Source organism: Streptococcus infantis (genome assembly GCF_964243025.1).
Lineage (GTDB): Bacteria > Bacillota > Bacilli > Lactobacillales > Streptococcaceae > Streptococcus > Streptococcus infantis_N.
Window position 1 is genome coordinate 171,814 of the sequence record NZ_CAXTDJ010000004.1, and the last position, 57,671, is coordinate 229,484.

Sequence of the window (57,671 nt, forward strand, 5' to 3'; positions counted from 1 at the left end):
GCTTTGACCATATCTCCAGTCAGTAGGGCTGCAATAGCCACATTGGCGATAGAACTTGCAGCAACGGCTTCCTTGTAAGAGAGTTTCTTAGGCAAGACACCACGACTATCGCGAGTTCGCAATTCATAGTTTGGAATATAAGCTAGGAAGGCACACTCTGGGAAAGGCGCCACAACAGCTGAAACCTGACCTTCTACCGAACTGGCAATGACGAGGTTTCCATAGATAGCAGGTGCAACATTATCAGGATGCCCTTCGATTTTAGTTGCCAATTGTAATTTTTCATGTTTGCTTAGTTTCAAGTTTCCGAGTTGATTTGCCAGTTCAATCCCAGCAACGATGACCGAGCTCGATGAACCTAGTCCACGCGCAAGCGGAATATCACTGACCATCTTCAGACGTCTAGGTTGGAGGTCTGGAACAATTTGTAGAGCAATCTTCAGCAAAAGATTACGTTCATCACGTGGAATCCATTTGCCTAATTGGTGCTCAATCATCCATTCTTCACGTTCCTCACAAACCTGAATTTCTAGATACTTAGTTACAGCTACACCAACCGAGTCAAAGCCAGGACCCACATTGGCACTTGTAGCAGGTACAATAATCTTCATCTTAGTCTCCTAAAACCTTGAAGGTGTTGAGAAGTTCAAACTCGGCTACACCCTTCAAAGCTGCTGTAATATTTTCAAGTTGCGCCTTGTTGATTTTATGAGTGATGATGACAACACGAGCCTTGCCTTCTTGCTTACCATCTTGAAGGATTTGCTTGAAGGAGATATCTTCTGCATTAAAGAGCTCAGCCAATTTCAAGACTTGACCTTTTGAATCTGGAGCCAAGATTGAGAAATAGTAGTTAGCTTTGACATCTTCTGGCTTAGCCAAGACTACTGGACGGCTGTATTCATTAAAGGCTTTTCCAATTGTTCCATCATTCAGACGACGAACGATGCGGGCAATATCAGCCACAACACTTGTTGCAGTTGGTTTTTGACCAGCACCTGGTCCATAGTACATAGACTCCCCGATACCGATAGACTCTACAAAGACTGCATTCATAACACCATTAACACTCGCAAGTGGATGTTCTTTAGGAAGGAAGGTTGGCGTAACCTCAGCAGCAATACCAGATGCCGTTTCTTCAACAGAACCAACCAATTTGACTACGTAACCAAGTTCTTGAGCTACTGCTACATCTTCTGGAGTAATGTTGCGAATTCCTTGGTGGCCTACATCTTCAAACTTGACATTCATCCCAAAGGCGAACTGACTGAGGATGACCATCTTGTAAGCCGCATCAATCCCGTCAACGTCATTGGTAGGGTCGCTTTCAGCAAAGCCAAGTCGTTGAGCTTCTGCCAAAGCATCTTCATAAGACCAACCTTCTGTTACCATTTTGGTCATCATGAAGTTAGATGTTCCGTTGACAACACCAAGAACACGTGTGATTTTGTCTGATGCTAGTGAGTTGACCAAGGTACGAAGGATTGGGATTCCTCCTGCAACAGCTGCTTCATAGTATAGGGCAACATTGTGAGTTTTGGCAATCTCAAGCAATTCTGCACCATGAACAGCCAAAAGGTCCTTGTTAGCTGTCACGACGTGTTTCCCTGCTTCTAAAGCACGAGTGATAAAGGTTTTAGCAGGTTCGATACGCCCCATCAACTCAACAACAATCGTGATGTCTTTGTCTGACAAGATTTCATCGATGTTTGTTACAAAATTAAAATCATTTCCTGCTTCAAGCAAGCGGGCTTTCTCTTGATCGTCTTTGACCAAAACTTTAGCTACTTCAATTTCTGACTGGGCTGCTTGAACAATTTTTTCTCTATTTTTCTTTAGCAAGAATGGTACGCCACTGGCTACTGTACCAAATCCAAGTAAAGCAATCTTAACTGACATGTTTGTCTCCTCGAAATTTTCTAATAGTCCTATTATACCAAAATTGTGAGAAAATTCCTACCATTCTAAATAAAAAATAGCAAGGCCAAATCATAAAAAGCTTGCTCCTATAAAGATAGGGAGCAAGCTCTTCTTTCATTCTATTTTACAAAGGCCAATTCCTTATCACTAGACAAGTCTTCTCGATAATTGAAACCTGCAAAGCTGAGCTTTTTAATCTCTTCAACCGAGGTTACCTGATTTTCCATCAAGGCTGTTAAGAAAGCCCCTCTAGCTTTTTTAGAAATGGTTGAGTGGATTTTTAGTTTTCCATCTCTTTCTTCCATGAACTTGAAGGTCACCATTTTCTCACGGATTTCTTTAGGAAAGACAGTTTCAAACTCTGAAGACAAGAGTGAAAAGATTAACTTCTGGTCTTTCATTGACTCTTCATAGGCTGCCTTCCAATGACTTTTCAGACTTTTCCCAACGACTTTGAGCTTCATCAAAAAGTCCAGTCTGTGAGGTGCAATCGGCGCAAAGGCTGGGATCACACCATAGAGAGCTGACGTTATCATGAGATGTTTCTCGAGATAGGTTTGCTCCTCCTTGGTGAGATCGTCCCGTTTGATGTTGCGATACATGAGTCCATCAAAGAGGTGCAAGGCTGGATAGTTTGTCGCAGTTTCATTTTTCAAGGCCTGGATATGGTCATACTCCTCTTGCGCTTTTTCGGCAGATATTTTGTAAAAACTCTCCAGCTCTTGGGCAGAATATCTGGCCAATTCATCCAGCACTGCCTGACTTTCAGGACGCAATGGTTTAGCCTCTAATCTAGGAATTTCGGTGTTCATTTCTTTTGCAGTTGGGATTAGAATTTTCATAATGTTAGTGTAGCATATTTTTTTAGGACTACCAAGGATTTGCACCTAAAAACCTCGGTGAATACCGAGGCTTCTTTCCTTATTTTGGCAATCCTAACCAGATTGCAAAGAGAACTAGTGCTGTCCCAAGGCAGCTTGTCAAAATAGATGACAGAGTAACCTTTTTCTCCTTTAGGTGAGAAAATCCTATCTTCAAAGCGAAAAGACCAAGTAACATCGAACCAATCATCAGATAAAATCCCATTTGACTGTCCTCCATTTATTATTCTTTCATTTATTATCACAAATTTCAAACAAGAGTGCAAGAAAAACGAGGCTTTACTTAATTTGAAGGATTTGAGCCTAAATAATACGACCTTCTAAATGATCCAGTTCATGCTGACAAATCTGCGCTGGAAATCCTGTCAGGGTAATGGTTTGCTCTTGCCAATGGATGTCTCTGTAGCTTACTGTAATCTTCTCATACCTAGTTGTCGGTCTTACACCTGTCAAAGACAAACAACCTTCCTCTGTCTCGTATGCCCCTTCAAAAGATTGGAGAACTGGATTAAACATAACCATGGGAATCATTCCGATATTAAAAATGATGACGCGTTTTTGTACCCCAATCATATTGGCCGCTAGTCCAACACAGGTTTCTCGGTTAGCCTGTAGGGTATCCTGCAAATCCTTTACTAGGGGTAAATCTTCCTGACTAGCAGGCTGGGATACCTGCGACAAAAACAAGATATCTTTGACAATTTTCTTTTCCAACTACTATTCCTCCATCTTTTTCTCAACTTGATTATAGCATAAAATCTATCTCTGTTTACCATATATAAAAGCAAAAAAGCCATCCAAAGATGACTTTTCAATGTTTAAATAGCGTTTTTATCTTTTCCAAGTGCTCGTTGAACTGCTTTGACAATTTCAACAAGGACTACAATCATAAGTGCTCCTACAGCGACCACCATCCATTGAGTCAAGCTCAAGTTTGAAACGTGGAAGAGATTATTAAATCCAGGAACCAAAATTGTCACCACAAAGAGGACGAAGGCAACTGGGATAGACCAGTTAAAGGTCTTGTTGGTAAAGAGTCCCACTTTAAAGATTGATTGGTAAACTGACTTAACGTTAAAGGCATGGAGCAATTGGATCAAACCGAGAGTTGCAAAAGCCATGGTAAGGGCATCCGCATGGATTTCAGTATGACCTTGGTGCTCTGGGAAGAGAAGAGCCCAACCATAAACACCCAAAACTAGCATGGTTTGGAAGATCCCTTGATAAATGATTGCTCCGAAGACACCACCATCAAAGAAGTTAGACTTACGCCCACGAGGTTTGTGGGTCATAACGCCTGGCTCAGCTGGTTCCACACCAAGGGCGATGGCTGGTAGCGTATCTGTTACCAGGTTAATCCAGAGAAGATGCACTGGTTGAAGCACATCCCAACCTAACAATGTTGCAAAGAAGATGGTGAAAACTTCAGCCATATTAGCAGACAAGAGGTATTGGATGGATTTTTGGATATTTGAGAAGACCTTACGTCCTTCTTCTACCGCTACGATAATGGTTGCAAAGTTATCATCAGCAAGGACCATATCAGAAGCTCCTTTAGAGACTTCTGTACCAGTAATCCCCATACCGATACCGATGTCAGCTGTCTTAAGTGAAGGCGCATCGTTAACTCCATCACCTGTCATGGCAACAACTTTACCTTCATTTTGCCATGCTTTCACGATACGAACCTTGTGCTCAGGTGATACACGTGCGTATACAGAGTATTGCTTGAAGACTTTTTGGAATTCTTCATCAGTGAGTTCATTCAATTCAGCACCAGTGAAGACATGGTCTTCTGTATCATTTGGATCGATGATACCGAGACGTTTAGCAATAGCTTCAGCCGTATCTTGGTGGTCACCTGTGATCATGATTGGACGGATACCTGCTTCTTTAGCGACACGTACAGCTTCTGCAGCTTCTGGGCGCTCAGGGTCAATCATTCCGATCAAACCAGAGAAGATGAGGTCAGACTCAACAATTTCAGATTCCAAGGTTGGGATTTCGTTGCTTGTCTTATAAGCCATCATCAAGACACGAAGGGCTTGTTTAGCCAAGTCTTTGTTGGTAGCAAGGATAGCTTGTTTATCTTCTTCTGTGATTGGGCGAACTTCCCCATTGACTTCAATACGAGTCACGCGCTTGAGCAGTTGGTCAGGCGCACCCTTGACAGCGATAAAGTAAGAACCGTCTGCTTCCTTATGAATGGTAGACATGAGTTTACGGTCTGAGTCAAATGGCAATTCAGCTACACGTGGCTCATCCTTCAAGACTTCACGAACATCAAAGTTGTGGTCCAAACCAAACTGTACAAGAGCTGTCTCCGTTGGATCCCCGATCAGCTTGCCAGATGGGTCCACCTTGGTGTCATTGGCAAAGTTCATGATACGTAGCGTATTGTTGTTAGTAGCAATTTCAGATGCCGAGCTTTGCAATTGACCGTTGGTATAAACTTTTTCAACCGTCATTTGGTTCATGGTCAAAGTACCTGTTTTATCAGATGCAATGATTTCTGTTGAACCAAGCGTTTCAACCGCTGGCAATTTACGGACAATCGAATTACGTTTTGCAAGGGTTGTTGTTCCCAATGATAGAACGATGGTTACAATGGCAGGGAGACCTTCTGGAATCGCAGCAACCGCAAGAGCAACCGCCACCATCAAGCCTTCTAATGGATGTTCACCACGAACAAAGACACCAACCAAGAAGGTAATAACTGCAATCACAATAATCAAGTAAGTCAAGGCCTTAGATAATTGTTCCAAACTTTGCTTCAACGGTGTTTCTGTTTCGTCTGCATTGGCCAACATGTCCGCAATCTTACCAACTTCTGTATACATACCAGTATTGGTTACGACACCGATACCACGACCGTAAGTTACGTTTGAGTTTTGGTAACCCATGTTAACACGATCCCCGATACCAGCATCTGCTTCAACAAGTCCTGTCACATCTTTTTCAACTGGGACAGACTCACCAGTAAGAGCAGCTTCTTCGATTTTAAGAGACGCCGCTTCAAGCAAACGCATATCGGCAGGCACCACATCTCCAGCTTCTAGCAAGACGATGTCCCCAGGGACCAATTCTTTTGAGTCAATCTCAATAACATGACCATCACGACGAACACGAGCCATCGGGCTAGACATATTTTTCAGAGCTTCAATGGCTGCTTCTGCTTGCCCTTCCTGGTAAACCCCAAAGGCAGCATTCAAGACTACAACAGCCAAGATGATAATGGCATCCGTTAGACCGTCCATTCCTTCTGTAATCACAGAAAGTGCCGCTGCCGCAAGCAAGATGATAATCATCAAATCCTTAAATTGATCAAGGAATTTAGCTAGTAGGCTACGTTTCTCACCCTCTTCCAACTCATTACGACCATAAGTCGCTAAGCGTTCTTGAGCTTGAGCAGTTGACAAACCTTCGATAGATGAGTCCAAGTTCTTTAGGACTTCTTCTGAGGCTTGTGTGTAAAACAAGTCTTTATTTTGTTCTTTTGACAAAACAGTCTCCTCCTTTTTGGCCTCTTTTTACAAAAAAAGAGACCTGTTTTTTAAAAAAACAAGTCTCGCTGTTTAATATAGTGCCGGAAATAATTCGTAATGACGACACTATCGCGGTTTCCCGCCAGCTACTCCCTTGAGTAGTTCTATTATATCAGAATTTCAAAAGTTTTCAAGTTTTGAGGTGTATTTAACTTACTTCCCACATTTGAATTTTCCTTGAAAAACCAGTATAATGAAAGAATACTAAAATGCTAGAAAGGGAGTTAGATGAATCAATCGGTTTCAAACTTAAAATTGGCTGAGCGTGGTGCCATTATCAGCATTTTGACCTATCTATTCTTGTCTGCAGCTAAGCTAGCGACCGGACACCTCCTCCATTCATCCAGTTTGGTGGCAGATGGTTTTAATAACGTTTCAGATATTGTTGGAAACGTGGCCCTTCTAATTGGGATTCGTTTGGCTCGCCAACCGGCAGATAGAGATCATCGCTTCGGCCACTGGAAAATAGAGGATTTGGCAAGTCTCATCACTTCCATCATCATGTTTTACGTTGGCTTTGATGTTCTACGGGACACCATTCAAAAGATACTCAGCCGAGAACAAACGGTTATTGACCCACTTGGGGCGACTCTAGGAGTCATCTCTGCTATCATCATGTTTGCCGTTTATCTCTACAATACCCATCTGAGTAAGCAAGCTAAATCAAAGGCCCTCAAGGCTGCCGCTAAGGACAATCTGTCAGATGCCGTAACATCTCTTGGAACTTCTATTGCTATCCTGGCTAGTAGCTTCAACTATCCAATCGTGGATAAGTTGGTCGCTATTATCATTACCTTCTTTATTCTTAAAACTGCTTATGATATCTTCATTGAGTCATCCTTCAGCCTTTCTGATGGTTTTGATGAGCACTTGCTAGAAGATTATCAAAAGGCTATCATGGAAATTCCTAAGATTAGCAAGGTCAAATCTCAAAGGGGTCGTACCTACGGAAGCAATATTTATCTGGACATCACTCTGGAAATGAACCCTGATTTGTCTGTTTTTGAAAGTCACGAAATTGCGGATCAGGTCGAATCCATGTTATCAGAACGCTTTGGTGTCTTTGATACAGACATTCATATCGAACCAGCACCAATCCCTGAGGATGAAATTCTAGATAATGTCTATAAAAAATTGCTCATGAGAGAGCAACTAATCGACCAAGGAAATCAACTGGAAGAGTTACTTGCAGAAGACTTCGTTTATATCCGCCAGGACGGACAAGAACTGGACAAGAATGCCTATAAGGCTGAAAAAGAATTAACCTCTGCTATCAAGGAGCTTCAGTTAACCTCTATCAGCCAAAAAACAAAACTCATCCGATACCAAGTCGGTGATACCATTCATACCAGCATCTGGCGCCGCCACGAAACTTGGCAAAATATTTTCCATCAGGAAACAAAAATAGAAAAAGACTAAAGCAAAACTCCCAACTTTCTCAGTTGGGAGTTTTTTATATTCTTATTTTGCAACGCTCTTAGCAAGAACGAAGTTTCCTAGTGTAGCTGAACCATTGCCAGCAACAGCTGGAGTCACGATATAGTCACGTACATCTGGAACTGGTAGGTAGCCATTGAGTAGGGCTGTGAATTTCTCACGTACACGGTCAAGCATATGTTGTTGAGCCATAACCCCACCACCAAAGACGATGACATCTGGACGGAAAGTTACAGTCGCATTCACTGCGGCTTGAGCAATGTAGTAGGCTTGAACATCCCAAACAGAGTTGTTGAGTTCAATGTTTTCCCCACGAACACCTGTACGAGCTTCCAAACTTGGACCAGCTGCATAACCTTCCAAACATCCATTATGGAAAGGACAAACACCATTAAATTCTTTTTCAATATCCATTGGGTGTCTAGCCACATAATAGTGACCCATCTCAGGGTGACCAACACCGCCAATAAACTCGCCACGTTGGATAACACCTGCACCGATACCTGTACCGATAGTGTAATAAACCAAGTTTTCGATACGACCGCCGGCATTATTACGAGCAACCACTTCACCGTATGCAGAACTATTTACGTCTGTTGTGAAATTCATAGGCACGTTTAGAGCGCGACGAAGGGCACCAAGCAAGTCGACATTTGCCCAGTTAGGTTTTGGAGTTGTTGTGATAAATCCGTAAGTTTTTGAGTTTTTATCGATATCGATTGGACCAAATGAACCAATGGCAAGTCCTGCAAGATTATCGAATTTTGAGAAGAACTCGATGGTTTTATCGATTGTTTCAATAGGTGTTGTTGTAGGAAATTGTACTTTTTCTACAACGTTATAGTTTTCATCTCCGACAGCACAGACAAATTTTGTACCGCCCGCTTCCAAGCTTCCGTATAGTTTTGTCATGATTAACCTCTTGTATTTATTTTCTTTATTATAGCATATTTCCATACTGAAAATTGCTCAATATTTTAGATTTTCCTCTGTAAATTTTACCATTCAATCAAAAACGAACAAACATGACATTTGTTCGTTTTTTTGATTTATTAAGCTTTAACTTCGATGATTGCGTCACCCTTAGCAACTGATCCAGAAGCAACTGGATTTACTGAAGCAAAGTCCGCAGTGTTTGTTACGATAACCATAGTTGTGTTATCAAGTCCTGCAGCGGCAATCTTAGCTGAGTCAAATGTTCCAAGAACATCTCCAGCTTTAACCTTGTCACCTTGGGCAACTTTATGGTTGAAGCCTTCACCATTCATTGAAACAGTATCGATACCAACGTGAATTAAGATTTCAGCACCGTTAGCTGTTCTCAATCCATAAGCATGGCCAGTTGGGAAGACGATTGTTACTTCAGCATCAGCTGGTGCATAAACAACATCTTGGCTAGGTTTCACGGCGATACCTTGTCCCATAGCTCCGCTTGAGAATACTGGGTCATTCACATTTGAAAGAGCAACAACATCACCAACGATTGGAGTTTGGATAACACCTTCGCTAAGTGAAACAAGATTACCAGTTACTGCTTCTTCTGTTAAACGGTCAGTTTCAACTTCAGAAATTGCTCCTGAAACTTCTTCTACTTCATCTTCGTAACCAAACATGTAAGTAAGAGCAAAACCAAGTGCAAATGATACAGCTACCATAAGAAGGTATTGTGGAAGTTGTCCATTACCAACATAAAGAGAAGTTCCAGGAATGATAGTAATACCCATACCAGTACCAGCAAGACCAAGGATAGATGCCAATCCACCACCAATAGCACCAGCGATCAATGAAAGGAAGAATGGTTTACGGTAACGCAAGTTTACCCCGAAGATAGCAGGCTCAGTAATACCAAGGAATGCAGAAAGAGCAGCCGGGAAAGCCAAAGCTTTCAATTTAGGATTTTTAGTTTTCACACCAACAGCTACAGTTGCAGCACCTTGAGCAGTCATAGCAGCTGTAATAATAGCATTAAACGGATTAGCTCCTGCAGCTACTAGTTTAGCTTCTAAGAAGTTGAAGATATGGTGAACACCAGATACAACGATTACTTGGTGAACTCCACCAATCAAGAATCCTCCAAGTCCAAATGGCAAATGTAGGATGGCTTGAGTACCTGCTAAAATGTACTCCTCAACTACGTGGAAGATTGGTCCAATAAGGAAGAGTCCGAGAATTGACATTACCAAAAGTGTTACGAATGGTGTTAGCAAAAGATCCAAAACTTCTGGAACCACTTTACGAACAGCTTTTTCAAATTTAGCTCCGACAACCCCGATGATGAAGGCTGGAAGAACGGACCCTTGCAAACCAACAACAGGAATAAAGCCAAAGAAAATAGTTGGAGTTACGTCCCCACCAGAAGCTACAACCCAGGCATTTGGTAATTGACCTGCAATTAGCATCATACCAAGAACAATACCGATTGTTTGATTACCACCAAATACACGGAAGGTAGACCAAACAACCAGAGCTGGCAATACAATAAAAGCTGTATCCGTTAAAATCTGTGAGTAAACATTTAAATCATTAGGAAGTGTGTATCCAAGCGAAGCCAAAAAACCACGAAGTCCCATGAAGAGACCAGTTGCTACGATTGCTGGAATGATTGGAACGAAGACGTCACCGAAAGTACGGATGGCACGTTGGAACCAATTCCCTTGTTTAGCAGCTTCTGCTTTCATATCTTCTTTAGAAGATGTTGGCAAACCAAGAGCTACGACTTCATCGTACATCTTGTTTACTGTACCAGTACCAAAGATGATTTGGTATTGACCTGAGTTAAAGAAAGCGCCTTGAACTTTTTCCAAGTTCTCGATAGCATCCTTGTTAATTTTCGCTTCATCTTTCACCATCACACGGAGGCGAGTCGCACAGTGAGCTACACTGTTGACATTTTCACGTCCGCCTAAGGCATCGATGACTTTTTTTGCAATTTCTGTATTGGTCATTTGCAAAAATCTCCTTATAAAAAATTTGTTCTTGTTTGAAAGCGATTTTACTCGCCCTACGAGTATTATTTTATCATCTTTCAAAAATATGTCAAGCGTTTTGCAGAAAAAGTTTTTTGGTTATTAAAGTTTTTGCTACTTTGTTGATAAAATCCTCTCAAAAATGCCTGTTCCTACGTGTTTTTATGTGTATTTTTTCAGAAACTTTCATATTTTCATTGATTTTCATAAAAACAAGCTCCTAATTGTCTGTCAATCGTTTGACATTTTTTTCTCAAATTCGATATAAAAGACTTGCTTTTTTATAAGGAAACGTTTACTATAAAGATAGTAGAATTTATGGAGGGAATATAAATGGAATGGACTACCGAGCGTCGTTATAGACGCTATGAAGATTGGACACAAAAAGAAAGAAAAGAAATCCAAGAAAAGATGGCACAATCCCCATGGCACGTCAGCTATCACATTGAGCCAAAAGAAGGACTCCTTAATGATCCAAATGGTTTTTCTTACTTCGATGGCAAATGGATTGTTTTTTACCAAAATTTCCCCTTTGGTGCAGCTCACGGTTTGAAATCTTGGGTTCAGCTTGAAAGCGACGACTTGGTTCACTTTACTGAAACAGGTGTAAAAATATTACCTGATACTCCTCTGGATAGCCACGGTGCTTACTCTGGATCTGCCATGCAGTTTGACGATAACTTGTTCCTATTCTATACAGGTAATGTTCGTGATGAAAATTGGATTCGCCATCCTTACCAGATTGGTGCCTTAGTGGACAAGGATGGAAAGATTGATAAGATTGATAAGATCTTGATTGACCAGCCAGCAGACTCTACTGATCATTTCCGCGATCCGCAAATTTTTAACTTTAAAGGTCAATACTATGCTATCGTCGGTGGACAGGACTTGGATAAAAAAGGCTTCGTCCGTCTCTACAAGGCTGTTGACAACGACTACACAAACTGGCAAGCAGTTGGCGACCTTGACTTCGCTAACGATCGCACTGCCTATATGATGGAGTGCCCAAATCTTGTCTTTGTCGGAGAACAACCTGTCCTTCTTTACTGCCCACAAGGTTTAGATAAAAGGGTTCTTGACTATGACAATATCTATCCAAATATGTATAAAATCGGCGCTTCCTTTGACCCAGAAAATGCTCGTATGGTAGATGTGTCTGAACTTCACAATCTTGATTATGGATTTGAAGCCTATGCCACTCAAGCCTTCAATGCTCCTGATGGTCGCGCCCTGGCAGTCAGCTGGCTTGGTCTACCAGATGTTTCTTACCCATCTGACCGTTTCGATCATCAAGGAACCTTCTCATTAGTCAAGGAACTTACCATTAAAGATGGCAAACTCTATCAGTATCCTGTAGCAGCTATCCAGGACCTCCGAGCTTCAAAAGAGGAATTTTCAAATCGTTCTGAAACTAAGAACACCTACGAACTTGAACTAAACTTAGAGGCTAATAGCCAAAGTGAAATCATCCTTCTTGCTGATAAAGACGGCAAGGGGCTCTCTATCAATTTCGATCTTGTCAATGGCCAAGTAACCGTTGACCGCAGTCAGGTAGGTGAGCAATACGCTCAAGAATTTGGAACTACTCGCTCATGTCCAATTGATAACCAAGCTACTACCGTAAATATCTTCATCGACAATTCAATCTTTGAAATTTTCATTAATAAAGGAGAAAAAGTATTTTCTGGTCGTGTCTTCCCACATGAGAACCAAAATGGAATCCTTATCAAATCTGGAAACCCAACTGGAACATACTACGAATTAGAATATGGTCGCAAAACTAACTGATGTCGCAAAATTAGCTGGTGTCAGCCCTACTACCGTTTCACGTGTCATCAACAAAAAGGGTTATCTGTCAGAAAAAACCATTCAAAAAGTCAATGATGCTATGCGTGAGCTGGGCTATAAACCCAACAACCTTGCTCGCAGTCTTCAAGGTAAATCAGCCAAGTTAATCGGTTTGATTTTCCCTAAAATCAGCCATGTTTTCTATGCTGAATTGATTGATAAATTGGAACACGAACTCTTCAAAAAAGGTTACAAGACCATCATCTGTAATAGTGAACACGATTCGGAAAAAGAACGCGAATACATCGAAATGTTAGAAGCCAACCAGGTGGACGGCATCATTTCGGGAAGTCATAACCTTGGGATTGAGGATTACAATCGCGTAACCGCTCCGATCATTTCATTTGACCGTAACCTATCACCAGACATACCTGTCGTTTCTTCTGACAACTATGCTGGCGGAGTCCTAGCCGCTCAGACCTTGGCTAAAACTGGAGCCAAGTCTATCATTATGATTACAGGAAATGACAATTCCAATTCACCAACTGGACTTCGTCATGCTGGTTTTGCTTCAATCTTGCCAAAGGCTCCTATTATCAATGTTTCCAGTGATTTTTCACCCCTTCGTAAGGAAATGGAAATTAAAAATATCCTGACCAAACAAAAACCAAATGCGATTTTCGCCTCTGATGATTTAACTGCTATTTTGGTTATTAAGATTGCCCAGGAGCTTGGTCTCTCTGTTCCTGAACAACTCAAGGTAATCGGATATGACGGGACTTATTTCATTGAAAATTACTACCCTCACCTCACTACCATTAAACAACCCTTGGAAGAAATTGCTCGCCTAACAGTTGATTTGCTCTTACAAAAAATTGAAGGCAAAGAGGTTGCTACCACTGGTTATTTCTTGCCAGTTAGTCTCTTACCAGGTAAAAGTATTTAAGCACAAAAAAACTCAGACTAGTTTCGTCTGAGTTTTTCTTATGATCTTAAGTTTTTCAAAAGTGTTTGGGCTTTTTCTAAATTAAAAGTTTTTTCAGCAATCAAGCTTTCTACCAACTTAGGCACTTCAGCCTCTGTGGCTCCTGCAAGGAGGGCTAGTGACTTCGCTTGAAGTTTCATGTGTCCATGCTGAATTCCTGTGCTGACAAGAGCTTTAAGAGCTGCAAAGTTTTGTGCAAGACCAATTGACACGATAATTTGAGCCAATTCCTTAGCTGATGGATGACCTAGCAATTCATGGCTGAGAACTACACGAGGATTAAGACCAATTGATCCACCCTTGGTAGCAACTGGCATCGGCATAGTCATCTCTCCTATTAACTCTTCTGTTTCCAAATCCATCGTCCAACGACTGAGACCTCGATAAACACCATCATGACTGGCATAGGCATGCGCTCCTGCTTCGATGGCACGCCAATCATTTCCAGTAGCAATCAAGAGAGCATCAATTCCGTTAAAGATTCCCTTGTTGTGAGTCGCTGCTCGATAAGGATCTGCTTTAGCAAACTGGCTAGCTAAAACCATTTTTTCCGCTAGTTCACGCGCTTCATCCTTCTGGCGGCTCAAATAACGAAAGGCAATCCGACAAGTTGCAGTTACTAGAGAATCTGTGGCATAGTTGGATAGAATGCCCATTAAACTTTGCCCTTGACTTAGAGCTTCTATGCTAGGTTTTAAAGCCTCTAACATGGTATTGAGCATATTAGCTCCCATGGCTTCCTGAGTATCCACATGGAGATAAACCACTAAAAAGTCAGCCTCACCAGAAATTTTCTCAACTGTTAGCTCTCTGGCTCCACCACCACGTTTGACAATAGATGGATAGGCTTGGTTTGCTTGTTCGAGTAGCTCTGCTTTCTGACTCAAAATAGCCTGACATGCTTTATCCCTATCTGGAACCTGATAAAGAGCTACCTGACCAATCATTTGGCGTTGATGAACCTGAGCAGTAAAACCACCCGCACGTTTGATAATCTTACTAGCAAAACTAGCCGCAGCAACGACAGATGGCTCTTCGGTCACATAAGGAACTGTGTACTCTTGACCGTTTACCAACACTTCTGGAACTACAGAGTATGGAAGTGAGAAGGTCCCCACTACATTTTCACTCAGTTGGTCCGCAACTGCTATACTAAGATTTTCATTTTGCTCAAGACTTTCTTGGGCTTCCATAGAAGTAAGCGCCTGAGACTTAACGAACTCAAGGCGCTCTTGAATTGATTTTTTAGCAAATCCATTCCAATTTTTTTTCATTATTTTTCAACCTTGCTGTAGCGACGTTGGTGTTCTACAATCTCAACCAGAGCATAGTCCTGTCCTTCATAGCCTGACATGGTTGCAGAACCTGACTCATCCAAGTTTGCTTCCTCAAAGAAGATTCGTTCATAATCAGCTACGCTCAATGCTTGACGCTGGTCTAGCAATTCTAAGCGATTTTTCTGCAATTGCTGTTCATAGCCTTCAACCAATTCCACACTGAAGAACTCAGATACAGCACCGCTTCCGTAGCTATAGAGAGCTAGCTTGTCCCCTGCTTTGAGACTATCAGAGTTTTCAAGAAGAGACAAGAGTCCTAAAAAGAGTGAACCTGTATAGATATTCCCAACTTTTTGGCTGTAAATAATGGACTCATCAAAGTGTTTTTGAAGTAAATCCTTTTTCTCTTGAGGTAGAGATTTATCAAGAATTTTTTTCAATCCCTTGAGAGCTAGCTTTGGATATGGCAAATGGAAACAAATAGCTTCAAAATCATTCAAGTCGCAATCATAACGCTTTTGGTACTCTTCCCAAGTCGTTTTTAAGCTATCCAAATACTGCTGTGTTGAGTAGACTCCATTTACAAATGGGGTCGTTGAATAATTTGGACGCCAAAAGTCCATGATATCACGAGTCTGCGCAACGTTATCGTTGTTGAAGATCATAACACGTGGATTTTGACTAATCAACATGGCAACACAACCTGCTCCTTGAGTTGGTTCCCCAGGAGTTTCGACACCATATTTTGCAATATCACTAGCAAGTACCAAAACTTTTGATTTAGGAGAATTTTCTACGTGTAACTTAGCATAGTGAAGGGCCGCAGTTGCACCATAGCAAGCTTCTTTGATTTCAAAACTACGAGCAAAAGGTTGAATTCCAAGTAGACCGTGTACAAAAACCGCAGCAGCCTTACTTTGGTCTACTCCAGATTCTGTCGCTACGATAACCATATCAATCTCTTGCTTCTCTTCTTCAGTCAGGATAGAATTTCCTGCACTGGCAGCCAAGGTAACAATATCCTCTGTTAAAGGAGCAATACTCAATTCTTTTAAAAGGAGTCCTTTACTCAATTTTTCAGGATCAGTCCCTCGAGCTTCTGCTAAATCTTGTAATTTCAAAACGTATTGACTGGTCGCAAAACCAATCTTATCAATACCGATTGTCATATTTACCTCTATTTTTATCATTCATTGTAAAAATTCGTTCACCTCTATTTTATCATAATTGAGGTCAAATGAGCGAAAAAAGACTTGATTCCCCAAATCAAGTTCATTTCTATCGTCGTACTCACGCTCTTTCAGCCACTCTACCCACGAAAAAATCGAGACTTAGCTAGCTCGATTCTTTTTGAGATAGTGATACAACTTCAGTACAACTGTCCCACTTGCCATTCCTATAGAGATAACAAGGGCCAACATCATCACCAACATTGCGCTGGCAATGGCGTTTCTATAGTCGCCTGTCACAAAAAATGAAGTCGTTCGATAAGAGAGATAACCCGGTACCAGCGGAGCTAAAATCGCTAAAGAAAACACAACTGCTGGTGTTTTGTAGAGAATACTCATAATCTGGCTGATACAAGAACCAATTACAGCGGCAATAAAGGTCGCCAAAATAACATTAGTTGGCTCCTTGAGTATTAGATAGAGCAGCCAGATTAACATCCCCAAAACTCCACCAGGAATGAGCATGGAACGTTGGACGTTTAAAACGATTAAAAAAGTGATAATAGCTAGCAGACTAGCTAGAGCCTGCAATAAAAATGTTGTTAGAGTCATATTAGTTCATGAGTACGAGGGCGACAGAGGTGCCTGCCCCTAAGGCAAGGGTAACCAGCAAGGATTCAAACATCTTGCTCATACCAGAGTTAATGTGATTGGTCATAATATCTCTAACAGCATTGGTCAGAGCAATTCCCGGTACAAAAGGCATGACCGCACCTGCAATGACCAAATCAGCTGTAGACGGTAAACCAGAATAGCGCGCCCAAAATTGTGCAATCAAACCAAAGACAAGGGCACCTGCAAAAGCTGTCATAAAGGGAATACGGATAAATTTTTCTACGTAAAGAGAACAGGTGAAAGCAAATATGGTTGCCACTCCTGCACCAATGGCATCGTAGACATTCCCCCCGAACATGATAGAGAAGAAGGGAGCACTAAGGGTTGCTGCAGCAGTTAGCTGAACATTGGTGTAGGGAGATGCCTTAGCATTTAATTGCTTGAGTTGAATAAAGGCTGTCTCCAAATCAAGCTGCCCTGATACAAGTTGCCGTGAAATCTGATTGACATCACACACCTTCTCAATATTATAAGCAGAGGAGGTTACTCGTTTCATTCGAGAGATATTTGTATTTTCAATGGAGAAAAAAATAGCTGCAGGCATAGCCAAAACATTACAATCCATGATGCCTTGTGAATGAGCAATTCGAATCATGGTGTCTTCGACACGATGGATTTCAGATCCATTGCGAAGCAGAATTGTTCCTGCTAACATAATGACATCAATGACTGCATTCAGTTTTTTTGATTCGTCCATGTTCCCCTCCTTTTTAAACTCTTTTTATTTTATCATAAATTTTAAGGAAAAAAAATCTTTGTCACAAAAACTGTGACAAAGATTGATTAGTTCTCACCATTATGGTTCTCCGACTGATTATTCGATGACGGAGATGACGGTGCTGTCGTAGTTTGAGGTTCTCTAATCTGTGGTGATGTCTCTCCACGATTTGGATTTCCTTGTGAAGGATTTGTTGTCGTTGTTGTTGTTTTCGGTTTGTAGATAGAAATTTTGATACGAGTTGTATTCAAATCTACACCTTCACCTGGTTTTGGACTTTGACTAACCACAGTATCCTCAACAGTCCCTTCTGGTGCTGTAGAAACCTCTACTACTTCAATATTCGCCTCTTTAACACCGACTATCTGAATCAAGTTATTCTTGGTAAATTCAAGGCTTGATCCAATATAACTTGGCATAGGAACGCTAGTTACCTTCTTGGCTACTGTCAAGGTAATCTCTGTCGCCTTACTAAGATCATAAGTGGTTCCTTCTGGTAGACTCTGTCTCATAACAAGTCCTGCCTCTGTTTCACTTGATTCTTCTTCTACAACCTTGATGAGATTTTCAGGAACTTTTTTCCCTTTCAACTCTGCAATGACGTCTGTAGAATTGCGTCCAATATAATTTCCAATTTTAAATGATTGCTGACCTGAAGAGATAATGAGATTGACTTTAATACCTTCTTTACGAGACGAACCAGCATCTGGATCCGTTCGAATCACTCGGCCTTCTTCTACCGTATCACTAGCTTCAGACTTTTCCTCGCCAATTTCAAAATTAGCTTTTTTAAGTTTTTCCTTAGCTTCTGCTACAGTTTGTCCTGCAACATTTGGAATTTCAACAGTTGCTGGTGTTTTGGATACTATCCAAAAGAGAGAAGCCAAAACAAGTATAAAGCTAGCCAAAATCACCAAATACCTCGCTTTAAAACGACGTTTCTTGACTGGTTTTGCAACAGTTTCTTTACTAGTTGCCTTTTGAGTCGGCTTTTGGTTCTGAGGACTTTCTTCCTTTGGTTGCACTTTAGGAATCGCTGTTAAAGTAGATTGTGAAATTTTCGGTAAGGTTTTTGTGTCAACTTTACTTGTATCTTCAAATACCAGCTTTGGTTCATTTCGACGGTTATAAGAAAGACTGCTCAATAAGTCAACATACATCTCTGAGACAGTTTGATAACGGTCTGTCAACTTTTTAGCTGTCGCTTTTATAACTACATTTTCCAAGGATTGTGGCACTGATGGGTTTTCTGCAATGACCGAAGGAAGTGGTTTTTGGAAATGCTGAAGTGCAATGGTCACAGCACTATCTCCATCATAAGGAATATGACCTGTCAACATTTCGAAAAAGATAATTCCCATTGCATAAATATCACTCTGTATGGTCGCCTTAGAACCACGCGCCTGCTCAGGTGATAGATAGTGAACAGAACCCAACATGGAGTTGGTCTGTGTCAAACTGGTTTCTGCAAAGGCCACTGCAATCCCAAAGTCAGTAACTTTTGCGGTTCCATCAGGAGTCAAGAGTATATTTTGAGGTTTTAAATCACGGTGAATAATCCCCTTTGCATGCGCCAAACGCATAGCCAAGAGAATTTGCCCCATGATACGAACAGCTTCCTCGTTTGATAGAGGGTAGTGTTCTTTGATATAACGTTTGAGGTCAAGCCCAGCTACATATTCCATAGCTAGATATTGTTGACCGTCTTCTTCACCGATATCCGTAATTCGAACGATATGAGGATGATCTAGGTCCGCCATCGCACGTGCTTCACGCTGAAAACGTGCAACAGCGATTGGATCCGTTTGGTAGTTGGTCCTCAGGACCTTCACCGCTACCTCTTCCCCATCCAGAATCAAATCTTTGGCCAGGTAGACATCTGCCATCCCACCACGGCCAATTTGTTTGATAATCCGATATCGTCCGGCAAATATCTTGCCGATCTGGATCATTCTGATTCCTCCTCAATCGCAATCAAGGCAACAGTAATGTTGTCAAGCCCTCCGGCATTGTTTGCAAAACGTACTAAGGTTGCCGCCTTGTCTTCAAGTGAAATATCACTTGTCACGATGTCATAGATTTCACTTCCTGAAATCATATTCGTGAGACCATCACTGTTCATAACGATATAGTCACCAGGTTCCAAACTTACAATTCCTAAATCAGGTTGAATCTCATCTTTTTGTCCAATAGACTGGGTAATGATATTTTTTTGTGGATGCGCTTCAGCTTCTTCAGGTGTTAATTGACCTGCCTTGAGCAACTCATTGACTAATGAATGATCACTCGTTAATTGTTGGTACTCTTCTCCACGAACCAAGCCGATACGAGAATCACCAATATGAGCATAGATGGCTTGGTTATCAATGATTGCAAGGGCTTCTAGAGTTGTACCCATTCCTTTATATGCTTCATCACGCCCCAATTGATAAATCTTTTGATTTTCAATTTCTAGGTGTTCTGCAAACCATTCACGAACTTCATTCACGGTATCAATCTGAGTATCTACCCAGGCAACACCTAAGTCCGTAACTGCCATCTCACTGGCAATATTACCCGCTCGATGTCCTCCCATCCCGTCAGCCAAGATAATCATCGTACGACCGGCACGGTTGACAAAAAGATTGACATAGTCTTGATTATTTGTACGTTTCTGACCCACATCTGTTAATAATGAAATCTCCATTGTGTCAGTTCCTTCCTAATTGGATATCTTACGAAATTGGCTGATAAAGAATCCATCACTTCCGTACAATTCTGGAGTAATGAGGATGCAGCCATCTTTTAGGATATCCTTGCATTCGTGTTCTAGTTTAACCTGCTCGAACTCTGGATGACTTTCTAAAAATGCTTGAACCACTTGAAAGTTCTCCTCAGAGACAATAGTGCAGGTACTATAAGTTATTATACCACCTTTACGTAGCGTTTGACAAACACTACCTAATATTTCCAACTGAATTTCCTGTAATGACGCGAAATCAGCAGTGTCTTTGTTGTATTTGATATCTGGTTTCCGACGCAATAGACCAATCCCTGAGCAAGGGGCATCAACAAGAATCTTATCAAATTGATCCTTACCAAAAAACTCGTGAACCTTTCGGGCATCCAATTTTTGTGTTTGAACACGGTCTGCTACACCTAGGCGCTCTGCATTCTCTTGAATTAAAGTGAGTTTGTGGTCGTAGAGATCCAGAGCTGTTACCTGACCTGTCGTGAGATAAGAGGCCATATGGGCTGTTTTCCCACCTGGAGCTGCACAAGCATCCAAAACCTGCTCCTCTCCTTGTAGCTCTAGTGTTGGTGCAACCAGCTGACTAGACTCATCCTGGATAGTAATAGCCCCTTCAGCAAATAAGTCATGACCCGCAAAATGCCCCTGCTCCTTGACCAGACCAGAAGCTGATAAAGCAGAATCACTTGCATCAAGCATTTTTTTGATTTCCTCTTTTCGGCTCAAATCTGTTACCCGAATACTGGCTTTATTGCGTTGCAAAAGACTCTCAAAAATCGCTTGCGCTCGCTCTTCTCCATACTCTTCCTTGAGCTTAGAAACTAACCACACTGGCAAAGAGTAGGCGATAGAATCACGCTTGTTCTTACGCTTGATACTGGCAATATCTGGCAAGCCATCACGCAAGATACGACGAAGGACTGCATTGACCAGTTTTTCGCTACCCTTTTTACGAAGTTTTGCAATTTCTACCGCTTCATTGACCACTGCATGATCAGGAAGCTTATCCAAGTATTGGAGTTGGTAGACGCTCATGAGAAGCAAAACATAGAGCCAGCTGTCTAGCTTGTCTCTATCCTCAATAAAGTGAGACAAATACCATTCTAAAGTTAGTTTACGAGCTACGGTTCCATAAACAAGCTCTGTCACTAATCCCTTGTCTGCTGCTGACAGTTGACTTCCCTTGAGGTGTTTATTTAAGGCGATATTGGAGTAGGCTTGATTGACAAAGACATCCTCTAGCACCTTTAAGGCTAAGTATCTAGCCGTTTCTACTTTAGTCACCAAAGCGTTCTCCTACTGCCAAACTTCGTCCCACTCCGTTAAGGAAGGAAGCAATGTCCATTTTAGGTTTTCCTGCTGGTTGAACCTGCTTGAGAGACAGGGCTCCTTCTGCTGTTGCGACAATCAATTCTTTCTTACTGATGGAGAGTATCTCTCCAGGATTCCCCTGACCTTCAACCGGCAAAGCTTCATAGATTTTGAAACGTTCGCCCTTTAGGAAAGTGTGGGCAACTGGCCATGGATTCATCCCACGGATTTGGTTAAAAAGTTGACGGTTGGTCTTGTTCCAGTCCAATTTTTCTTCCTCAGGTTTGATATTTGGTGAGAAAGTTACTTTGCTTGGATCTTGCGGTTGAGGTTGAATTTCACCAGCTATATAAGCAGGAAGGGTCTCTAAAAGTAAATCACGCCCAACAATGGCTAATTTTTCAAATAAGGTACCGACATTATCCTCATCTGTAATTGGGATGCTACGACGGGAAATCATATCTCCTGCATCCATTTCCTTGACCATTTCCATAATAGTCACTCCTGCCTCCTCATCCCCTTGAATCAAGGCATAATGGATAGGAGCTCCACCACGGTGTTTGGGAAGGAGGGAGGCGTGAACATTGACTGCAAAATCCATGCTATCAAGGAGTTTACTTGGGAGAAATTGTCCAAAAGCTACAGTAACAATCCCGTCAGCTCCCAAATTCATGATAGCTTCCATTTCTGGACTACCTGATAATTTTTCTGGTTGGTAGATAGGTAGGCCTGCCTCTTTGGCAGCTTGTTTCACTGGGGTTTCTTGGATAACTTTTTTACGTCCAACCGCACGATCTGGCTGAGTTACAACCGCTACAATCTCGTAGCGGTCATCTGACAAAAGCCCCTTTAAAACAGTTGCTGAAAAATTGGGAGTTCCCATAAAGATTAGTTTTGTCATCTTTTCTCCTTCTATAAAAATTGTTGCGGTTCGTTGTCAATACTGAGACGAAGTTCGCTATTTTCACGTTCTTGAGTTAGGGCTAAGACCTGATTAAGGGTTGAAGCTAACTCATCTTCTAAACGGTATTTAATCAAAATTTGGTAATGATAGAGGTTATGAGTACGAGCGATAGGTTTTGGCGTTGGTCCAAGGATAATACTAGCATCCGACAAACCTGACCGCAAAATATCCATGACTTGATAAGCACGTCTAAGAACCTCTTCTTCTTTTTTATGAGATAAGGTGATTCCAATAGTGAAATAATAAGGTGGATAACCCAACTGACGTCTGATACCCATTTCATAGGCATAGAAACCTTCGTAGTCCTGATCCTTGGCAAATCGAATGGCATAGTGTTGTGGATTATAGGACTGAATCAAGACCTGACCTGCCTTTTCAGCACGACCGGCGCGACCTGCCACCTGGGTCAAGAGTTGGAAGGTTCTCTCAGAAGAACGAAAATCAGGCAGGTTCAAGGCTGTATCCGCATTGAGAACACCAACCAAGGTCACATTTGGAAAATCCAAGCCCTTTGCAATCATCTGGGTTCCTAGCAATATGTCCGCTTCACCATTGCCAAATTGTTCAAGTAAAGCTTGGTGACTACCCTTCTTACGAGTGGTATCCACATCCATGCGTAGAATGCGTGCCTCTGGAAAGAGTTCTGCTAGCTCATCATAGGCCTTCTGAGTTCCCGTTCCATAATATCGAATACTACGACTCTGACAATTTGGACAGACATGAGGAATTTCCTTCGTAAAACCACAATAATGACAATTCATAGTCTTAGTATCCATGTGCAGCGTCAAGGAAATATCGCAATTTGGACAGGTATCAACTGTCCCACATTCCCGGCACATGACAAAGCTAGAATAACCACGACGATTGAGCATGAGAACAACCTGCTCTTTTTTATCCAGTCGATCTTGAATTGCCTCAATCAGTGGTGGTGTAAAGTTTGATGTTTCATTCTGTCCGATATAATCACGGAAATCAATGAGTTGAACTTCAGGAATACTTGCTAAAGGATTGGCCCGTTGAGTCAGACGTAGATGTTGATAAACACCCTTACCAGCACGCGCACGACTCTCTAAACTCGGTGTCGCAGAACCAAGGACTAGGGCAGCTTGATTGTACTGAGCTCGTAAAAGAGCCACATCTCTAGCATGGTAGCGAGGATTGCTGTCTTGCTTATAGCTAGCCTCGTGCTCTTCATCGATAATGATAACACCTAGATTTTTCAAAGGTGCAAAAATAGCAGACCTGGCCCCAACAACTACCTGAGCATCTCCACGCTCCACCTTGCGCCATTCATCGTACTTTTCACCATTTGACAAGCCAGAGTGGAGAATGGCGACTTGCTCACCAAACCGAGCAATAAAGCGCTCGGTCATTTGAGGCGTCAGAGAGATTTCCGGAACTAGAACAATCGCTGTTTTCCCCATATCCAGGGCACCTTGGATAATCTGCAGGTAAACCTCGGTTTTACCACTTCCTGTAATTCCTTGTAGAAGAAAGGAAGGATGTTTCTTTCCAATCGCTCCAACAACCGCCTTACAGGCTTGTTTTTGCTCTGGGTTTAACTCTAAGGCTTGATTTGACTCGATTCCTTCAAAGTAGGCAGCTGAACGTTGAACTTCCTTTTGAAGAATCGTCAAAGCACCCTGTTCCACAAAGAAGTTAACTTGTTCCCGTGAGTAATGTTCTAACAAAGTAGCCAAAGGAGTACTTTCTGGATGTGCTAATAAATAATCTCGCAGTTCCAATTTCTTCTTGGCACGGTTGGAGATTTCTAGCTTTTCTAATGTCTCAAGATTCACTTGGACCCAAGACTGTGTTTTGACTTTCTTCTGATCCACAGCCTGATACTCTAACTTCAAAAGTCCTTTGCGAGTCAATCGCATCATCTCGGCCTGCTTTTCTAAGTCTAGAGATGAAAAGGCTAGAGATTCTTGCGAACCGAATAAGCGCTCCTTTTCCTCCTGACTCAAGCCTTCCAGAGGATAGAGGATTTTATCATAGCTAGAATTCAAAAAGCCCGGAAGCATAGCTTTTAGAATAGAAATCTTGTATGAAAAAACTGACTTACGTAGTTCTTCAGCTAACCAGAGTTGTTCCTCCGTTAAGACAGGAGAAAAGTCCAGCACCTCAGCAATTTCTTTCAAGTCCTCATCTGCCACATCTAAATCAGATTCTTGTTCCATTCCAAGAACAATTCCCTGAATCAAGCGATTGGCCTTCCCAAAAGGCACATGAACCCGCATACCAACTTCCAGCATGTCTACAAATTCCTCAGGAACCTTGTAACTGTATGGTTGGTCCGTCTGCATCAAGGGAACATCCACAATGATTTTTGCAATAGCCATATCCTCACCTCCTTCTTTACTTAAATCGTTTCAATTGATTGAGTATTCTTGCAATAGAAAAAATAAGATTGAGTCCCCCCAACCTTAAATTTTTTCACCTTCTTCTTTTTCTTTCGCGATTTGCTCTTTGATTTTCTTTTCTTCTTCTTCTCTCAATCGTCTTTCTTCTTCGATACGACGACGAACAGCTTCGCGTTTCCCTTCTGGATCTGGGTGGATGGTTACATTCCCTGATTCAATTTCTTCCAAGGCACGAAGTGTAGATTTTTCAGATTTGAATTCTTGTGTTGGAGTTGCTCCAGCTTCTAATTCGTGAGCACGTTTTGCTTCCAAGATGACGAGTGAATATTTTGATGGTACCTTGTCAAGCAAGGTATCAATAGAGGGCTTAAGCATCATTTGTTTGTACCTGTTTTCTATAGTTTATCGAATAGTTGGAGACTTTGGTAGCATATCCTGGTAGTGACCGATGACACGATCGACGCGGAAATGTTCTGCTTCAATCACACGTTTGACACGTTCTGCGGCAAGAGGAACATGATCATTAACAATAGCATAGTCGTACTCACGCATCAAAGCAATTTCTTCTTTGGCTTTTTCGATACGTTGGGCAATCACTTCTGCACTATCGGTACCACGGCCTACGAGACGATCTTGCAATTCTTCCAAATCTGGTGGTGTCAAAAAGATAAAGACTGCATCTGGAACTTTTTTCTTGACCTGAAGAGCTCCCTGCACTTCAATTTCAAGGAAGACGTCAATCCCCTTATCAAGGGTTTCATTGACATAGGTCAGAGGAGTTCCGTAGTAGTTGCCTACATACTCTGCATACTCTAACATCTGTCCTTGACGGATCAATTCTTCAAATTCTTCACGCGTACGGAAGAAATAGTCAACTCCGTCTACTTCACCTGGACGTTGAGCCCGTGTTGTCATAGATACAGAATATTGGAATTGGTTTTCAGAACTCTCAAAAATTTCTCGTCTAACCGTTCCTTTTCCAACTCCTGAAGGACCTGAAAAAACGATTAGTAAGCCACGGTCTGCCATGATGTCTCCTTTGGATAGTTTGTGAAATGCCTTGGAAATTCATTCAAAATTCTCTTTGTGAAGGCATTTCTGCTTACTACAATCTTTCTATCTAGTGTAACAAAAAAGCAGTAATTTTTCAACTGCTCTTTCTTATTTATTTTGCATAATCAACTGCACGAAGTTCACGAATCACGGTTACCTTGATATTTCCTGGGTAATCGAGGTTGCTTTCGATTTTCTCACGAACTTTGTGAGCCAAGATTGTGACCTTGTCGTCCTTGATTTGACCTGGATTTACCATGATACGGATTTCACGTCCCGCTTGAAGGGCAAAGCTATTTTGAACTCCTTCAAAGCTATTCGCGATTTCCTCTAAATCATGGAGACGTTTGATGTAGCTTTCAAGCGATTCGCTTCGAGCTCCTGGACGGGCTGCACTTAAGGCGTCCGCTGCAGCAACGAGAACTGCGATTACACTTTCAGGCTCTACATCACCGTGGTGACTAGCAATTGTGTTAATCACGACTGGATGCTCTTTGTACTTGCGAGCCAATTCAGTACCAATCTCAACGTGACTACCTTCTACTTCTCGGTCAATGGCTTTACCAATATCGTGAAGGAATCCTGCACGGCGGGCAAGAGCTGCATTTTCACCAAGTTCGCTAGCCATGATACCAGCTAACTTAGCCACTTCGATTGAGTGTCGCAAGACATTTTGTCCGTATGAAGTACGGAACTGTAAGCGACCCATGATCTTCATCAAGTCTGGGTGAAGGTTTGGTGCACCGATTTCATAGGCAGCAGCTTCACCATATTCACGAATTCTGTTATCAATTTCTTGACGGTTTTTCTCAACCAACTCTTCGATACGAGCTGGGTGAATTCGTCCATCCTTAAGCAAGGTTTCCATCGTCATACGGGCAATCTCACGTCGGATAGGATCGAAACCTGACAAGGTTACCACTTCTGGCGTATCATCAATGATGACATCAACCCCTGTCAAACTTTCAAAGGTACGGATATTTCGCCCTTCACGACCAATGATACGACCTTTCATCGTATCATCAGGCAGATGAACTGTCGAGTTGGTAGACTCAGCTACATACTCACCAGCAATTCTCTGCATCGCTTGGGACAGGATATCCTTAGCAAGCTTATCTGAACGTTCCTTGACTTCTTGCTCCGCCTCACGAATGCGGCTAGCAATTTCCTTGGTCAAGTCTTCTTCTGTTTGAGCTAAGATAATATCTTTTGCCTCTGACTGAGTCAGACTTCCGACACGCTCAAGTTCAGCTTGCTTTTGCTTTTCAATTTCCTCTAGTTGCTCTTCACGTGCATCAAGGTTTTTTGCTCTATCAGAAATACTTTGTTCTTTTTGTTCAAGTGTTTTTTCTTTGTTCGTCAAATTATCGTCTTTACGGTCAAGGCTCGTAGCTCTCTCCGTCAAACGACTTTCGATTTGCTTGAGTTCTTGACGCTCCGACTTAAATTCAGCGTCCACTTCTTCGCGGTATTTTCTGGCTTCCTCTTTAGCCTCCAATAGTGCTTCTTTTTTAAGGGATTTGCTTTCACTTTTAGCTTCATTAAGTAATAAATCCGCTTCGCGCTCAGCTTGTCCTCGTAAATTAGTTGCTTCTTGTTCAGCATTTAAAAGCATCAACTCTGCAGCCTCTTGTGATGATTTCATCTTGACTGAGATGCTGACATATCCAATGACTAAACCAATGATGACGGCAAAAACAACTATAACAATTGTCATAATTTCCATGTTTTTACCTCAATTTATTTGTTTATCTGAATGACATGCATTCTTATACATTTTACCACAAAAAAATATTTTTAACAAACCTTAAATGGAAGTTGTTATAGTTATTTTTAGGAGCAATATCTTCATTTTCCTTAGTAAAATAAGCTTCTTAAACCTAACTATTTTTTAAAAGAATTTTTTTGCAAAAAACTAAAAAAAGCCCACCTCTCAGTAGACTTAGTAATGATCTTTAAAAGATAAGAAAGCGACGCTATCACCATCCATCATATAGATGATGCGATTTTCTGCATTAATTCGCCGTGACCAAGCTCCTTGATAGTCATACTTGAGTGGTTCTGGTTTCCCCATTCCTACAAAAAGATCGCGTTGAATATCCTTGATTAGTTTGTTGATTCTCTTTAATGTCTTCTTATCTTGGTTTTGCCAATAGCAATAATCCGCCCAGGCATCTTCTGTAAACTTGAGTAGCATCCATTACTCCTCAATATTATGAACTTTGGCCTGCCCTGCTCGAACTTGAGCCATCCCTCGCAAAACCTTGTCAGAAAGCTCCTTGTTTTGAGCAACCCTCAGCGTTTCTTGAATACTATCCCACTCACTCCTTGAAAGAACTACAATGTCCTCGTCAGGATTTTTATTGACCACCGTCAAAGGTTCAAACTCATCGTTTACCTTCTTCATATAGTCCTTTAAATGATTTCGGAATGTTGAGTAAAGAACTGCTTCCATAACCATACCTCGTTTTACCTCTTTTCCACTATTATACACGAAAAGAAAAAAGTTGTCAGGAACTTGTACAAGTTTTTCCATTTCTATCTAGTTATTCGAAAAAACTAAAAAAAGCCTACCTTTCAGTAGACTTAGTTTGTTTCGATTCTGATTGGCACTCGACCAAAATTTTGTTCTGCGATACTTGGGTGTCCCAGTTGATAAATTTGGTCTGCCTTTTGAGTTATAGCATCCCAAGGCTCTTTGCCGATTCGGCTAACTAGCTGGACTTGGACTTTCAAGGATTTAAGATGTTGTCTGCCTTTTTCAGTGAAGCCAAGGACATGGATGGCTTCTGGCAAGTCACTTTCTCTGGCTTGCACCAAAATATAGGTCAAGAGGCGTCTGACACGCGCTTTGGTGTAGCGTTTGGTAGCAACTACCTCGACCAATTCGTCAACAGACCAAGCTGTCTTGATGGCATCCTTGATGCGTACAGCCATTTCTTGATTGACCTGATAGATGGTGGTTAGGTCGGGATTGGACAAGATTTGATAGCGAAGCAAAGGAAAATAATCTTCCCAATTTACCTTACTAGCATTTTCAAAAAGGGCAACAGATGGCATAAAGCGTTCTAAGAAATCTTGGTCTGATTGATGCTGGCGGATAGCTGTTGCCGAGGCAAAGTCCACATCCTTATCCACAGAATGATAGCCAGCTCCCTGACGCTGAATCGGATGCAGTTTGATGTTGAGTCCTGGAACCGCCTTGGCATAGGCCAAAGCAAGAACATGATTGGGTGTATGGCCTGAAAAATCAAGACCAGCAAATTCCTTCCACATGGCCTGGGTTTTCTGAGGGTAGGAGAGTGAATCAGGTAGATTGTCCACAAAATTCTCCATCTCAGCACCTTGCTCCGTGTATAGGTCAGCAATTTTCTGATAATCCAGAACTTCCTCTGTTCCAAAAGCTAGGGTATCAATGCCCAAGCGAGCCAAGATATCCACAGCTCCTTGACCAAAGAAATCTGCCGCCTGAACACTGACTAAAAAGGGCAATTCCACTACCAGATCAGCGCCATTTTCAAGCGCCATCTGGGCTCGTGTCCACTTATCCACGATAGCAGGCTCTCCACGCTGCATGAAATTCCCAGACATGGCAACAATTTTCAGCCCCTCTGCTTGATCCAGTAGGTATTTATGCCCGTTATGAAAAGGATTGAACTCTGCGATAATACCTGTAATGGTCATAGAAATCTCCTACTTCTGAGCGACGAAAAACCAACGGGTGCTAGTTTCTGTTGGTTCCTTGTCTTCAAAGTCCGCTAAGAGCTTGAAGGATTTGAATCCAGCCTGTTCCAGTAAAATATCATAAGTCAAGACCTCATAAGTCCGTTCCTCATGGACTTCATCATGACGACTAAAGGAACCGTCTGCTTCCTTAACAAAGAAAGTCAACTCATGCACGATAGAATGTGGTGCTGCATCCTCATAGGTATCCCAGAGCATGGCAAAATCTTCCGCATTTTCATGATAGGAATAGCCTGGGAAGACCTCATCAGTCTGGTAAGTCGAATGTACATCAAAGATAAAGACCCCATCCTCATTGAGAGCATTATAGACTTCTTTAAAGACATCCCCTACTTCCACTTCATCCTGCATGTAGCAGATAGAATCGGAATAGCAGGTCACAAAGTCGTATTTACCAGCCTTGGATAAATCCAGCATATTGCCTTCAATAAAATCAATCTTTTGCTTGGCTGATGCCGCTCTCTTTTCGGCAATCTTCAGCATATCCGCACTCAAGTCAAGTCCAGTCACATCAAAACCAGCTTGAGAAAAGCGCACAGACTGAATCCCTGTCCCACAAGCCAATTCCAAGAGTTTCTTTCTCTCCTTAGTCTTAGGTAGATGACGGAGGGAAAAGTTCGTCCATTTGTCATATAAACTATCATCCATAACTGCATCATAGACCGCCGCAAAGGTTTCATAAGTAGCCATAATCATGATACCAAGAGCGTCCATGGCAAACACCACTCGCCCTTTACCTTTCAATCAATTTTTCTAAAATAAGCAAATAAAACCCAGTTGACTGCAACTGAGTTCAATTGTAACGCTATAGTCTTTTCGTTTGCTTTTAGTACTAGGCAACGAATTGCAGGCATAACTAGAGTTAGGCAAAATGAGTTAACGCCGTAATAAAAGATAAAGGAAAAGACTATAAAGTTTCTGAGAGATCTACAGAATTAGCCTCATGCCATAACTTTTCTAGGTTATAGTGGGCACGCATTTCTTCTGAAAAGATATGCACAACGACACTGCCGAGGTCTAGCAAAACCCAGCCTCCAGCTGCATCACCTTCGATATGACTTCCTTTAAAGCCTGCTTCAGCTACTTTTTCACGGATGTTATCAGCGATAGCGTCCAACTGACGACTATTCATCGAGCTAGTGATAACAAAGTAGTCCGTCACGCTAGTCAAATCTTGTACATCAAGTGCGAGGATATCCTCCGCACGTTTCTCATCAGCCGCTTTCACGACTAGTTCTAGTAATTCTTTTTCGTTCATTTAGTCCTCTTTCTAGAAAATATGTTTGTAATCTAGGACATCTGCAAAGCGCCCCTCCCAAATGCCCTCATAAAATTCATTTATCGTTTCTGCTGGAATGCCATTCCCATCAAAGGTTGTGACAGCACCTTCTGGAATAATCAGCTCATAGCCATATTCAAAGGCAACCTTGACAGAGGTATCCACACAATATTCTGTCTGCATACCACATAAAACTAATTTTTCAATCCCCTGTTTATCCAAGTATTCTTTTAAACCAGTTTCTTTGAAAATACTGTTATACTTCTTCTGAAAGACCTTTTCATTAGGTTTTCGACTTAAAAGCTCAGATAACTGCCAATCTTCTGATGTTTGAGCTTCAGCGTTCTCAATATGTTGAACATAAATAATTTCGATATTCTTGCTTCTAGCCTGGTTTTGTAAATAAGAAATTTTGTCCAATAGACTATTTGTCTGAAAACCGGTTTCCACTAAAATATTCTGAACATCAATGATTATAAAAGCCGATTTCATTTAGTCCTCTTTCAAATAGTGCACAAAGGCGTTATAGGTTTCAAGGGTTTGGGGATAGATGGGGAATCTCTGATGAGCTAGATGCTCCACAGTACGAGCTGTTTCGTAGGCCACTGCCTTATTGAGCGATAGCTCAGCAATTTCACGCGCCTCATCTACACCTGGAAAGGCACGATTGTGTTCGATATAGTCTGCGACATAGATAACCTTATCAAGATCAGTCATCTGACCAGCCCCGACTGTATGGATTTCAATGGCTCGCATGATTTCTGAATCATGCAAATCCAAATCTTCCTGAATCTTGTAAATTCCAACCATGCCATGCCAGACATTATTACCCCAGTTTTTGAGGTCAGGGTCTAGCTGGTAACGGTCAATCAAGTCTAAAAATTCCTGATCTGACAGCTTTTTAGCATAGTCATGAAGAAGGCCTGCTAGACCAGCTTTCTCAGCATCAACTCCGAATCTTTCTGCTAGCTCTATGGCTGCACGCTCCACACCTAAGCAGTGGGTTAACCGTTTTTCAGGTAGAAGCTCTGCCATTTTTTCCAACAATTCTTCACGCGAACAGTTGATATAGTCTTGGTATGCCATCAGTAAAGCCCTTCTTTCTCAATATAGTCTAGCACTGGTTTTGGCAAGAGAAAGTTAGGTGTGCGACCTTGGGCGATGAAATCACGTACCATACTGGATGAAATATCCATGAGGGGCACATCCACCCAGATGACTGGATAAGAAGTCCCAGCCTTGTATCGTGGTCGCTGAACCCCTACAAACTGAACGAGGTCGACCAATTCATCAATTCTGTACCACTTAGGCAGATAGTCCACCATGTCGGCTCCGATAATGAAATAATAATCCGTATCTGGATGTTGCTCTGTCAAAATCTTCATGGTGTCGTAGGTGTAGGAAATGCCCTTGCGCTCTAGCTCAATGGTTTCAATAGCTAGATCGTCGACTCCATCAATCGCCAATTCAAGCATCTTGAGGCGATGGTGCTCAGGGATGGTTTCCTTTTTGTCTACATGTGGTGGTTGATATTCAGGCATGAGCAGAACTTGATCCAATCCTAACTGTTGGCGCACTTGATCTGCCACGATAAGGTGGGCGTTGTGAACAGGGTTAAAATTCCCCCCTAAAATTCCAACTTGCTTGCGTTTTTTATCCTTGATTTCTGGCTCTAACTCCACTTTGGTAAAGGGAGTTAATAGTTCGATTGCCATAGGCTAATCTCCTTTAGTCTTCTGTAAAAACAGTTTTTGGAGCGTCATGCTTAGATTTCTTTAACTTTTTTAGAAATCTTGCGATTTTCTTTCTTGCTTGATTGTTTATACAAAATCAAGATGCGTCCGATTTTTTGAACTGTATCCACACCGATTTCTTCTTCCAAGATTTCAGCTACTTCGTGGATGTTTTCATCTGTGTTTTGCAAGAGAGTAACCTTGATCAATTCACGGGCATCAAGTGCTTGACGAACGCTGGTTTTAATTTGGTCGTTGAGACCATTTTTCCCTATTTGGATGATGGGTTTGAGGGTGTGTGCCTGGCTGTTGAGGAAGGCACGTTGTTTTGATGTTAATGACATATTCTTTCTTCCTTTTTTGATAGTTATTTTAGGTGGTGAGGGACGGTCGGAACTAATTTTCCAAAGAATTCATCTTTGAAAAATGGATTTCCTGACCTCACAATTGAGCCTAGGTCTCAATTGTGCCTCTTGCCAATCTATAGATTGGCAATCACACCACGGCAATAACTATCTCTACATGAGCTCACTTTGTTCGCTCAGTGATTTTATTTTAAATAATTGCTTTTCGTGTGACGACTGCGACGCCTTCTGGTGCCCAGACGGCTACTTTGGCAGTTCCTGTTACACGGATCCAGCCTAGTCCTGAGATAACGAGATCAGTCTTATCCTTGATAGTAAAGACATGTTGGACCAGTTTTGGAAAGTCTTCTTTTTCCTTGCTATTCGGTGGTGTAAGGAGGGTTCCAAGGTGCTTATCGTAAAAGTCACTCGCTCCTTCAAGCTTGGTACGATGAAGTTTGAGTTCATTGTCAAAGAAAGCTGTAAATCCTTGCTTTTCTCCTGCTATGAAATCAAAGCGTCCCAAACCACCTAAAAATAGGGTTTGCTCAGGATTGAGCTGGTAGGTTTTAGGTTTGATTTCCTTTTTAGGACTGACATACTTGAGATTTTTAGCCGTCAAGTAGTGGGCCATCTGATGACGATGGATAATTCCTGGTGTATCATAGATATAAGAACCATCATCAAGTGGGATCTCAATCTTATCTAAGGTTGTCCCTGGGAAACGTGAAGTTGTGATAACGTTCTGGTCACCCGTAATTTCCTGGATAATAGCATTGATAAGAGTTGATTTCCCAACATTGGTAACCCCAACTACATAGACGTCACGACCCTTACGGAAGTGCTCAATCTTGTCAATGACTTCCTTGATAGCATGCTTGTTTTGTGCTGAAGTTAGGACGACATCAACAGGACGTAAACCTTCTTCGTGGGCACGTTCCATGAGCCATTGACTAATCTTGCCAGGCTTAACAGACTTAGGAAGGATGTCTTTTTTATTTCCAACCAAGAGAACATCGTTGCCTGATACAAAGCGAGGCAATCCTGGGATAACAGAGCCATTAAAGTCAAAGATATCGATGACGTTCACTACTAAGGCATCACTGTCTCCTACCTCGTGCAAGAGTTTGAGGAAATCATCATCCGTCAACTGCACATCTGTGATTTCATTGTAATGACGAAGACGAAAACAACGTTGGCAATAAACTTCACCAGTCTCCAAACCTTTTTCAAGTGCTGACTGAGGCGTAAACCCTAGACCAGTCTTATCTGTCGTCTGAATGGTTGCTCCACAGCCAATACAGAGAATTTCTTCCATAGTTAGATTCCTTTTTTATATGTGATAGGCCCGTACTTTTCAGTGATTTGTTTCATGACACGGCGCTCACGAGCGCGGTTAAACTTCGTTTTGATAGAGTCGTGCTGAACCAAGGGTTTGACCAAAATCGAACGAATCCCTGCTCGGTGAGCCGCTCGAATATCCGTCATGAGTTGATCCCCAACCATGACCACTTCGTTTTTCTCATAGTGGAATTCCTTCATGGCACGATCAATCCCGAAAGTAAAGGGCTTCAAAGCCCAATAAACATAGTCAATCCCAAATTTTTCAACCGCACGTTGAACTCGTTTTTTAGAGTTGTTAGACACTACGATAATGCGAACACCAGCATCACGAAGGTCATGTAACCACTGCTTCATTTCTGGAGTCCCATCAGGGTTATTCCAAGCAATCAGAGTGTTGTCCAAATCCACCAAAACAGCTTTGATCCCTTGGTTTTTCAGGCTTTGGACTGTCAAATCATAAACTGCTTCTACAGCAAAGTCTGGCATGTAATTTTCAATCACCATTTTGGCTCCTTCTCTTTTATTTTCTAGTAATTTTCTTCAGCCATTGAGATAAGGCCACCCATAAAATCAAGCTAGTCATTAAGATATAAATCCAAGCATTTGGCTCTTCTGTAAATGGTAGAGGAACATTCATTCCGAAGAAACCTGTAATAACCGCAAGTACTGCTAGTAAGACGGAGACAATAGTCAAAATTGTCAAACTATCATTCAAGTTATTGTTTAGGATGTTGTTGTAAGAAGCTGAGAGTTGTTGCAAGACTTGAGAAATCAAGTCTGTCATAGACACCAACTGATGGGCTTCAATCATGGCATCATCAAACTGCTCTCGTTCGACATCATTAAATCTCCGATAAAGAGCATGGCCCTGGATATGTTCCAAGAGGAGTCGATTTTGTTTTGCCGCTGCTGTCAAGTAAACCATACCAGTTTCCAAGTCAGAGAGGGCAAAGAGATTTTTTTTAGTGGTTGTTTGACGCAACAAGGCACTGATTTCATCCTTACTTTTATCCATCTGTTCAATGACAGGATAATAAGCGTTACTGATAATCTCTAAACCAGCAAAGAGAAACTTGTAAATAGAAAGCGACTCATGGCTATCCAGATAAGCTAACATCTGATCAATGACATAAGCATTCTTATGGTTGCTGATGGTAATCATTCGTTGTTTTTCAACGATAAAGGTCATAGGAATGGCTTCATAGTATTCCTTGTCCTTCTCTAAGTCAAGAACGTTATAGATAAAGGTTACTGTCCCGTTTTCACGGTTATAATCCATGTGGGCTCGTTCGTTTCTATCCAGCGCATACTCGATGGTTTCTTTATCCAATCCGTAGATTTCAGATAAATCTTCAAGATTTTTAATTTTTTCTACATCTAGATTGATCCAAACACAACCATTTCCTAATTGCTCATCTAAAAACATCGTTTCTCCTTTACCAAACTCTTTCTATTGTACCACAAATCAAGTAAAATTTCAGTTCAACTCGTCTCTTGAAAAATTGCTAACCACAGTAATATTACGGTTGGGAACAAAGTGGAGAGCCTGGTCTTCACCTCTTAGTTGAGTGGTTCGAATTCCGACACTAACTACTTTTCCCGATACAGTAATGGGACCATTTGTCAAAACAACTTCATCCCCTACATCCAACTGGCGTTCAAAGAGAATAAAGAAGCCATTGATAACATCTGATAAGAAGCCCTGCGCCCCCATACCAATTGCAACCCCAGCAATCCCAGCACCAGCTAGTAAACTAGATACAGGTAATCCTAGGATAGACAAAATGCAGTAAACTAAAAAGAAATAAAGGGTGTAATTAAAAATATTTTCTAATAAACGCGAGATTGTCTTTTGTCGACCTGCATCACGATTTGAATACTTAAGTGAAGGCTTCACAATTCTCTTGACAGCTGCATGGAGAAGCTGTTTAGCTATGTAAAATAGCACAAATAAAATTAAAAGAGAAATCACTTTCGTTAAAAGATTCTCAAATACCGTTGTTAAATCTAGCTTATTAAAATAACTTTTAAAAAATTCTTGCATGTAAAACTCCTTTCTAATTATTATACCACAAAACGAAGTTGTGTCTGGCTTCATAAGTATTCATTCCAGGCCTATCAAACATACATAGACTTGATTTCAAAGCATATTTATACTATAATCAAACCACTACAAAAAGAAGCAATTAGTTACTCAATGAGTCTATTGAAATAACTCATTGTCTCCTACCTACCACTGAAACTTTCAATCACTTATCCCAAGGAAGTATTCTATGTCTATCACCCAACGTACTTTAAAACTAGTCCTGGCAACCTGTTTTGCTTGTTTACTAGCCTACTTTTTTGATTTGTCATCAGCTGTTTCAGCTGGTATCATTGCTATCTTGAGTCTCTCTGATACACGAAGAAGCACCATCAAACTAGCTCGCAATAGACTTTTTTCAACCTTGCTAGCGTTAATGATCGGTGTTATTGCCTTTCAACTAACTGGTTATCATATCTGGAGCTTTGGACTCTACTTAGCATTCTATGTTCCCCTTGCCTATAAACTGGGTTGGGAAATTGGAATCACTCCTAGTAGCGTTCTGGTTAGCCATCTCTTAATCCAACAATCAACAGCACCAGCACTTTTACTGAATGAGCTCTTACTCTTCCTAATCGGTACTGGCTTTGCGCTTCTGGTCAATCTCTACATGCCTTCACGTGAAAAAGAAATTCAACATTATCATACTCTTGTTGAAGAAAAACTCAGAGATGTTCTTCTACGGCTTTCTTACTATCTAAAAAGAGGAGATGGCCGTAATCAGGCTCAACTTGTAAATGAACTTGATCAACTACTTGATGATGCTCTTAAGCTAGTTTACCTCGATCATTCTGACCATCTCTTTCACCAGACAGATTATCATATTCACTACTTTGAGATGCGACAAAGACAAACGCGTATCTTAAGAAATATGGCTCAACAGATTAACACATGCCAACTAGCCGCTAGTGAGAGTTTGATTGTCGCTCAGCTCTTTTCAAAAACAGCTAGCCAACTGAGCCAAACCAATCCAGCCTATAACTTATTGAATGATATTGAGAGCTACCTAGAGGTGTTTCGCAATCGATCTCTCCCTAAAACTAGAGAAGAGTTTGAGACACGGGCTACGCTTCTACAACTCTTTCGTGAATTAGAACATTTTATCCAGATAAAAGTAGATTTCTACAACCGTTATTCTGACAAAAACAGTAACAAATAAAAACTTCTATCGGCAACTCAGTTGCCGATAGAAGTTTTTTGTTATGAATAGATTTAATTTTCGCGCTTCTTTCGAATCGACATGAGACTGATATCTCTCAAACTAAAGTAAGTAAGAGCCAGCATTCCCAATGTAATAAAGATTTCTGCTGGAAGTTGGAAAATCTGCAGGGCAGACAAGAGCAACAAGATTACGAGGGCAACAAGTCCAAAGACTAATATTACAACATTGACCGTCCCCTTGATACTTTGAGGTGTCGCAAATACATAGAGTAATAATAAGAGTATCCCTATGATTAAATAGACCATCTTTATCTCTTTCTAGCTCTTATTCAGCTGATTTTTTCTTTTTGTTTGCTTTCTCACGCTCTGCCTTGTTGAGGATTTGCTTACGCAAACGGATAGATTCAGGCGTTACTTCCATGTATTCATCATCGTTCAAGAACTCAAGTGATTCTTCAAGTGTCAAGATACGAGGAGTTTTGATAACCGCTGTTTGGTCCTTAGTAGCAGAACGAACGTTAGTCATTTGTTTTGCCTTCGTGATATTAACAGTCAAGTCATTTTCACGAGAGTTTTCACCGATAATCATTCCTTCGTAAACCTCAGTACCTGGGTTGACAAAGATAGTACCACGTTCTTCGATAGACATGATAGAGTAGGTTGTAGCCTTACCAGCATCGATCGAAACAAGGGCACCACGGTGACGTCCGCCAATTTCCCCTGGAATCAATGGCAAGTATTGATCGAAGGTATGGTTCATAATCCCGTAACCACGAGTCATTGACAAGAACTCAGTTGAGTATCCAATCAAACCACGCGCAGGAACTAGGAAGACCAAACGAGTTTGACCATTACCAGTTGAAATCATATCCAACATTTCACCCTTACGTTCAGAAAGGCTTTGGATAACAGAACCTTGGTATTCTTCTGGTGTGTCGATTTGCACGCGCTCAAATGGCTCACACTTCACACCATCGATTTCTTTGACGATAACTTCTGGACGAGATACTTGAAGCTCGTAACCTTCACGACGCATAGTCTCGATGAGGATTGACAAGTGCAATTCCCCACGTCCTGAAACTGTCCATTTATCTGGTGAGTCTGTTGGATCTACACGAAGAGATACGTCTGTTTGCAATTCTGCTTGAAGACGCTCTTCAACCTTACGAGAAGTCACCCATTTTCCTTCACGACCAGCAAATGGTGAGTTGTTAACCAAGAAGGTCATTTGAAGAGTAGGTTCGTCGATGTGAAGAACTGGAAGAGCTTCGACTGCATCTGTTGGAGTGATTGTTTCCCCAACGAAGATGTCTTCCATACCTGATACGGCAATCAAGTCACCAGCCTTAGCTTCTTGGATTTCACGACGTTCCAAACCAAAGAAACCAAAGAGTTTTGTAACACGGAAGTTCTTGGTTGTACCATCAAGTTTAGAAAGAGTAACTTGGTCTCCGACCTTAACAGTACCACGGAAGACACGTCCGATACCGATACGACCAACGAAATCATTGTAGTCCAAGAGTGACACTTGGAATTGAAGGGGCTCATCTGAGTTATCGATTGGAGCTGGAATATGGTCAATAATGGTATCAAAGATTGGCGCCATAGTCTTTTCTTGATCTGCTGGATCATCTGACAAGGATGATGTTCCGTTGATCGCTGATGCATAAACAACTGGGAAGTCAAGCTGATCATCATCTGCACCAAGCTCGATGAAGAGTTCCAAAACTTCATCCACTACTTCTGCTGGACGAGCTGATGGTTTGTCAATTTTATTGATAACAACGATTGGGACAAGGTCTTGTTCCAATGCTTTTTTCAATACGAAACGAGTTTGAGGCATAGTACCTTCGTAAGAATCCACTACCAAGACTACACCGTCAACCATTTTCATGATACGTTCAACTTCTCCACCGAAGTCCGCGTGTCCTGGTGTGTCCATGATATTGATACGAGTTCCGTTGTAGGCAACTGCTGTATTCTTCGCAAGGATGGTAATTCCACGCTCTTTTTCAATATCGTTTGAGTCCATTGCACGTTCAGCTAATTCTGTGCGCGCATCGAGAGTTTCAGATTGTTTTAATAATTCGTCAACGAGGGTCGTTTTACCATGGTCGACGTGGGCGATAATCGCGATGTTACGGATATCTTCTCTTAATTTTGTCATGATTTCCTCTGTTATATTCAAAATTTTATTTTCTAACTGAGCAATTATACCACAATTTTAAGCAAATGACTTAACTCAAGTAAGTGTAAATGTTTTCAAAAGAAAATTCATGACTTATCTTTTCTTTTCAAAAATCCCGACTTGTGATAAGATAGGCTGGTATGCGTTTAGATAATTTATTAGCCCAGGAAAAAATCAGTCGAAAAGCCATGAAACAGGCTCTCCTAAAAAAAGAAATCTTAGTAGATGGAGTCCCTGCTACTTCCCTTGCACAGAATGTTGATACGGGATTACAAGAGTTGATTTTTCAGGGTAGAAAAATCCAAGGATATGAGCAAACCTATCTCATGCTTCACAAACCAAATGGTGTCGTGACAGCAAGCAAGGACAAGAAGCTCCCAACGGTTATGGACATACTACCTCAACACCTCCAATCAGACCAACTCTATGCTATCGGTCGGCTAGATCGAGATACGACAGGGCTCCTCCTCTTAACGGACAATGGCCCTCTAGGTTTTCAACTTCTCCACCCTCAATATCATGTCGATAAAACTTATCTAGTTGAGGTGAACGGCTTGCTCACACCAGATCACATCCAGCAGTTCAAAAATGGGATTGTCTTTCTTGATGGAACTATTTGTAAATCTGCTCAGCTTGAGATTCTATCTTCAAGCCCTAGTCTCAGCCGAGCCACCATCACCATCTCTGAAGGGAAATTCCATCAGGTCAAGAAAATGTTCCTCTCAGTTGGTGTCAAGGTGACTGCCCTCAAACGAGTTCAGTTCGGAGATTTTCTATTAGATTCTGATCTAGCAGAAGGTCAATACCGACCCTTGAATCAAGGGGAATTGAAAATCATTAAAAACCACTTAACGAAAAGTGGATAAAACAAAAAAAGCTTTAAAAATAAAGCTTTTTTATTTTTGATTAACCAAAAATCATTACGAGGGCTGCAATCCAGTTAAGTACAGAAATTACAATCCCTACGATATTGAGGATTTTTTCTGTTTTATAATTTAGTCCAGATTGATTTTGGTGTGAATTACCCAATACTAATCCAATGATACCCAAAATCAGACCTACGATTGGAGATAGCAAACCAAGGACGATAGATAGGATACCTAAAACAAGTGATGCTTTTTTCTTTTCTTGCATAATAAAAACTCCTTAAAATTTATATAAACTATTATACCATAAAAAATCGGTTTTCTCTATTAAACATATGTGACAGATTTATTTCACATTGTTAGCTAGTCTTAACCTTGCCTGTCCAAGAATCCAACCCGTAAGAAAGGATATAAATCTCTGAAAAACCTTGTTTTTTTAAGAAAAGTGCTGCATTAGTTACACGTTGCGCACGTTGGTTTTCATATAGAAGGACAGGTTTATCCTTGCGAAGAGCTGCAAGACTTGTCTTCAATTGATTTGAAGGAATATTACGAGCTCCAAGGATATGTTTTCTGTGGAAGTCAGCTGGCTCACGCAAGTCAATTAGCTGACCTGTACGAATCAACGATTCAAACTCTGCATTATCTACAATTTTTGCTGCACGGCGAATACGAAGATAGTTGTATCCCATCCATGCCAACATCGCCACTACAAGTCCCCATAATACCCAAGTTACCATAATACCTAATCTCCATTTTTTTCTAAATAGTCTAATTCTATCTTGTGCTCTCTGCGAAGAACAGCCTCCGCTTCTAGATAATCCAGCTTATCCATTAAACCAGCATCATAGATTCGAGATAGTTCAATCATCATTAATTCAATGTCATAAAGACGTTTGCCCATATAGACAAGAATACCGAACTGTTTGAGAAATTGTTGCACATCGTAGAGTGTTTTCATAGCTTTCATTTTAGCAAAAAATCAGAGTTTTTTCAATAGTTCCCTTGGAGGATTGCTCTTTTTACTATTATCTAGCTTTCTTCACACTATGACAAAGAAGAAAGCCTACTGTCATACCAACGATATTTTGCACAAGATTTGGGATGATTTCTGGTATGGCTGCTCCCCAACCATTCATCCAAGCCGATGCAAAAGCGTAACCTGCCACCATGATGATGGTTGCCAAGACTAATCCTAGCCACTGCCATTTCCCTTTAACACCTGCCAAATATCCCTGCGAACCATGGAAAATCAAGCTGAAGAACATCCACTGAGGGTAACCTGAAATCAGGTCAATTAGAAATCCCGCTAATCCTCCGACAACAGCTCCTTCGCGACTCCCAAAGTAAAAGGCCGTAAAGAATATTCCAGCATCCAAAAGTGTTAGAAATCCTGTTGGTGTTGGGATTTTTACGAAATAGCCCAAAACTACGGATAGAGCTGCTAGGATGGATACTATGGCGATTTTACTTGTTTTTGTTTGCTTCATATTGTCTTACTCCATACTGATCTGCTTGTGCAATGGCACGGTAAACAAAGGCTTTGGAACTCTCAACCGCAGGTAAGAGCTCCTCTCCCTTGACTAACTGGCTAGCAATGCTCGATGCAAAGGTACATCCTGCACCAGCATTTTGTCCTTCTAAGACTGGATTCTCAAAAATGGTAAAATTCACTCCATCATAAAAGACATCCACAGCCTTATCCTGACTAAGGCGATTCCCACCTTTAATAATGACTGCTGGTGCACCCAAGTCATGTAACTTCTGAGCTGCAGCCTTCATATCGTCCAAGGTTTCAATCTTTTGGCCTGCTAGCAATTCTGCCTCAGGTAGATTGGGTGTAATGACAGTCACATAAGGGAAAAAGCGAATCAACTCTTGACAAAGCTCGCTGACAGCAACATCATGCGTTTCCTTACAAACGAGAACTGGATCCAATACCACTGGAACTCCTGTGCGTTCCTTGATAAAGTTAAGAGCTTTCTCAGCAACACCAACAGTCGGTAAGAGACCAATCTTAAGCCCTCCAAAGTCTACACTCTTGAGACTATCCAACTGTTGTTGGAAAATAGTCTCATCTGTCGGAAAGACCTCAAATCCATTTTCTGTCAAAGCAGTTAAACAAGTCATAGCTACAAAACCATGCAAACCATTTAAAGTATAGGTCGCAAGGTCAGCAGCTAGTCCACCACCACTAAAAATATCATTTCCTGAAAGTGCTAAAATACGATTATTCTTCATAACGAATCTCCTTCAAATACAAACCATTAGGTGCTGCAGTTGGACCTGCCAACTGTCTGTCTTTTTTCTCCAAAATTAGGTCAATCTGCTCAATGGGCATACGATTGTTACCAATTTTTAGCAAGGTCCCGACCATATTTCGAATCTGCTTATAGAGGAAACCATTGCCAGAGAAAGTAAAGGTCAAAAATTGACCTGTTTCGTCAACTCTTAGGCTAGCTTCTGTGATCGTTCTTACCTTGTCCTCCACACTGGTTCCGGCAGCAGTAAAACCGGTAAAATCATGGGTTCCTTCTAATTTCTTCACAGCCTTTTGCATGCGTTCCACATCAAGTGGATAGGGATAGTGGGTGGCATAATGACGTCTCATAGGATTTTTAGGACGACCCCTATCCACGATAAACTCGTAGGTCTTGCTGTGCTTGGCATAACGGCAATGAAAATCATCAGCCACAATTTCAATCGAAATGACATCTATATCTTCAGGACTTTGAGTATCGAGAGCGAAGCGAAGCTTTTCCTCATCCATCTGATAGGGAAGATCAAAGTGGATAACCTGCCCTAGCGCATGAACACCACTATCCGTTCGCCCTGCACCATGGATGGTAATGGCCTGCCCTTTATTTAATTTGGTTAAAGTTTTTTCAATTTCCTCTTGGACACTACGCGCGTGTGGTTGCCGTTGAAAGCCAGCAAAGGCGTAGCCATCATAGGAAATGATTGCTTTATATCTAGTCATGTATCTATTTTATCAAGAAAATTTCTCTGCAACAAGTTTGAAAACCAAAAATTGTACGGGGACAAATATTGACATAATCTAATTCTTATCTAGATTTTATCATCATATATTTTCGTACAGGTACTTCAACCATTTGAACGATTTCAAATCCTTCTTTTTGGTAAAGATTGTAAGCTGTTTGATTTGCCTCGTAGACATTTAGAGAAATAGTATCTATGTCTTCATTTTCAAAGGCCAAACTAACAAATTTCCTTAAAGCCTGGCTACCTAAGCCTTGTCCCTGTTTCTGAGGGTTGATAAAAAATCTTCCAATATGAAGATTTTTATCCTCTAATTTGATTTTCTGGATAATCCCTACAAACTCTTGTCCATCAAAAATAGAAAAAATCCCTTCCTGCTTTTGTAAGGATTGGACAATCAAGGGATAAGAAATTTTGGGTCCCATCCATTGCTTCTGAAAAATTTCTCCCAAAGCATTAGACCAGCTACAAATGAGTTGGGCATTTTCTATCTGAAGTCCTTCTTCAAAGTGAATTTTCATATTTGCTCCTAAAATTTATCCTTTATCCAACTATTATACTCTTTCTCTTATTTTTTCCGAATTAATAAGTATGATTCACCTTTACTTTTTTCTTGTTGGAGCTATTCTTGCTTCCTTTCTAGGCTTAGTCATTGACCGCTTTCCTGAGCAGTCTATTATCTTTCCTGCTAGTCACTGCGATTCCTGTCAGACTCGTTTGAGACCACTGGATTTGATTCCATTTCTCTCACAGGTATTCAATCGCTTTCGCTGTCGCTATTGCAAGTCAAGTTATCCTGTCTGGTATGCTTTCTTTGAGTTGTCCTTGGGACTGCTCTTTCTAGCTGAGTCTGTGGGATTTCTAACTTTGAGTCAAATCATACTGGTTACTGCCGGCTTGACTTTGGGTATCTACGACTTTCGTCATCAGGAATATCCCTTGATCGTCTGGCTAATTTTTCACTTATTCCTCATGGTTTGCTCTAGTTGGAATCTAACCATGGCTTTCTTTTTGATTCTTGGAATCATTGCTCATTTCATCGATATCCGCATAGGTGCAGGGGATTTTCTCTTTCTAGCCTCTTGTGCGCTTGTTTTTAGCCTAACCGAGATGCTGATTTTAATTCAATTTTCTTCAACAACTGGCATTCTAACCTTTCTCCTACTAAAGAAAAAGGAAAGACTACCTTTTGTTCCTTTCCTCTTGCTGGCTGCTTGTATGATTATTTTTGGTAAGCTACTGCTTCTCGAATAAAGTCAGCGATTCCTGCTACTTGTCCTTCATGTAGAGCCTTAACAATCTTGGATCCGACGATAACGCCGTCTGATACAGCATTGAAGCGTTCGACATCAGCCTGTGTGGATACACCAAATCCTGTCAAGACTGGAATATCTGCTACTTGATGAAGTTGAGCCAAGTGCTTGTCCAAATCATCTCGGTAGTTTCCTGATTTCCCTGTGACCCCATTGATAGCAACGGCATAGACAAAACCTTCAGCTCCCTCAATGAGTTCCTTTTGACGCTCAATTCCTGTCGTCAAGCTGACAAGTGGAATCAGAGCAATGTCTGTACCTGCCAAGAAGGGCTCTACAAAATTAGCATGTTCATGAGGTAGGTCTGGAATAATCAAACCTTTAACCGCTGTATCAGCAAGATCTCTGACAAATTTCTCCACACCGTACTGAAAGAGAGGGTTAAAGTAGGTCATGATAACAAGTGGAACTTCTGTTTCAATAGTCTTCAAAGTTTCAACTAGAGCCTGTGTAGAAGTACCACTAGCTAGACTGCGCAGGCCTGCTTCTTCGATAACTGGACCATCTGCAACTGGGTCTGAGAAAGGAACTCCCACTTCAATAGCAGACACTCCCAAATCTTCTAAAAAGTGGATTGTTTCAGCAAGTCCATCCAAACCTTTTTCATGGTCTCCAGCCATGATATAGGGAACAAAAATTCCCTTTTTTGCTGCTTTAAGAGTTGTCAATTTTTCGGTCAAGGTCTTAGGCATGAGCTTCTCCCTTCTTCGCTGCTTCTGCTTCCAAGCGGTCTTTAACTTGAACCACATCCTTGTCTCCACGACCTGATAGACATACAATCATAGACTTATCTGGTCCAAGTTCTTTGGCTAATTTCACAGCAAAGGCGATGGCATGGCTAGATTCCAAAGCTGGGATAATTCCTTCTACACGAGACAAGAGTTGGAATCCTTCCAATGCTTCCTCATCTGTCACTGGCACATAAGTCGCGCGTTTGATATCGTGGTAATGAGAATGTTCTGGACCGATACCAGGATAGTCCAAACCTGCTGAGATTGAGAAGGCTTCTAAGATTTGACCATGAGCATCTTGGAGCACATCCATAAGCGAGCCGTGGAGAACACCTGGACGACCCTTGGTCAAGGTAGCTGCGTGGTGCTCCGTATCAACACCTAGTCCTGCTGCTTCAGCTCCATACATAGCCACTGACTCATCTTCCACAAATGGATGGAAAAGTCCGATGGCATTAGAGCCACCACCAACACAGGCTACTAGGGCATCTGGTAAATTTTCACCTGTCAATTCACGGTACTGTTGTTTGGCTTCTCGTCCGATAACACTCTGGAAATCACGAACAATTTCTGGGAAAGGATGAGGCCCCAAGGCAGAACCAAGGATATAGTGGGTATCATCGATATTTGCAACCCAAGAACGAAGGGCTGCATTAACCGCATCTTTGAGCACGCGAGAACCATCTATCACAGCCTCTACCTTAGCTCCTAAAAGCTCCATGCGGAAAACGTTGAGGGCTTGACGTTTGACATCTTCCTCGCCCATGTAGATGGTACATTCCATGTTGAAGAGGGCTGCAGCTGTTGCAGTTGCCACACCGTGCTGACCGGCTCCTGTTTCAGCGATAATTCTCTTCTTGCCCATGCGTTTAGCCAGTAAAACTTGTCCTAAGGCATTGTTAATTTTGTGGGCGCCTGTATGGTTGAGGTCTTCACGTTTAAGATAAATCTTGGCTCCGCCGATATGCTGGGTCAAGTTTTTTGCGTAGTAAAGAGGAGTTTCGCGACCTACATACTGGCGCAAAAGTTGGTTTAATTCCTCTTGGAAACTTAGATCTGCCTGACTTTCACGATAAGCCTCCTCCAATTCCAATACTGCTGTCATCAATGTTTCTGGGACAAAACGTCCACCGAATTTTCCGTAAAATCCATCTTTATTTGGTTCTTGATATGCCATTCTTTACCCTCTCTATAAATCTTCTAATCTTTTCATGATCTTTTTGTCCGTCTGTTTCTACTCCGCTTGATACATCTACTGCAAAGGGAGAGAAATGCTGAATTGCTCTTGCTACATTGTCCTCATTTAGCCCACCTGCGATGAAGAAAGGCTGGGTTAGTTCTGTCGTATCCAGTTGCCCCCAGTCAAAGGTTTGTCCACTTCCTGCGACAGGTGCATCAAAGAGTAGATAATCTGCCTGAGAATTGGGTACATGCCCATTCCCATCAACTTGTACAGCTTGAATACTGGCACAAGGTAGATTTTCAAATAGTTTATCTACTACCTGACCGTGAACTTGTACAAAGTCCAAACCAACTTTGTCTACCGCTTCTAACAGTTCTGCCCGACTGGGTGAAACAAATACTCCAACTTTTTGAATATGGCTAGGAATAAACTTAGCCAGCTCTATAGCTTGTTCTACGGTCACCTGTCTTTTGCTGGGAGCAAAGACAAAACCGATGTAGTCTGCTCCAGCCGACACAGCTGTTTTTACGGCTTCTTTGGTCGATAGTCCACAAATCTTAACCTTTGTCAATCTGCAACTCCTTGATTCTCTGGGCTACATCTTCTGCCTGCATGAGGGCTGTTCCTACTAAAATTCCGTTAAAGTATGGTGCTACTCGTTTTGCATCCTCCTCTGTAAAAATAGCAGATTCGGAAATGTAGAAGCAATCATCCTTAAAGTGTTTGGCCAAGTCTACGCTTGTCTGCAAGTCGACTTCAAAGGTTGTTAAATTGCGATTGTTGACACCAATAATTTGAGCTCCAAGTCTATGAGCCACTTCCAGTTCAACAAGATTATGAGTTTCCACCAAAACTTCTAGACCAAGATCTGTCGCGTAGTCGTAAAGCTCCTTGAGTCGTTTTTCAGATAAAGCCGCTACGATGAGCAAGATGACGGTCGCACCTGCATTGCGAGCACGGATGATTTGCTTTTCATCGATGATAAAATCCTTATTCAGTGTCGGGATCTGTACCTGACTGGAAATCTCTCGCAAATAATCCAAATGCCCTTTAAAGAAAACCTCATCTGTCAGAACAGAAATCATAACCGCGCCGTTAGCCTCGTAAGTCTGGGCCTGTTGTACGATATCCACATCAAGATTGATATCACCTAGACTTGGGCTTGCCTTTTTGACCTCAGCAATGATTTGCAAGCGGTCTTGGTGATTCTTCAAAAATTCTGCCAAACGATAGGTCTGGCGCAAGGGCTGAACTTCCTCTCGCTCCATCTTTTCAACTTCACGCGCCTTTTGCTCTAGGATACGTGACAAAAATTTCTGACTCATCTTTGGTACTCCTGTAATAGTCTGAGTTTTTCAAGGGCCTTACCACTGGCAATCACTTGACGTGCCAATTCAACTCCGTCCTTGATACTGTCTGCTTTACCATTGGCGTAGAATCCGAGACCTGCATTTAAGACTGTTGTTTCCAAGAATGGACTTGGTTCGTTATTAAGAACACTGACAAGGATGGCTGCATTTTCATGAGCATTTCCTCCACGAATGTCTTCAATAGCAATGCGTTCCATACCCAAATCTTCTGGAGTAAAGGTTGATAAAGTAATTTCACCATTTTCAAGAAGGGCAATGCTGGTAGTTCCATTCAAACCAGCTTCATCCAACCCTTCTGGACCAGCTACTACAATGGCACGTTTGCGACCCATGTTTTTCAAAACCTGAGCAGTACTTTCCAGAAGTTCAGGACGACTGATTCCTAGAAGCTGTGTTTCCAAAACCATTGGGTGAATGAGTGGACCTGTCAAATTCATGATAGTTGGAATTCCCAACTCCAAACGAGCTGGCATAATGTATTTCATAGCTGGGTGCATGTTTTTGGCAAAGAGAAAGACGATTCCTGTTTGGTCAAATACCTTACCCAATTGTGATGGTTTGAGATCAATATTGATTCCCAAAGCTTGCAAGACATCTGCTGACCCAGATTTAGAGGAAATTGAACGATTACCATGTTTGGCCATGTGGATTCCTCCACCTGCTAAGACAAAGGCTGCAGTTGTAGAAATGTTGAAGCTAAATGACTTGTCTCCACCTGTACCGCAGTTATCCATAGCATCTTGAATGTTTGTTGGAATGTGTTGAGCATGTCCTCTCATAACTTGAGCGAGGGCTGTTCTTTCTTCAGGTGTTTCTCCCTTCATTTTAAGAGCTAAAAGTAGTGAAACGATTTGTGCTTCTGTCACTCGCCCTGTCACGATGCGTTCGATCACATCTGTCATTTCAACACTTGATAAATCTTCAAAGTTGGCTAATTTTTCAATAATTTCTTTCATTTTGTGTCCCTCACTTTACAACTTTCTCGATAAAATTCTGAATAGAAGATAGGCCATCTGGCGTTCCAATACTTTCTGGATGATACTGCAAGCCATAAATCGGCAAGGTTTTGTGTTGAATACCCATAATAGCTTGGTCATCTGTCGAGCGAGCTGTCACTTCAAACTCTTCTGGCATCTCTTCAATTAAAATACTGTGGTAACGCATGACTAGACGATTGTCCTCAATCCCTTGATAGAGAACTGATGGAGTCTCAAATCGGATTTGACTTTGTTTCCCGTGCATAACTTTAGGAGCCAAGCCCAACTTACCACCAAAGACTTCTGCAATGGCTTGGTGCCCCAAACAAATCCCAAGAATAGGCTTCTTACCTGCAAAATCACGAATCATTTCTTCCATTTTCCCAGCATCAGCTGGCCAACCTGGACCAGGAGAGAAAACTAATCCATCTGCCTTTTCAGCATGTTCATAAAGATGTGGGTCATCATTTCTCAAAACCTGAACTTCTGCGAAATTCCCGATATATTGAGCCAGGTTATAGGTAAATGAATCATAATTATCAATCAATAAGATCATGGTCTTAGTTCTCCCATTCTAGTCATAGATTTAGCTTTGTTAATGGTTTCTTGGTATTCGTTCTGAGCGATGGAATCATAAACAATTCCTGCACCAGCCTGTACGTAGGCTGTTTTATTTTTAAGAATCATTGTTCGAATAGCAATGGCGAAATCCATATCTCCAGTTGCTGATAGGTAACCGATAGCTCCTGCATATACGCCTCGCTTCTCTGTTTCTAGTTCATAGATGCGTTTCATGGCCCGAATCTTTGGTGCCCCCGATACTGTTCCTGCCGGAAGAGTCGCCTTCAAGGCATCCATAGCAGTTAATTCTGCTAACAAACGTCCTTTAACCACGCTGGTCAAATGCATGACATAACGGAAAAGTTCGACTTCCATATACTTGGTTACTTGGACACTTGCTGTTTCAGCAATTCTACCGATATCATTTCGTCCCAAATCCACCAACATTCGGTGTTCTGCCGTTTCCTTTTCATCAGAAAGTAGATCACTTGCAAGTGCTGCATCTTCCTCGTCATTGGTACCTCTAGGACGCGTACCTGCAATTGGATTGGTTGTCACGATACCATTCTTGACGGAAACCAAGCTCTCAGGACTGGCACCGATGATTTGATAATCTCCAAAGTCGTAAAAGTAGAGATAATTTGATGGATTTGTCACTCGGAGATTTCTGTAGAAGTCAAAAGGATTTCCAGTTACCTCTGCGGAGAAGCGCTGGCTGAGCACACATTGGAACATATCTCCGTTGCGAATCAAGTCGCGAGCTGTTTCTACCATTTCTTCAAATTTCTGAGGTGCAATATGTGGTCTAAACTGAAGTGGAGAAACGTCCAAATCTTCAAATTCATTTGGAGCAGGAATTTTCAACTCTTCTAAAACCTGCTCTAAAGCCACTTCTAGTTCTTCATTACTACGTTCACTGTAGAGAGCATCCTCTATGATATGAATTTTTTCTTTCTTATGGTCAAAAACTATATAACTCTCATAGACGAAGAAATGCATATCTGGCGTCCCAATCGTATCCTCAGGGAGCTGGCCAATCTCTTCATAGAGAGAAATCATATCGTAGCCAACAAAACCAATGGCTCCACCACCAAAGGGTAGTTCTGAATGGTGCTGACTCTTATAAGTTACTTCATAAAGGAAATCCAAGGGGTCACGATCAATCACTTGACCATTTTGATAAAGGACTCCATTTTCGAACTTAATCTCAAAAACTGGATTATAGGCTAAGATAGAAAATCGAGCATTTTCTTTTTCTCTTGGGATACTTTCAAGTATGACCTTGTGATTTCCGTTCAAACGCATATAAGCCAATATTGGTGATAAAACATCTCCATGAATGATTCGTTCCATTGTAATTTCCCTTTCGATTCGTATCTTTATAGAATTTTAGTTTTAATTTATCTTTTTTCTATTTCCCTTAAATAGTGCGGACGGGAGGTAAAATTATCCAGTGGATGATTTTAGAAAACCATGAAATGAAAGACCTAATTTTTGAGCTCCTCGCTCATTCATTTCTAGGCTCAGGCTAAAATGGTTCCCCGAACTATTTTACTCTCAAAAATTCCGTCCTAGAGAAGCATCTTTGCTTCTCTAGGATACCACCATGGCGGGAAATAGCGGTTCGATGCTCACTTCGTTCGCAAATATTTTATAGAAATCTATCTATTGATGAAGCATAATTTAAAACTGAATAGCCACACCTATAATACATATATAAAAATCCCCACGCAAAATAACTTGCGTGAGGACGAAATTCGCGGTGCCACCTCAATTATAGGATTTCTCCTATCTCTCATTCCTGTCTCAGATAGCTCCTGTAACAGGTTGTGCGATAAAGGGCACTCCCTTGAGAATTATGTTTTCTTCTCTCATTTCAGATGGACCCAACCTTACAGCTTTCTCTGCTTGTTTTCAGCAACCACAAGCTCTCTGTGAGAGAAATCCCTGTATCTTTTCCATCTTTTATTTTTTAGCTTCAAGGTAGTCTGCAATGGCAGCTACGTCCTTGTCTCCACGACCAGAGACATTAATGACGATAATCTCATTTTTACTTAGTTTTGGTGCTCGTTTGACTGCTTCTGCGATAGCATGTGAGCTTTCAATAGCTGGGATAATTCCTTCAGTCTTACTAAGTAGAAGCAAGGCTTGGACAGCTTCTTCGTCTGTCGCTGCAACATACTCTACACGACCAGAGTCTTTAAAGAATGCATGTTCTGGTCCAACCCCTGGATAGTCCAAACCTGCTGAGATAGAGTAAACTGGCGCGAGCTCTCCATCTTCCTTAAAAACTGCATAGGTCTTCATTCCATCGACAATTCCGACACTACCCTTGGTCATAGTTGCTGCGTGTTTGTCAGTATCTAAACCATGACCAGCAGCTTCTACCCCAACCAATTTTACTTCTTCATCAGCTACATACTGTGAAAAGGCACCGATGGCATTGGAACCACCGCCCACACAGGCAATGACGTAGTCTGGCAGTCGTCCTTCTTTTTCCAAGATTTGACGACGAGATTCTTCACTAATCACTTTTTGGAATTCATGAACAATGGTTGGATAAGGGTGTGGTCCAACAGCAGAACCTAAAACGTAGAAGGCTTCAAGGTCATTCATCCATGCTCCAAAGGCTGCATCAACCGCATCTTTGAGGGTACGAGTACCAGTTTCAACTGCGTGAACAGTTGCTCCCATCATCTCCATGCGGAAGACATTGAGACGTTGACGCTCCACATCTTCTGCCCCCATGTAGACATCACATGCCATACCAAATTTGGCTGCAGCTGCCGCAGTCGCAACACCGTGCTGGCCAGCTCCTGTCTCAGCAATGACACGCTTTTTACCCATTCGTTTTGCTAGAAGGATTTGACCCAAAACATTATTAAGTTTGTGAGAACCAAGGTGGTTAAGGTCTTCACGCTTGAGATAAATCTTAGCTCCACCTAAGTGCTCTGTCAAGCTTTCAGCAAAATAGAGTGGTGTTTCGCGACCTGAATAATCCTTCAAGTAATGGCGAAACTCAGCTAAAAACTCTGGATCATCCTTGTATTTTTCAAAAGTAACTTCCAATTCATCTAGCAAAACCTGAATTGGTTCTGGTACAAAACTACCACCAAATTGTCCGAAATATCCTTTAGTTGTCATAAATTTTTCCTCCTTCTGTATGAATCCGGCTTTTTGTTTGCTTTTAGTAGTGGGCAAGGAGCTGCAGATAGAACTCAAGTTCATCAAAGCGACTTAACACCCTATTAAAAGATAAACAAAATGACGGATAGAAAAAGCCCACACACGGAATATATTTCCATGTGAGGGCGTTCGTAACGCGGTACCACCTCAATTGTAAAGAGAATATCCCCTTTACATCTCTGCCTTGTCTAACAACAAGTTGCACTATAAGGTGTGCCTACCGAATTTTCATTGTTTCAAATTCATTTTTTCAAATCAGCCCAATTTCACTACTTTCAACCACCTGTTCACAGTAACCACAGGCTCCCTGAAGATCAAAAATAACTACTTTTCTGATTTATTGAGTTAATTATATGTTATTGTTTTTTCTTTGTCAACCGTTTTCATTCATTTTTTACTAATTTTTTTAATTAGTTTTTTGAAGAAGCAAGAATTTCTTCAGAAACTCTAACAAAAGTCTCAATGATATAATCTACTTCTTCATCCGTTAATTTCGTGTGAAGCGGTAATGTAATTTCATTTTCAAAGAAGGCATAAGCCTTTGGATAATCTGCCATGTCAAAGCCAAGATTCTTATAGGCTGTCAAAAGCGGAAGTGGTTTGTAGTGGACGTTACTTGCGATTCCTGCCTTGGCCAATTCTTGAATAATTTGGTTGCGTTGTTCGAGATTTGCTCCTTCTACATGGGTGATGTAGAGGTGACGACAAGATTCAACTGCATCTGTCTCATGAGCCAATGGGTGAATACGAGTTCCTGCAAATCCACGGTCATAGCGATCCACGATATCCTTACGACGTTGTAGTAAGCCAGGATAACGATCTAGCTGAACTAGACCAAGTGAAGCCATGATATCCGTCATGTTGCACTTGTAGGCTGGTGTTACGATATCGTATTCCCATGAACCCAGTTGCATCTTAGCAAGAGCATCTTTTGTTTGACCATGAAGAGATAGGATTTGGAATTCCTTATACATTTCTTCATCATCAATCGCTGGATTTGCTTTCCAAGTCGCACTTCCTCCCTCAGCAGTTGTAAAATTCTTAACTGCGTGGAAAGAGAATGATGTAAAGTCAGCGATTGAACCAGCTGGTTGCTCCTTATAGGTTGAACCTAAAGCATGGGCACTATCAGAGACAATCACAATACGGTTAAAGGCCTTTTGCCACTTGCTAGCAGCTGTAAAGAGGTCGCGTTTCTTTTCTACAACTTGGAACAAACGGTCATAGTCACAGATAATCCCTGCAAGTTCAACTGGGATGATAACTTTAGTCTTCTCAGTAATAGCTTGCTCAAGCTTGTCATAGTCCATTTCAAAGGTATCATCTTGGATATCAACCATCACTGGTGTCGCACCTACGTGAGTGATGACACTACATGAAGCTGTATAGGTCATAGCTGGAACGATGACTTCGTCACCAGGTCCTACTTCAAGCACGCGCAAGATTAATTCAAGAGCTGCTGTTGCAGAGTTGAGGCAGACTGTCTTGGGCGTTTGAGTATAGACGGACAGACGACGTTCTAGTTCTTTTGTCTTTGGACCTGTTGTAATCCATCCTGAACGGAGGGTATCAGCTACTTCAGCAATTTCAGCTTCGGTAATATCGGGTGGTGAAAATGGAATATTATACTTTGTCATTGATTTACTCCTTTTACTGTATTCACTCTTGTGACTACTTTATTTTAAAACTTCAACTACAGTCTGGAACATGATTTTGATATCTCCGAAGAAATTAAAATCACGTAGGTAGGCTAGGTTAAAGTGCATTTTCTCTGGAAGGACTCTTTCCACATAAGCCTGGTCAACTGTCATACCTTTTGCAGTCATTTGACTGATGATGGCATCCTCATCCTTATAGTTAATGCTGGCAAGCGATGTAATCCCCGCAGGTAAGAGCAAGGTAGCCATCATTTCAGGGCTATACTGCTCTGTGTAGCGTGGTACTTCTGGGCGTGTTCCTACAAAAGACATCTCTCCTTTGAGGACATTGACCAATTGCGGCAATTCATCCAAACGAACACGTCGAATGAAATTTCCAACTTTAGTGATGCGACTGTCATTTGCAGAAGTTACTAGACTTCCTTTTTTATCAGCATCCGTTACCATGGTCCGGAATTTCCAAATCTTGAAATGACGGTTGTACTGGGTTACCCGCACTTGCTTGTAAATAACTGGACCCTTGCTATCTAGCTTGATCCAGATGCTTAGAATCAGAAATAAGGGGGAGGTCAAAATTAACAAGACTACGGCTAGAAACAAATCTAGACAACGCTTGAAAATCAGTGAGCCTTTTCTTCTAGACACAAGCTGGTAGTATGGTTTTACCTCGCTCAATTGCATTTCTTGAGGTATCTCATCCCATTTCAGCATGCACATTCTCCTCTGTTTTTTATATATAATCTTTATTAACATTCTACATTATACCACAAAATGAAAGAGGCAGTGCAAGAAATCTATGTTTTAAAGGAATTCTTCCTTAGGAAAGAGCCCCTGCCTGCAAACTATACATCTTGTGATAGGTTCCACCCAATGCTAGGAGTTCCTCGTGGGTTCCACTCTCGATGATTCGTCCCTTATCAAGAACATAGATACAATTAGCATCTTGAATGGTAGAAAGGCGATGGGCGATGGCAATGGTTGTCCGACCTTGCCTCATCTTAGCTAGGGAATTTTGGACAAGAGCTTCTGTTTCAGAGTCGATATTGGCTGTTGCTTCATCTAAAATCAGGATTTTAGGTTGACTGGCAACAGTTCTAGCAAAGGCAAGAAGCTGACGTTGACCAGTTGAAAAACTCGAACCACGCTCAGATACGGGAGCATCATAGCCCAGAGGAAGGTCCTGAATGAAAGAATTTGCATCGACAAATTCTGCTGCCGCCTTGACCTGGTCATCACTTATATCTTGGTACATGGCGATATTGGACTTTATGGTCCCATGATAGAGGAAGGGTTCCTGTAGAACCAAACCGATGTTTTTTCTCAACTCCTCTTGACTATACTCTCGAATATCCACACCATCTAGGAGAACCCGACCTGACTGGAATTCATAAAAGCGCATCAGAACATTGATGATAGAAGATTTTCCCGATCCCGTATGACCGACAAAGGCAATGGTTTCACCTTTATTGACGGTAAAGGAAATATCATCGAGAATTTGGTGTTTTCCATCATAGGAGAAGGACACATGTTCAAAGCGGATATTTCCTTCTTGAATCTTGGATTGGCCATTTTCTTGGACTGGTTCATAGTTGGTCTCATCGATAAGTGCAAAAACACGACCTGCTGACACCATGGATGTCTGAAGAGTAGAAAAGTTTTGCGTCACCTCGATAAGCGGATCAAAGAGACGGTTGATGTACTGGATAAAGGCATACATAGTTCCTGCCGTTATTCCTAGATAAAGACCGCGATAGCCAAAGTAAGCCATCAAAACTGCATATCCCAACAGCTTCAACAAACTCATAGCTGGACGTAAAAAGAGAGAATCCAAGGCTACTGAACGATTAGCGTAGACTAGGTGTTCCTGGTTTATCTCATCAAACTCATCTTGCAGGCGTTTTTCTTGGTTAAAGGCTTGAATAATACGAATTCCTTCGATATTTTCTGCCAGCTTACTGTTAATATCTGACAGTAGACTTCTGGTTTTTTCAATGACCTTGACCGATTTTTTACGGTAGAGATTGACCAAAAGGAAAATCAAAGGCAGAAAGAGCAAGACTAAAGCAGTCAGACGATAGTCCAGAACTAACATGGTATAAAGGGTCGTCACGAATATAAAGACTGCCGAGATAAAGCTAGATAAGATTCCCGAAAACATATCACTGATAGTCTCGGTGTCATTTGTCAAACGAGAGACAATAGAGCCTGCAGGCGTTTTATCAAAGTAAGACATGCCTAGCTTCTCCATATTGGCAAAGGCATCACGTCGGATATCTCTAACGATGCTGTAGGATACACGCGCAAAGAGGAGATTCCCTACATATTGAACAATGGTTTGAAGGATATAGAGACCATAGTAAACTAGCAAAACTGTAACAGCAAGCTGATTGAGATTGTTTAGATACTGGTCGATAAAGTGAGAAGCTACCAGGGGGATAATACTCTTAATAACAGTTGTCGCAAGGAGAAAAGCAAGTGCTAAAAAGGTGAGGTGCCCATAAGGCTTAATATAAGACAACAAACGCTTCAATACAGACCATTGTTCTTGTTTATTCCGCATCTTCTTCTCCTTTCATTTCTAACTGTTGAGACTGGTAGGTTTGGGCATACCAACCATCCAAGGCTAGTAAGTCTTCATGCCTACCTCGTTCAATGATGCGACCATCCTGCATGACCAAAATCAAATCTGCATGAACAACTGCACTGAGACGATGGGCAGTGATGATAGTCGTTTTATCTTTGCGAGTTTCCTTGAGATTATCGATGATCGCGAACTCTGTCTTAGCATCCACTGCTGACAAAGAATCATCTAAAATCAAGATATCAGGATTTAGAATCATAGCCCGACTCATAGCCAGACGTTGCTTTTGTCCACCAGATAGACTAACACCTTTTTCCCCGATAACTGTATCAAATCCCTCAGGCATGGCTTGAATGTCTTGATAGACTTGAGCCAACTGAGTCGCTTCTTCTACTGCAGAGAAAGGTAGGTCGGGATTTCCAAAACAAATATTCTCTAAGATAGAGCTAGCAAAGAGAAATTGGTCCTGTGGGACGTATCCCATCAAACTTCGTAAATCAGCTAGTCGATAGTCACGAATGTCATGACCATTTAGATAAATAGCTCCTTGGTCAACGTCATACTCACGTAGGAGCAATTTAAT

The 57,671-nt window shown here is 41.5% G+C and carries 59 protein-coding genes, 1 pseudogene and 2 other annotated features (2 of these 62 only partly in view); of the genes and pseudogenes, 6 read left to right on the top strand and 54 right to left on the bottom strand.

Translation table 11 applies throughout. The features are described 5' to 3' along the window. From thrB to ACESNQ_RS06140, 6 genes are all read right to left on the bottom strand, one after another. Positions 1-611 carry the 5' portion of a homoserine kinase gene (thrB, locus tag ACESNQ_RS06115; protein ID WP_373075780.1) on the bottom strand. 259 nt of this gene lie to the left of the window's left edge, so the window shows 611 of its 870 coding nt (coding positions 1-611); it begins with the start codon at positions 609-611; the stop codon falls past the left edge of the window. A gap of 1 nt (position 612) precedes the next feature. Then, positions 613-1,899, bottom strand: a complete 1,287-nt coding sequence (locus ACESNQ_RS06120; RefSeq protein WP_373075781.1) for a homoserine dehydrogenase — start codon at positions 1,897-1,899, stop codon at positions 613-615. 140 nt (positions 1,900-2,039) lie between these two features. Then, the gene (gene yaaA / locus ACESNQ_RS06125) at positions 2,040-2,762 is read right to left on the bottom strand and encodes a peroxide stress protein YaaA (protein ID WP_373075782.1); all 723 of its coding nucleotides are present in this window, start codon (positions 2,760-2,762) and stop codon (positions 2,040-2,042) included. 79 nt (positions 2,763-2,841) lie between these two features. Continuing rightward, positions 2,842-3,006: a DUF3953 domain-containing protein gene (locus ACESNQ_RS06130; RefSeq protein WP_060956070.1), complete on the bottom strand. Its 165-nt coding sequence runs from the start codon at positions 3,004-3,006 to the stop codon at positions 2,842-2,844. 98 nt (positions 3,007-3,104) lie between these two features. Beyond that, positions 3,105-3,515 (bottom strand): peptide deformylase, encoded by a 411-nt coding sequence (locus ACESNQ_RS06135; RefSeq protein WP_373075783.1) that lies wholly within the window; start codon positions 3,513-3,515, stop codon positions 3,105-3,107. 104 nt (positions 3,516-3,619) lie between these two features. Continuing rightward, a complete protein-coding gene (locus ACESNQ_RS06140; RefSeq protein WP_373075784.1) occupies positions 3,620-6,304 on the bottom strand; it encodes a cation-translocating P-type ATPase in 2,685 nt (894 codons plus the stop codon). A gap of 270 nt (positions 6,305-6,574) precedes the next feature. Here ACESNQ_RS06140 and ACESNQ_RS06145 point away from each other — a divergent pair, with 270 nt between their 5' ends. Continuing rightward, on the top strand, positions 6,575-7,765 hold the full coding sequence (locus ACESNQ_RS06145; protein ID WP_373075785.1) for a cation diffusion facilitator family transporter: 1,191 nt from the start codon (positions 6,575-6,577) through the stop codon (positions 7,763-7,765). 42 nt (positions 7,766-7,807) lie between these two features. Here ACESNQ_RS06145 and scrK read toward each other — a convergent pair whose 3' ends face one another. Both scrK and ACESNQ_RS06155 read right to left on the bottom strand, forming a co-directional pair. Further along, positions 7,808-8,695 (bottom strand): fructokinase ScrK, encoded by an 888-nt coding sequence (gene scrK / locus ACESNQ_RS06150; protein WP_373075786.1) that lies wholly within the window; start codon positions 8,693-8,695, stop codon positions 7,808-7,810. A 140-nt stretch (positions 8,696-8,835) separates the two neighbouring features. Then, positions 8,836-10,728, bottom strand: a complete 1,893-nt coding sequence (locus ACESNQ_RS06155) for a sucrose-specific PTS transporter subunit IIBC (RefSeq protein ID WP_373075787.1) — start codon at positions 10,726-10,728, stop codon at positions 8,836-8,838. Between the two features lie 354 nt (positions 10,729-11,082). Here ACESNQ_RS06155 and ACESNQ_RS06160 point away from each other — a divergent pair, with 354 nt between their 5' ends. Both ACESNQ_RS06160 and ACESNQ_RS06165 read left to right on the top strand, forming a co-directional pair. Next, complete coding sequence (locus tag ACESNQ_RS06160; RefSeq protein ID WP_373075788.1) at positions 11,083-12,537, top strand: sucrose-6-phosphate hydrolase; 1,455 nt, start codon at positions 11,083-11,085, stop codon at positions 12,535-12,537. Continuing rightward, on the top strand, positions 12,518-13,483 hold the full coding sequence (locus ACESNQ_RS06165) for a LacI family DNA-binding transcriptional regulator (protein WP_373075789.1): 966 nt from the start codon (positions 12,518-12,520) through the stop codon (positions 13,481-13,483). Before ACESNQ_RS06160 ends, ACESNQ_RS06165 begins: the two co-directional genes overlap by 20 nt. Positions 13,484-13,521: 38 nt before the next feature. Here ACESNQ_RS06165 and ACESNQ_RS06170 read toward each other — a convergent pair whose 3' ends face one another. The 25 genes from ACESNQ_RS06170 to ACESNQ_RS06290 all read right to left on the bottom strand — a co-directional run bounded on the left by ACESNQ_RS06170 (position 13,522) and on the right by ACESNQ_RS06290 (position 36,274). Next, a complete protein-coding gene (locus tag ACESNQ_RS06170) occupies positions 13,522-14,796 on the bottom strand; it encodes a hydroxymethylglutaryl-CoA reductase, degradative (RefSeq protein ID WP_373075790.1) in 1,275 nt (424 codons plus the stop codon). Beyond that, positions 14,796-15,968, bottom strand: a complete 1,173-nt coding sequence (locus ACESNQ_RS06175) for a hydroxymethylglutaryl-CoA synthase (protein WP_373075791.1) — start codon at positions 15,966-15,968, stop codon at positions 14,796-14,798. Before ACESNQ_RS06175 ends, ACESNQ_RS06170 begins: the two co-directional genes overlap by 1 nt. A 162-nt stretch (positions 15,969-16,130) precedes the next feature. After that, complete coding sequence (locus ACESNQ_RS06180; protein ID WP_373075792.1) at positions 16,131-16,580, bottom strand: threonine/serine exporter family protein; 450 nt, start codon at positions 16,578-16,580, stop codon at positions 16,131-16,133. Between the two features lies 1 nt (position 16,581). Next, entirely contained in the window at positions 16,582-17,340 is a 759-nt protein-coding gene (locus ACESNQ_RS06185) for a threonine/serine exporter family protein (RefSeq protein ID WP_373075793.1), read from the bottom strand. A gap of 86 nt (positions 17,341-17,426) precedes the next feature. After that, on the bottom strand, positions 17,427-19,313 hold the full coding sequence (gene pknB, locus ACESNQ_RS06190) for a Stk1 family PASTA domain-containing Ser/Thr kinase (RefSeq protein ID WP_373075794.1): 1,887 nt from the start codon (positions 19,311-19,313) through the stop codon (positions 17,427-17,429). Then, positions 19,310-20,047 carry a Stp1/IreP family PP2C-type Ser/Thr phosphatase gene (locus tag ACESNQ_RS06195; RefSeq protein WP_373075795.1) on the bottom strand — a complete coding sequence of 246 codons (738 nt, stop codon included), beginning with the start codon at positions 20,045-20,047 and terminating at the stop codon, positions 19,310-19,312. Before ACESNQ_RS06195 ends, pknB begins: the two co-directional genes overlap by 4 nt. 15 nt (positions 20,048-20,062) lie before the next feature. Continuing rightward, entirely contained in the window at positions 20,063-21,376 is a 1,314-nt protein-coding gene (gene rsmB, locus ACESNQ_RS06200; RefSeq protein ID WP_373075796.1) for a 16S rRNA (cytosine(967)-C(5))-methyltransferase RsmB, read from the bottom strand. Then, positions 21,369-22,304, bottom strand: coding sequence for a methionyl-tRNA formyltransferase (fmt, locus tag ACESNQ_RS06205; RefSeq protein WP_373075797.1), 936 nt, complete (start codon positions 22,302-22,304; stop codon positions 21,369-21,371). Before fmt ends, rsmB begins: the two co-directional genes overlap by 8 nt. Before the next feature lie 11 nt (positions 22,305-22,315). Then, positions 22,316-24,712 carry a primosomal protein N' gene (locus tag ACESNQ_RS06210; RefSeq protein ID WP_373075798.1) on the bottom strand — a complete coding sequence of 799 codons (2,397 nt, stop codon included), beginning with the start codon at positions 24,710-24,712 and terminating at the stop codon, positions 22,316-22,318. Positions 24,713-24,796: 84 nt separating this feature from the next. After that, positions 24,797-25,111, bottom strand: a complete 315-nt coding sequence (gene rpoZ, locus ACESNQ_RS06215; RefSeq protein WP_004251389.1) for a DNA-directed RNA polymerase subunit omega — start codon at positions 25,109-25,111, stop codon at positions 24,797-24,799. A gap of 24 nt (positions 25,112-25,135) precedes the next feature. Beyond that, positions 25,136-25,762: a guanylate kinase gene (gmk, locus tag ACESNQ_RS06220; RefSeq protein WP_000775049.1), complete on the bottom strand. Its 627-nt coding sequence runs from the start codon at positions 25,760-25,762 to the stop codon at positions 25,136-25,138. A 136-nt stretch (positions 25,763-25,898) separates the two neighbouring features. After that, positions 25,899-27,512 (bottom strand): ribonuclease Y, encoded by a 1,614-nt coding sequence (locus ACESNQ_RS06225; protein WP_004251393.1) that lies wholly within the window; start codon positions 27,510-27,512, stop codon positions 25,899-25,901. Between the two features lie 216 nt (positions 27,513-27,728). Continuing rightward, entirely contained in the window at positions 27,729-27,983 is a 255-nt protein-coding gene (locus ACESNQ_RS06230; protein ID WP_373075799.1) for a Txe/YoeB family addiction module toxin, read from the bottom strand. Between the two features lie 3 nt (positions 27,984-27,986). Further along, positions 27,987-28,241 carry a type II toxin-antitoxin system Phd/YefM family antitoxin gene (locus tag ACESNQ_RS06235; RefSeq protein WP_373075837.1) on the bottom strand — a complete coding sequence of 85 codons (255 nt, stop codon included), beginning with the start codon at positions 28,239-28,241 and terminating at the stop codon, positions 27,987-27,989. Between the two features lie 131 nt (positions 28,242-28,372). Beyond that, positions 28,373-29,470 carry a nucleotidyltransferase gene (locus ACESNQ_RS06240; RefSeq protein WP_373075800.1) on the bottom strand — a complete coding sequence of 366 codons (1,098 nt, stop codon included), beginning with the start codon at positions 29,468-29,470 and terminating at the stop codon, positions 28,373-28,375. Positions 29,471-29,479: 9 nt separating this feature from the next. Continuing rightward, positions 29,480-30,220, bottom strand: coding sequence for a class I SAM-dependent DNA methyltransferase (locus tag ACESNQ_RS06245; protein WP_373075838.1), 741 nt, complete (start codon positions 30,218-30,220; stop codon positions 29,480-29,482). A gap of 217 nt (positions 30,221-30,437) precedes the next feature. Then, positions 30,438-30,788, bottom strand: a complete 351-nt coding sequence (rsfS, locus tag ACESNQ_RS06250; RefSeq protein ID WP_373075801.1) for a ribosome silencing factor — start codon at positions 30,786-30,788, stop codon at positions 30,438-30,440. 12 nt (positions 30,789-30,800) lie between these two features. After that, entirely contained in the window at positions 30,801-31,301 is a 501-nt protein-coding gene (locus tag ACESNQ_RS06255; protein ID WP_373075802.1) for a cysteine hydrolase family protein, read from the bottom strand. Beyond that, positions 31,302-31,895 carry a bis(5'-nucleosyl)-tetraphosphatase (symmetrical) YqeK gene (gene yqeK / locus ACESNQ_RS06260; RefSeq protein ID WP_373075803.1) on the bottom strand — a complete coding sequence of 198 codons (594 nt, stop codon included), beginning with the start codon at positions 31,893-31,895 and terminating at the stop codon, positions 31,302-31,304. Continuing rightward, positions 31,895-32,524, bottom strand: a complete 630-nt coding sequence (locus ACESNQ_RS06265) for a nicotinate-nucleotide adenylyltransferase (protein ID WP_373075804.1) — start codon at positions 32,522-32,524, stop codon at positions 31,895-31,897. Before ACESNQ_RS06265 ends, yqeK begins: the two co-directional genes overlap by 1 nt. Positions 32,525-32,574: 50 nt before the next feature. Further along, positions 32,575-32,886: a ribosome assembly RNA-binding protein YhbY gene (gene yhbY, locus ACESNQ_RS06270; protein WP_000060171.1), complete on the bottom strand. Its 312-nt coding sequence runs from the start codon at positions 32,884-32,886 to the stop codon at positions 32,575-32,577. A 211-nt stretch (positions 32,887-33,097) separates the two neighbouring features. Then, positions 33,098-34,204 (bottom strand): ribosome biogenesis GTPase YqeH, encoded by a 1,107-nt coding sequence (gene yqeH, locus ACESNQ_RS06275; protein ID WP_373075805.1) that lies wholly within the window; start codon positions 34,202-34,204, stop codon positions 33,098-33,100. Positions 34,205-34,206: 2 nt separating this feature from the next. After that, a complete protein-coding gene (locus ACESNQ_RS06280; RefSeq protein ID WP_373075806.1) occupies positions 34,207-34,734 on the bottom strand; it encodes a YqeG family HAD IIIA-type phosphatase in 528 nt (175 codons plus the stop codon). A gap of 16 nt (positions 34,735-34,750) precedes the next feature. Beyond that, entirely contained in the window at positions 34,751-35,656 is a 906-nt protein-coding gene (locus tag ACESNQ_RS06285) for a magnesium transporter CorA family protein (protein ID WP_373075807.1), read from the bottom strand. A 51-nt stretch (positions 35,657-35,707) separates the two neighbouring features. Continuing rightward, positions 35,708-36,274, bottom strand: coding sequence for a mechanosensitive ion channel family protein (locus ACESNQ_RS06290; protein ID WP_247922231.1), 567 nt, complete (start codon positions 36,272-36,274; stop codon positions 35,708-35,710). 229 nt (positions 36,275-36,503) lie between these two features. Here ACESNQ_RS06290 and ACESNQ_RS06295 point away from each other — a divergent pair, with 229 nt between their 5' ends. Then, complete coding sequence (locus ACESNQ_RS06295; protein ID WP_373075808.1) at positions 36,504-37,472, top strand: aromatic acid exporter family protein; 969 nt, start codon at positions 36,504-36,506, stop codon at positions 37,470-37,472. A 53-nt stretch (positions 37,473-37,525) separates the two neighbouring features. Here the strand turns inward: ACESNQ_RS06295 and ACESNQ_RS06300 are convergent, their stop codons facing one another. Together ACESNQ_RS06300 and typA are read right to left on the bottom strand one after the other, a co-directional pair. After that, complete coding sequence (locus tag ACESNQ_RS06300) at positions 37,526-37,780, bottom strand: DUF3165 family protein (protein ID WP_004251425.1); 255 nt, start codon at positions 37,778-37,780, stop codon at positions 37,526-37,528. A gap of 19 nt (positions 37,781-37,799) precedes the next feature. Next, a complete protein-coding gene (gene typA, locus ACESNQ_RS06305; protein ID WP_004251427.1) occupies positions 37,800-39,641 on the bottom strand; it encodes a translational GTPase TypA in 1,842 nt (613 codons plus the stop codon). A gap of 161 nt (positions 39,642-39,802) precedes the next feature. Here typA and ACESNQ_RS06310 point away from each other — a divergent pair, with 161 nt between their 5' ends. After that, positions 39,803-40,528 carry a pseudouridine synthase gene (locus ACESNQ_RS06310; RefSeq protein WP_373075809.1) on the top strand — a complete coding sequence of 242 codons (726 nt, stop codon included), beginning with the start codon at positions 39,803-39,805 and terminating at the stop codon, positions 40,526-40,528. 40 nt (positions 40,529-40,568) lie between these two features. Here ACESNQ_RS06310 and ACESNQ_RS06315 read toward each other — a convergent pair whose 3' ends face one another. From ACESNQ_RS06315 to ACESNQ_RS06345, 7 genes are all read right to left on the bottom strand, one after another. Continuing rightward, complete coding sequence (locus ACESNQ_RS06315; protein WP_373075810.1) at positions 40,569-40,796, bottom strand: DUF4190 domain-containing protein; 228 nt, start codon at positions 40,794-40,796, stop codon at positions 40,569-40,571. A 91-nt stretch (positions 40,797-40,887) separates the two neighbouring features. Then, complete coding sequence (locus tag ACESNQ_RS06320) at positions 40,888-41,268, bottom strand: rhodanese-like domain-containing protein (RefSeq protein ID WP_004251440.1); 381 nt, start codon at positions 41,266-41,268, stop codon at positions 40,888-40,890. A gap of 5 nt (positions 41,269-41,273) precedes the next feature. Then, positions 41,274-41,498 (bottom strand): YqgQ family protein, encoded by a 225-nt coding sequence (locus ACESNQ_RS06325; RefSeq protein ID WP_373075811.1) that lies wholly within the window; start codon positions 41,496-41,498, stop codon positions 41,274-41,276. A 58-nt stretch (positions 41,499-41,556) separates the two neighbouring features. Further along, positions 41,557-42,018, bottom strand: a complete 462-nt coding sequence (locus ACESNQ_RS06330) for an ECF transporter S component (RefSeq protein ID WP_373075812.1) — start codon at positions 42,016-42,018, stop codon at positions 41,557-41,559. Continuing rightward, positions 41,996-42,769, bottom strand: coding sequence for a bifunctional hydroxymethylpyrimidine kinase/phosphomethylpyrimidine kinase (locus ACESNQ_RS06335; RefSeq protein WP_373075813.1), 774 nt, complete (start codon positions 42,767-42,769; stop codon positions 41,996-41,998). The genes ACESNQ_RS06330 and ACESNQ_RS06335 overlap by 23 nt, the downstream gene beginning before the upstream one ends. Continuing rightward, on the bottom strand, positions 42,759-43,508 hold the full coding sequence (truA, locus tag ACESNQ_RS06340) for a tRNA pseudouridine(38-40) synthase TruA (RefSeq protein WP_195183892.1): 750 nt from the start codon (positions 43,506-43,508) through the stop codon (positions 42,759-42,761). Before truA ends, ACESNQ_RS06335 begins: the two co-directional genes overlap by 11 nt. 85 nt (positions 43,509-43,593) lie before the next feature. Next, the gene (locus ACESNQ_RS06345) at positions 43,594-44,049 is read right to left on the bottom strand and encodes a GNAT family N-acetyltransferase (protein ID WP_373075814.1); all 456 of its coding nucleotides are present in this window, start codon (positions 44,047-44,049) and stop codon (positions 43,594-43,596) included. A gap of 70 nt (positions 44,050-44,119) precedes the next feature. Here ACESNQ_RS06345 and ACESNQ_RS06350 point away from each other — a divergent pair, with 70 nt between their 5' ends. Further along, positions 44,120-44,782: a prepilin peptidase gene (locus tag ACESNQ_RS06350; protein WP_373075815.1), complete on the top strand. Its 663-nt coding sequence runs from the start codon at positions 44,120-44,122 to the stop codon at positions 44,780-44,782. Here ACESNQ_RS06350 and trpA read toward each other — a convergent pair. From trpA to ACESNQ_RS06410, 12 genes and pseudogenes are all read right to left on the bottom strand, one after another. Further along, on the bottom strand, positions 44,751-45,533 hold the full coding sequence (trpA, locus tag ACESNQ_RS06355; protein ID WP_373075816.1) for a tryptophan synthase subunit alpha: 783 nt from the start codon (positions 45,531-45,533) through the stop codon (positions 44,751-44,753). The two genes, ACESNQ_RS06350 and trpA, sit on opposite strands and share 32 nt — an antisense overlap. Further along, positions 45,526-46,749: a tryptophan synthase subunit beta gene (gene trpB, locus ACESNQ_RS06360; RefSeq protein WP_373075817.1), complete on the bottom strand. Its 1,224-nt coding sequence runs from the start codon at positions 46,747-46,749 to the stop codon at positions 45,526-45,528. The genes trpA and trpB (ACESNQ_RS06360) overlap by 8 nt, the downstream gene beginning before the upstream one ends. After that, positions 46,727-47,326: a phosphoribosylanthranilate isomerase gene (locus ACESNQ_RS06365; RefSeq protein ID WP_373075818.1), complete on the bottom strand. Its 600-nt coding sequence runs from the start codon at positions 47,324-47,326 to the stop codon at positions 46,727-46,729. Before ACESNQ_RS06365 ends, trpB (ACESNQ_RS06360) begins: the two co-directional genes overlap by 23 nt. Beyond that, entirely contained in the window at positions 47,313-48,080 is a 768-nt protein-coding gene (trpC, locus tag ACESNQ_RS06370; protein ID WP_373075819.1) for an indole-3-glycerol phosphate synthase TrpC, read from the bottom strand. The genes ACESNQ_RS06365 and trpC overlap by 14 nt, the downstream gene beginning before the upstream one ends. Beyond that, the gene (gene trpD / locus ACESNQ_RS06375; protein WP_373075820.1) at positions 48,077-49,081 is read right to left on the bottom strand and encodes an anthranilate phosphoribosyltransferase; all 1,005 of its coding nucleotides are present in this window, start codon (positions 49,079-49,081) and stop codon (positions 48,077-48,079) included. The genes trpC and trpD overlap by 4 nt, the downstream gene beginning before the upstream one ends. 10 nt (positions 49,082-49,091) lie before the next feature. Next, positions 49,092-49,658 carry an aminodeoxychorismate/anthranilate synthase component II gene (locus ACESNQ_RS06380; RefSeq protein ID WP_373075821.1) on the bottom strand — a complete coding sequence of 189 codons (567 nt, stop codon included), beginning with the start codon at positions 49,656-49,658 and terminating at the stop codon, positions 49,092-49,094. Beyond that, positions 49,655-51,016 carry an anthranilate synthase component I gene (gene trpE / locus ACESNQ_RS06385; protein WP_373075822.1) on the bottom strand — a complete coding sequence of 454 codons (1,362 nt, stop codon included), beginning with the start codon at positions 51,014-51,016 and terminating at the stop codon, positions 49,655-49,657. The genes ACESNQ_RS06380 and trpE overlap by 4 nt, the downstream gene beginning before the upstream one ends. 390 nt (positions 51,017-51,406) lie before the next feature. Then, positions 51,407-51,632, bottom strand: a binding site (T-box leader). After that, entirely contained in the window at positions 51,629-52,807 is a 1,179-nt protein-coding gene (gene trpB / locus ACESNQ_RS06390) for a tryptophan synthase subunit beta (protein WP_373075823.1), read from the bottom strand. Its footprint overlaps the feature before it by 4 nt. 160 nt (positions 52,808-52,967) lie before the next feature. Further along, positions 52,968-53,199 (bottom strand) — a binding site (T-box leader). A gap of 60 nt (positions 53,200-53,259) precedes the next feature. Beyond that, complete coding sequence (locus ACESNQ_RS06395; protein ID WP_373075824.1) at positions 53,260-54,486, bottom strand: DegT/DnrJ/EryC1/StrS family aminotransferase; 1,227 nt, start codon at positions 54,484-54,486, stop codon at positions 53,260-53,262. Between the two features lie 39 nt (positions 54,487-54,525). Further along, positions 54,526-55,218, bottom strand: a complete 693-nt coding sequence (locus tag ACESNQ_RS06400; RefSeq protein ID WP_373075825.1) for a sugar transferase — start codon at positions 55,216-55,218, stop codon at positions 54,526-54,528. Positions 55,219-55,324: 106 nt separating this feature from the next. After that, on the bottom strand, positions 55,325-57,067 hold the full coding sequence (locus ACESNQ_RS06405) for an ABC transporter ATP-binding protein (protein ID WP_373075826.1): 1,743 nt from the start codon (positions 57,065-57,067) through the stop codon (positions 55,325-55,327). Continuing rightward, positions 57,057-57,671 (bottom strand): annotated as a pseudogene (locus ACESNQ_RS06410) (ABC transporter ATP-binding protein) (it continues 1,131 nt past the right edge of the window). Before ACESNQ_RS06410 ends, ACESNQ_RS06405 begins: the two are co-directional and overlap by 11 nt.

Coding starts and splice junctions, on each gene's coding strand:
- ACESNQ_RS06120 (WP_373075781.1), bottom strand. CDS start 1,899: ATGTCAGTTAAGATTGCTTTACTTGGATTTGGTACAGTAGCCAGTGGC.
- yaaA (WP_373075782.1), bottom strand. CDS start 2,762: ATGAAAATTCTAATCCCAACTGCAAAAGAAATGAACACCGAAATTCCT.
- ACESNQ_RS06130 (WP_060956070.1), bottom strand. CDS start 3,006: ATGGGATTTTATCTGATGATTGGTTCGATGTTACTTGGTCTTTTCGCT.
- ACESNQ_RS06145 (WP_373075785.1), top strand. CDS start 6,575: ATGAATCAATCGGTTTCAAACTTAAAATTGGCTGAGCGTGGTGCCATT.
- scrK (WP_373075786.1), bottom strand. CDS start 8,695: ATGACAAAACTATACGGAAGCTTGGAAGCGGGCGGTACAAAATTTGTC.
- ACESNQ_RS06155 (WP_373075787.1), bottom strand. CDS start 10,728: ATGACCAATACAGAAATTGCAAAAAAAGTCATCGATGCCTTAGGCGGA.
- ACESNQ_RS06160 (WP_373075788.1), top strand. CDS start 11,083: ATGGAATGGACTACCGAGCGTCGTTATAGACGCTATGAAGATTGGACA.
- ACESNQ_RS06165 (WP_373075789.1), top strand. CDS start 12,518: ATGGTCGCAAAACTAACTGATGTCGCAAAATTAGCTGGTGTCAGCCCT.
- ACESNQ_RS06170 (WP_373075790.1), bottom strand. CDS start 14,796: ATGAAAAAAAATTGGAATGGATTTGCTAAAAAATCAATTCAAGAGCGC.
- ACESNQ_RS06175 (WP_373075791.1), bottom strand. CDS start 15,968: ATGACAATCGGTATTGATAAGATTGGTTTTGCGACCAGTCAATACGTT.
- ACESNQ_RS06180 (WP_373075792.1), bottom strand. CDS start 16,580: ATGACTCTAACAACATTTTTATTGCAGGCTCTAGCTAGTCTGCTAGCT.
- ACESNQ_RS06185 (WP_373075793.1), bottom strand. CDS start 17,340: ATGGACGAATCAAAAAAACTGAATGCAGTCATTGATGTCATTATGTTA.
- pknB (WP_373075794.1), bottom strand. CDS start 19,313: ATGATCCAGATCGGCAAGATATTTGCCGGACGATATCGGATTATCAAA.
- ACESNQ_RS06195 (WP_373075795.1), bottom strand. CDS start 20,047: ATGGAGATTTCATTATTAACAGATGTGGGTCAGAAACGTACAAATAAT.
- fmt (WP_373075797.1), bottom strand. CDS start 22,304: ATGACAAAACTAATCTTTATGGGAACTCCCAATTTTTCAGCAACTGTT.
- ACESNQ_RS06210 (WP_373075798.1), bottom strand. CDS start 24,712: ATGGCTATTGCAAAAATCATTGTGGATGTTCCCTTGATGCAGACGGAC.
- rpoZ (WP_004251389.1), bottom strand. CDS start 25,111: ATGATGCTTAAGCCCTCTATTGATACCTTGCTTGACAAGGTACCATCA.
- gmk (WP_000775049.1), bottom strand. CDS start 25,762: ATGGCAGACCGTGGCTTACTAATCGTTTTTTCAGGTCCTTCAGGAGTT.
- ACESNQ_RS06225 (WP_004251393.1), bottom strand. CDS start 27,512: ATGGAAATTATGACAATTGTTATAGTTGTTTTTGCCGTCATCATTGGT.
- ACESNQ_RS06230 (WP_373075799.1), bottom strand. CDS start 27,983: ATGCTACTCAAGTTTACAGAAGATGCCTGGGCGGATTATTGCTATTGG.
- ACESNQ_RS06235 (WP_373075837.1), bottom strand. CDS start 28,241: ATGGAAGCAGTTCTTTACTCAACATTCCGAAATCATTTAAAGGACTAT.
- ACESNQ_RS06240 (WP_373075800.1), bottom strand. CDS start 29,470: ATGACCATTACAGGTATTATCGCAGAGTTCAATCCTTTTCATAACGGG.
- ACESNQ_RS06245 (WP_373075838.1), bottom strand. CDS start 30,220: ATGGCTACTTATGAAACCTTTGCGGCGGTCTATGATGCAGTTATGGAT.
- rsfS (WP_373075801.1), bottom strand. CDS start 30,788: ATGAACGAAAAAGAATTACTAGAACTAGTCGTGAAAGCGGCTGATGAG.
- ACESNQ_RS06255 (WP_373075802.1), bottom strand. CDS start 31,301: ATGAAATCGGCTTTTATAATCATTGATGTTCAGAATATTTTAGTGGAA.
- yqeK (WP_373075803.1), bottom strand. CDS start 31,895: ATGGCATACCAAGACTATATCAACTGTTCGCGTGAAGAATTGTTGGAA.
- ACESNQ_RS06265 (WP_373075804.1), bottom strand. CDS start 32,524: ATGGCAATCGAACTATTAACTCCCTTTACCAAAGTGGAGTTAGAGCCA.
- yhbY (WP_000060171.1), bottom strand. CDS start 32,886: ATGTCATTAACATCAAAACAACGTGCCTTCCTCAACAGCCAGGCACAC.
- yqeH (WP_373075805.1), bottom strand. CDS start 34,204: ATGGAAGAAATTCTCTGTATTGGCTGTGGAGCAACCATTCAGACGACA.
- ACESNQ_RS06280 (WP_373075806.1), bottom strand. CDS start 34,734: ATGGTGATTGAAAATTACATGCCAGACTTTGCTGTAGAAGCAGTTTAT.
- ACESNQ_RS06285 (WP_373075807.1), bottom strand. CDS start 35,656: ATGTTTTTAGATGAGCAATTAGGAAATGGTTGTGTTTGGATCAATCTA.
- ACESNQ_RS06290 (WP_247922231.1), bottom strand. CDS start 36,274: ATGCAAGAATTTTTTAAAAGTTATTTTAATAAGCTAGATTTAACAACG.
- ACESNQ_RS06295 (WP_373075808.1), top strand. CDS start 36,504: ATGTCTATCACCCAACGTACTTTAAAACTAGTCCTGGCAACCTGTTTT.
- ACESNQ_RS06300 (WP_004251425.1), bottom strand. CDS start 37,780: ATGGTCTATTTAATCATAGGGATACTCTTATTATTACTCTATGTATTT.
- typA (WP_004251427.1), bottom strand. CDS start 39,641: ATGACAAAATTAAGAGAAGATATCCGTAACATCGCGATTATCGCCCAC.
- ACESNQ_RS06310 (WP_373075809.1), top strand. CDS start 39,803: ATGCGTTTAGATAATTTATTAGCCCAGGAAAAAATCAGTCGAAAAGCC.
- ACESNQ_RS06315 (WP_373075810.1), bottom strand. CDS start 40,796: ATGCAAGAAAAGAAAAAAGCATCACTTGTTTTAGGTATCCTATCTATC.
- ACESNQ_RS06320 (WP_004251440.1), bottom strand. CDS start 41,268: ATGGTAACTTGGGTATTATGGGGACTTGTAGTGGCGATGTTGGCATGG.
- ACESNQ_RS06325 (WP_373075811.1), bottom strand. CDS start 41,498: ATGAAAGCTATGAAAACACTCTACGATGTGCAACAATTTCTCAAACAG.
- ACESNQ_RS06330 (WP_373075812.1), bottom strand. CDS start 42,018: ATGAAGCAAACAAAAACAAGTAAAATCGCCATAGTATCCATCCTAGCA.
- ACESNQ_RS06335 (WP_373075813.1), bottom strand. CDS start 42,769: ATGAAGAATAATCGTATTTTAGCACTTTCAGGAAATGATATTTTTAGT.
- truA (WP_195183892.1), bottom strand. CDS start 43,508: ATGACTAGATATAAAGCAATCATTTCCTATGATGGCTACGCCTTTGCT.
- ACESNQ_RS06345 (WP_373075814.1), bottom strand. CDS start 44,049: ATGAAAATTCACTTTGAAGAAGGACTTCAGATAGAAAATGCCCAACTC.
- ACESNQ_RS06350 (WP_373075815.1), top strand. CDS start 44,120: ATGATTCACCTTTACTTTTTTCTTGTTGGAGCTATTCTTGCTTCCTTT.
- trpA (WP_373075816.1), bottom strand. CDS start 45,533: ATGCCTAAGACCTTGACCGAAAAATTGACAACTCTTAAAGCAGCAAAA.
- trpB (WP_373075817.1), bottom strand. CDS start 46,749: ATGGCATATCAAGAACCAAATAAAGATGGATTTTACGGAAAATTCGGT.
- trpC (WP_373075819.1), bottom strand. CDS start 48,080: ATGAGTCAGAAATTTTTGTCACGTATCCTAGAGCAAAAGGCGCGTGAA.
- trpD (WP_373075820.1), bottom strand. CDS start 49,081: ATGAAAGAAATTATTGAAAAATTAGCCAACTTTGAAGATTTATCAAGT.
- ACESNQ_RS06380 (WP_373075821.1), bottom strand. CDS start 49,658: ATGATCTTATTGATTGATAATTATGATTCATTTACCTATAACCTGGCT.
- trpE (WP_373075822.1), bottom strand. CDS start 51,016: ATGGAACGAATCATTCATGGAGATGTTTTATCACCAATATTGGCTTAT.
- trpB (WP_373075823.1), bottom strand. CDS start 52,807: ATGACAACTAAAGGATATTTCGGACAATTTGGTGGTAGTTTTGTACCA.
- ACESNQ_RS06395 (WP_373075824.1), bottom strand. CDS start 54,486: ATGACAAAGTATAATATTCCATTTTCACCACCCGATATTACCGAAGCT.
- ACESNQ_RS06400 (WP_373075825.1), bottom strand. CDS start 55,218: ATGCTGAAATGGGATGAGATACCTCAAGAAATGCAATTGAGCGAGGTA.
- ACESNQ_RS06405 (WP_373075826.1), bottom strand. CDS start 57,067: ATGCGGAATAAACAAGAACAATGGTCTGTATTGAAGCGTTTGTTGTCT.